35 protein-coding genes are annotated in these 42491 nt (G+C 69.8%); 15 read left to right on the top strand and 20 right to left on the bottom strand.

The window, feature by feature from the left end; all coding sequences use genetic code 11:
• Nucleotides 1-249 precede the first annotated feature (249 nt).
• The 3 genes from ACZ6B1_RS27300 to thyX form a co-directional block, all read right to left on the bottom strand.
• The gene (locus ACZ6B1_RS27300; RefSeq protein WP_468782571.1) at nucleotides 250-1935 is read right to left on the bottom strand and encodes a ribonuclease J; all 1686 of its coding nucleotides are present in this window, start codon (nucleotides 1933-1935) and stop codon (nucleotides 250-252) included.
• 155 nt (nucleotides 1936-2090) lie between these two features.
• Nucleotides 2091-2990 carry a 4-hydroxy-tetrahydrodipicolinate synthase gene (dapA, locus tag ACZ6B1_RS27295; RefSeq protein WP_468782569.1) on the bottom strand — a complete coding sequence of 300 codons (900 nt, stop codon included), beginning with the start codon at nucleotides 2988-2990 and terminating at the stop codon, nucleotides 2091-2093.
• A gap of 212 nt (nucleotides 2991-3202) precedes the next feature.
• A complete protein-coding gene (thyX, locus tag ACZ6B1_RS27290; RefSeq protein WP_468782567.1) occupies nucleotides 3203-3931 on the bottom strand; it encodes an FAD-dependent thymidylate synthase in 729 nt (242 codons plus the stop codon).
• Nucleotides 3932-4103: 172 nt separating this feature from the next.
• On the opposite strand from thyX, the gene ACZ6B1_RS27285 reads away from it, so the two are divergent.
• Nucleotides 4104-4352, top strand: coding sequence for a hypothetical protein (locus ACZ6B1_RS27285; protein ID WP_468782565.1), 249 nt, complete (start codon nucleotides 4104-4106; stop codon nucleotides 4350-4352).
• Between the two features lie 90 nt (nucleotides 4353-4442).
• On the top strand, nucleotides 4443-4997 hold the full coding sequence (locus ACZ6B1_RS27280; RefSeq protein ID WP_468782563.1) for a hypothetical protein: 555 nt from the start codon (nucleotides 4443-4445) through the stop codon (nucleotides 4995-4997).
• Nucleotides 4998-5083: 86 nt separating this feature from the next.
• Here the strand turns inward: ACZ6B1_RS27280 and ACZ6B1_RS27275 are convergent, their stop codons facing one another.
• The 5 genes from ACZ6B1_RS27275 to rpsO form a co-directional block, all read right to left on the bottom strand.
• A complete protein-coding gene (locus tag ACZ6B1_RS27275; protein WP_468782561.1) occupies nucleotides 5084-5536 on the bottom strand; it encodes a hypothetical protein in 453 nt (150 codons plus the stop codon).
• A 13-nt stretch (nucleotides 5537-5549) separates the two neighbouring features.
• Nucleotides 5550-6302, bottom strand: coding sequence for a 4-hydroxy-tetrahydrodipicolinate reductase (dapB, locus tag ACZ6B1_RS27270; protein WP_468782560.1), 753 nt, complete (start codon nucleotides 6300-6302; stop codon nucleotides 5550-5552).
• Between the two features lie 23 nt (nucleotides 6303-6325).
• A complete protein-coding gene (locus ACZ6B1_RS27265) occupies nucleotides 6326-7705 on the bottom strand; it encodes a M16 family metallopeptidase (protein ID WP_468782558.1) in 1380 nt (459 codons plus the stop codon).
• A complete protein-coding gene (locus ACZ6B1_RS27260; RefSeq protein ID WP_468782556.1) occupies nucleotides 7702-9921 on the bottom strand; it encodes a polyribonucleotide nucleotidyltransferase in 2220 nt (739 codons plus the stop codon). Before ACZ6B1_RS27260 ends, ACZ6B1_RS27265 begins: the two co-directional genes overlap by 4 nt.
• Nucleotides 9922-10246: 325 nt before the next feature.
• Nucleotides 10247-10534, bottom strand: a complete 288-nt coding sequence (gene rpsO, locus ACZ6B1_RS27255) for a 30S ribosomal protein S15 (protein WP_033529274.1) — start codon at nucleotides 10532-10534, stop codon at nucleotides 10247-10249.
• Nucleotides 10535-10814: 280 nt separating this feature from the next.
• Here rpsO and ACZ6B1_RS27250 point away from each other — a divergent pair, with 280 nt between their 5' ends.
• Complete coding sequence (locus ACZ6B1_RS27250) at nucleotides 10815-11108, top strand: DUF397 domain-containing protein (RefSeq protein ID WP_250399749.1); 294 nt, start codon at nucleotides 10815-10817, stop codon at nucleotides 11106-11108.
• Nucleotides 11109-11178: 70 nt separating this feature from the next.
• On the opposite strand, the gene eccD is transcribed toward ACZ6B1_RS27250, so the two are convergent.
• Complete coding sequence (gene eccD / locus ACZ6B1_RS27245) at nucleotides 11179-12687, bottom strand: type VII secretion integral membrane protein EccD (protein ID WP_468782591.1); 1509 nt, start codon at nucleotides 12685-12687, stop codon at nucleotides 11179-11181.
• A 335-nt stretch (nucleotides 12688-13022) separates the two neighbouring features.
• On the opposite strand from eccD, the gene eccCa reads away from it, so the two are divergent.
• The gene (gene eccCa / locus ACZ6B1_RS27240; protein WP_468782554.1) at nucleotides 13023-16997 is read left to right on the top strand and encodes a type VII secretion protein EccCa; all 3975 of its coding nucleotides are present in this window, start codon (nucleotides 13023-13025) and stop codon (nucleotides 16995-16997) included.
• 191 nt (nucleotides 16998-17188) lie between these two features.
• On the opposite strand, the gene ACZ6B1_RS27235 is transcribed toward eccCa, so the two are convergent.
• The 8 genes from ACZ6B1_RS27235 to ACZ6B1_RS27200 form a co-directional block, all read right to left on the bottom strand.
• Nucleotides 17189-19276, bottom strand: coding sequence for a protein kinase domain-containing protein (locus tag ACZ6B1_RS27235; RefSeq protein ID WP_468782552.1), 2088 nt, complete (start codon nucleotides 19274-19276; stop codon nucleotides 17189-17191).
• 40 nt (nucleotides 19277-19316) lie between these two features.
• Entirely contained in the window at nucleotides 19317-21527 is a 2211-nt protein-coding gene (locus ACZ6B1_RS27230) for a protein kinase domain-containing protein (protein WP_468782551.1), read from the bottom strand.
• An 11-nt stretch (nucleotides 21528-21538) separates the two neighbouring features.
• Entirely contained in the window at nucleotides 21539-22471 is a 933-nt protein-coding gene (locus ACZ6B1_RS27225; protein WP_468782549.1) for a serine/threonine protein kinase, read from the bottom strand.
• A 126-nt stretch (nucleotides 22472-22597) separates the two neighbouring features.
• A complete protein-coding gene (locus ACZ6B1_RS27220) occupies nucleotides 22598-22897 on the bottom strand; it encodes a WXG100 family type VII secretion target (protein WP_143640176.1) in 300 nt (99 codons plus the stop codon).
• Nucleotides 22898-22993: 96 nt separating this feature from the next.
• Nucleotides 22994-23341 (bottom strand): WXG100 family type VII secretion target, encoded by a 348-nt coding sequence (locus ACZ6B1_RS27215; RefSeq protein WP_468782547.1) that lies wholly within the window; start codon nucleotides 23339-23341, stop codon nucleotides 22994-22996.
• A gap of 133 nt (nucleotides 23342-23474) precedes the next feature.
• Nucleotides 23475-24707, bottom strand: a complete 1233-nt coding sequence (locus ACZ6B1_RS27210) for a S8 family serine peptidase (protein ID WP_468782545.1) — start codon at nucleotides 24705-24707, stop codon at nucleotides 23475-23477.
• An 89-nt stretch (nucleotides 24708-24796) separates the two neighbouring features.
• Entirely contained in the window at nucleotides 24797-26581 is a 1785-nt protein-coding gene (locus tag ACZ6B1_RS27205; protein ID WP_468782543.1) for a hypothetical protein, read from the bottom strand.
• A gap of 1 nt (nucleotide 26582) precedes the next feature.
• Nucleotides 26583-27014, bottom strand: a complete 432-nt coding sequence (locus ACZ6B1_RS27200) for a hypothetical protein (RefSeq protein ID WP_468782542.1) — start codon at nucleotides 27012-27014, stop codon at nucleotides 26583-26585.
• Between the two features lie 471 nt (nucleotides 27015-27485).
• Between ACZ6B1_RS27200 and ACZ6B1_RS27195 the strand changes: the two genes are divergently transcribed.
• The 8 genes from ACZ6B1_RS27195 (at nucleotide 27486) to ACZ6B1_RS27160 (ending at nucleotide 34586) form a co-directional block, all read left to right on the top strand.
• Nucleotides 27486-27938, top strand: a complete 453-nt coding sequence (locus ACZ6B1_RS27195) for a hypothetical protein (RefSeq protein ID WP_468782540.1) — start codon at nucleotides 27486-27488, stop codon at nucleotides 27936-27938.
• 4 nt (nucleotides 27939-27942) lie between these two features.
• Nucleotides 27943-30231, top strand: a complete 2289-nt coding sequence (locus ACZ6B1_RS27190) for a hypothetical protein (RefSeq protein WP_468782538.1) — start codon at nucleotides 27943-27945, stop codon at nucleotides 30229-30231.
• 73 nt (nucleotides 30232-30304) lie between these two features.
• Entirely contained in the window at nucleotides 30305-30940 is a 636-nt protein-coding gene (locus ACZ6B1_RS27185; RefSeq protein ID WP_468782536.1) for a hypothetical protein, read from the top strand.
• Nucleotides 30941-31125: 185 nt separating this feature from the next.
• The gene (locus ACZ6B1_RS27180; protein WP_468782535.1) at nucleotides 31126-31479 is read left to right on the top strand and encodes a DUF4333 domain-containing protein; all 354 of its coding nucleotides are present in this window, start codon (nucleotides 31126-31128) and stop codon (nucleotides 31477-31479) included.
• 134 nt (nucleotides 31480-31613) lie between these two features.
• Complete coding sequence (locus tag ACZ6B1_RS27175; RefSeq protein WP_468782533.1) at nucleotides 31614-32057, top strand: hypothetical protein; 444 nt, start codon at nucleotides 31614-31616, stop codon at nucleotides 32055-32057.
• 76 nt (nucleotides 32058-32133) lie between these two features.
• Nucleotides 32134-33453: a hypothetical protein gene (locus tag ACZ6B1_RS27170; protein WP_468782531.1), complete on the top strand. Its 1320-nt coding sequence runs from the start codon at nucleotides 32134-32136 to the stop codon at nucleotides 33451-33453.
• A 56-nt stretch (nucleotides 33454-33509) separates the two neighbouring features.
• On the top strand, nucleotides 33510-34007 hold the full coding sequence (locus ACZ6B1_RS27165) for a hypothetical protein (RefSeq protein ID WP_468782529.1): 498 nt from the start codon (nucleotides 33510-33512) through the stop codon (nucleotides 34005-34007).
• 66 nt (nucleotides 34008-34073) lie between these two features.
• On the top strand, nucleotides 34074-34586 hold the full coding sequence (locus ACZ6B1_RS27160) for a hypothetical protein (RefSeq protein WP_468782528.1): 513 nt from the start codon (nucleotides 34074-34076) through the stop codon (nucleotides 34584-34586).
• Nucleotides 34587-34604: 18 nt separating this feature from the next.
• Here the strand turns inward: ACZ6B1_RS27160 and ACZ6B1_RS27155 are convergent, their stop codons facing one another.
• Genes ACZ6B1_RS27155 through eccB form a run of 3 tightly spaced genes read right to left on the bottom strand, consistent with a single transcriptional unit; the run spans nucleotide 34605 to nucleotide 38082 of the window.
• Nucleotides 34605-35213 carry a hypothetical protein gene (locus tag ACZ6B1_RS27155; RefSeq protein WP_468782526.1) on the bottom strand — a complete coding sequence of 203 codons (609 nt, stop codon included), beginning with the start codon at nucleotides 35211-35213 and terminating at the stop codon, nucleotides 34605-34607.
• Nucleotides 35201-36535: a type VII secretion-associated serine protease mycosin gene (gene mycP, locus ACZ6B1_RS27150; protein WP_468782524.1), complete on the bottom strand. Its 1335-nt coding sequence runs from the start codon at nucleotides 36533-36535 to the stop codon at nucleotides 35201-35203. Before mycP ends, ACZ6B1_RS27155 begins: the two co-directional genes overlap by 13 nt.
• 23 nt (nucleotides 36536-36558) lie before the next feature.
• Entirely contained in the window at nucleotides 36559-38082 is a 1524-nt protein-coding gene (eccB, locus tag ACZ6B1_RS27145; RefSeq protein WP_468782522.1) for a type VII secretion protein EccB, read from the bottom strand.
• 206 nt (nucleotides 38083-38288) lie between these two features.
• On the opposite strand from eccB, the gene eccE reads away from it, so the two are divergent.
• The 3 genes from eccE to ACZ6B1_RS27130 all read left to right on the top strand — a co-directional run.
• Nucleotides 38289-39659 (top strand): type VII secretion protein EccE, encoded by a 1371-nt coding sequence (gene eccE, locus ACZ6B1_RS27140; protein ID WP_468782520.1) that lies wholly within the window; start codon nucleotides 38289-38291, stop codon nucleotides 39657-39659.
• Nucleotides 39659-40438 (top strand): hypothetical protein, encoded by a 780-nt coding sequence (locus ACZ6B1_RS27135; RefSeq protein ID WP_468782518.1) that lies wholly within the window; start codon nucleotides 39659-39661, stop codon nucleotides 40436-40438. Before eccE ends, ACZ6B1_RS27135 begins: the two co-directional genes overlap by 1 nt.
• Nucleotides 40439-40802: 364 nt before the next feature.
• A partial coding sequence (locus ACZ6B1_RS27130; RefSeq protein ID WP_468782516.1) for an SCO5717 family growth-regulating ATPase occupies nucleotides 40803-42491 on the top strand: 1689 nt, incomplete at its 3' end.

Raw genomic sequence — 42491 nt, 5'->3', positions numbered from 1 at the left:
CGACTCTATCAGATCTTTTCTCGATCCGATTTCCTCGGTGCTTTCCAGGTTTCCGCTCTCGCGTTTCCCTTTCCGGCGGTTCCGACTTTATCAGAAGTTCTGAGCCGGATTTCCCACCCGATCCGTGGCAACCGTCGTCCAGCGCATGAAGCTCTGGGGTTCCCGCTCGGGCGGAGCCGTAAACGTACTGGAGCGGGGCGCCCCGATGCAAATCGAGGCGCCCCGCTCCTAGTTCACGCAGTCGGCGTGTCACACCTCGACGACGACCGGCAGGATCATCGGCCTGCGGCGGTAGGTGTCCGAGACCCACTTGCCCAGGGTGCGTCGGATCAGTTGCTGCAGCTGGTGCGGCTCCACAACACCGTCCTGGGCGGAGCGCTCCAGCACCTCAGTGATCTTCGGGACGACACCTGTGAAGGCCGAGTCCTCGATGCCGGAGCCACGGGCCTGGATGTGCGGGCCACCCGTGATCTTGCCGGTGGACGAGTCCACCACCACGAAGACCGAGATGATGCCCTCGTCACCGAGGATCTTGCGGTCCTTCAGGGCCGGCTCGCCCACATCGCCGACCGAGAGCCCGTCAACGTAGACGTACCCGGCCTGCACCTTGCCGGAGATCGTGGCCTTGCCCTCGACCAGGTCGACGACCACGCCGTCCTCGGCGATCACGATCCGGTCGTGCGGGACACCGGTCAACGCGCCCAGCTCGGCGTTGGCGCGCAGGTGGCGCCATTCGCCGTGGACCGGCATCAGGTTCCTCGGGCGGCAGATGTTGTAGAAGTACAGCAGCTCGCCCGCGGAGGCGTGGCCCGAGACGTGCACCTTGGCGTTGCCCTTGTGCACGACGTTGGCGCCCCAGCGGGTCAGGCCGTTGATCACGCGGTAGACCGCGTTCTCGTTGCCCGGGATGAGGGACGACGCCAGGATCACCGTGTCGCCCGGGACGATCCGGATCTGGTGGTCGCGGTTGGCCATCCGGGACAGGGCGGCCATCGGTTCGCCCTGGGAGCCCGTGCAGACCAGGACCACCTCGTGGTCCGGGAGGTCGTCGAGGGTCTTCACGTCCACGACCAGGCCCGGCGGGACCTTGAGGTAACCGAGGTCGCGGGCGATGCCCATGTTGCGGACCATCGAGCGGCCGACGAAGGCGACCCGGCGGCCGTACTCGTGGGCCGCGTCCAGGATCTGCTGGATGCGGTGGACGTGGCTGGCGAAACTCGCCACGATGATCCGTTTGCGGGCGCCGGCGAAGACCTGCCGCAGGACGTTGGAGATGTCGCGCTCGGGCGGGACGAAGCCCGGCACCTCGGCGTTCGTCGAGTCGGCGAGCAGGAGGTCGATGCCCTCCTCGCTGAGGCGGGCGAACGCGTGCAGGTCGGTGAGGCGGTTGTCCAGCGGGAGCTGGTCCATCTTGAAGTCGCCGGTGTGCACGGCCATGCCCGCGGGGGTGCGGATGGCGACCGCCAGGGCGTCCGGGATGGAGTGGTTGACCGCGATGAACTCGCAGTCGAAGGGGCCGATGCGCTCACGGTTCCCCTCCGCCACCTCGAGGGTGTACGGGCGGATCCGGTGTTCCTGGAGCTTGGCCTCGATGAGGGCGAGGGTCAGCTTGGAGCCGATCAGCGGGATGTCCGGCTTCTCGCGGAGCAGGTAGGGGACACCGCCGATGTGGTCCTCGTGACCGTGGGTGAGGACGATGCCCTCGATGTCGTCGAGGCGGTCCCGGATGGACGAGAAGTCCGGCAGGATCAGGTCGATTCCGGGCTGCTCCTCCTCGGGGAAGAGCACTCCGCAGTCGACGATCAGCAGGCGGCCGCCGTATTCGAAGACCGTCATGTTCCGGCCGATCTCGCCGAGACCGCCGAGCGGGGTGACACGCAGGCCGCCCTCGGGGAGCGACGGGGGCGGTCCGAGTTCAGGATGCGGATGACTCAAAAGACTCTCCTCACCACGCGCGCCACGTACCGGTCGGGCACGTGGCGCGCATGACGTTCGTGCAGAAGCAGTTGTCGTTGTGGGGTGCGGGCACCGGTGGCCCGCTATTCGATTGTCGATTCAGTTGTGAAGCTCGGGTGGTGCCAAGTCTGTTGTCAGAGCTGTACCCCGCCGGCGGCAAGATCGATCTTGAGCTGGGCGATCTCCTCGGGCGAGCACTCGACCATGGGTGCGCGCAGGGGGCCTGCGGGCAGCCCCTGCAGGGCGAGTGCGGCCTTGGTGGTCATGACGCCCTGGGTACGGAACATGCCGGTGTACACCGGGAGCAGCTTCTGGTGGATCTCCGTGGCCTTGACGACGTCGCCCGAGGTGTACGCGTCGACGAGGGCTCGCAGGTCGGGGGTGACGACGTGGCCGACGACGGAGACGAAGCCGACCGCGCCCACGGAGAGCAGCGGCAGGTTGAGCATGTCGTCACCGGAGTACCAGGCGAGACCGGACTGCGCGATGGCCCAGCCGGCGCGGCCGAGGTCGCCCTTGGCGTCCTTGTTGGCGACGATCCGCGGGTGCTCCGCGAGGCGGACCAGGGTCTCCGTGTTGATCGGGACCCCGCTGCGGCCGGGGATGTCGTAGAGCATGACCGGCAGGCCGGTGGTGTCCGCGATGGTCGTGAAGTGGCGGTACAGGCCCTCCTGAGGGGGCTTGTTGTAGTACGGCGTCACGACCAGCAGGCCGTGCGCGCCGGCGCGCTCCGCCTCGCGGGCCAGGTCGATGCTGTGGCGGGTGTCGTTGGTGCCGACTCCGGCCACGACGTGGGCGCGGTCGCCGACCGCTTCCACCACGGCTCGCACGAGGTCCGATTTCTCCGCGTCACTGGTGGTGGGGGACTCGCCGGTGGTCCCGTTGATGATCAGGCCGTCGTTGCCTGCGTCCACCAGGTGGGTGGCGAGCCGCTGCGCGCCGTCGAGGTCGAGTGCGCCGTCCGCCGTGAAGGGCGTGACCATGGCGGTGAGGACCCGCCCGAAGGGGGTCTGCGGAGTCGAGGTCGGAGCCATGGGTAACACGCTACTCGGTGCTCCAGGCGTGGTCTGCCCTTGGGGTGCCGGGCAAGTCACGACAAATAAGGAGCCCGGCACTGCCTGCTCGGGGGTTCAAGCAGTGCCGGGTCCGTTTGATCAGGCTAGATGAACTTCTCCGAATGCCGCAATACGGACACTTCGCCCGGCTGATCCGTACATCCGTTCCGCGTGAGGGAACACGGCTTCGTTTACGGAGCCACACGCCCGTTCGCGTTGAAGGCGGCATAGGTGAGCGGCATGAGCTTGGCCCACTCCGCCTCCATCAGCTCGCCGACCATCTCGATCTCCCGCTGCGGGAAGGACGGCACCTTGGCCAGCTCGTGCTGGGTGCGCAGACCGAGGAAGTGCATCAGGGAGCGGGCGTTGCAGGTGGCGTACATCGAGGAGAAGAGACCGACGGGGAGGGCGGCGCGGGCCACCTCGCGGGCGACGCCCTCGGCCAGGAGCTTCTGGTACGCCGAGTAGGCCTGCTCGTAGGACTCCTCGAGGGTGCTGCGCACGGCCTCCTGCTGGGACGGTGTGCCCTCGACGAAGACGTACTTCCCCGGGCGGCCCTCCTGGACCAGCTTGCGGTCCTCCCCGGGGACGTAGAAGACCGGCTGGAGCTCCCGGTAGCGGCCCGACTCCTCGTTGTAGGACCAGCCGACCCGGTGCCGCATGAACTCGCGGAAGACGAAGATCGGGGCGCTGATGAAGAAGGTCATCGAGTTGTGCTCGAACGGGCTGCCGTGCCGGTCGCGCATCAGGTAGTTGATCAGGCCCTTGGAGCGCTCCGGGTCCTTCTTCAGCTCGTCCAGCGACTGCTCGCCGACGGTGGAGACGCGGGCGGCGAAGAGGACGTCGGCGTCCGACGCGCTGGACTTCACCAGCTCGACGGTGACATCGCTGCGGAAAGTGAGCGACTCGGGGGTGGTCACGGAGGTCCTTCCATCACTTCTTGAGGTTCGCGCCCACTGTACGGGGCACCCCTGACAGTCCCGAACAGTGACCTTGCCACGCATTTTTTCGGACATGGGCACCTTTGGTGTCGCTGGAGCGTCTGTACCGGTGAGGCCTGATCGTTCGCCCCCGAAAGGAGCTGGACCCACGATGTTCCGCCGGCGTGAGCCCGTACCCTTCGCCTTCCTGGCCGAGACGGACAGGTTCCGCAGTAATGTCACTCCCCCGCCCCGTGAGCGGGCGTCGCTCGGCGAGCTGGCCGGACGCTGGCTGCTGGGCCTGACCCTCCTCGCCGGGCTAGTCGGGGCCCTGGTCCTCGGGATGCCGGCGCTGTCCACGCCGTCCGATGCGCCGGCCCAGCAGTCCCAGGCCTCGCAGGGGCACGCCCAGGGGCACTGACCCTTCCGGCCGCCCACGGGTGGTGGGCGGGAACCCGGCCGGATAGCCTCACCGGGCACAGCCCCAGCGAGGATCGAGTGAGGACCAGCCGTGCCCCTGCCCTTCCTGACGGCCGACCGCTCCTTCGACGCGGCTTCCGAGAGCCCGCTGCCGTACGACGACCGGGACCGCTGGCGGCGACCCTACCGGCCCGGGCCCTGGCGGGTGGGCGGTGCCGCCCTGGGACTGCTGCTCTCCTCGTTCGTGCTGTTCGGGGCGGTCCTCATCGCCCTGACCGACTCGGTGTCCGCCGCGGGTCTAGTCCTCACCCTGGCGCTGGCCGTCATCGCCTCCGCGCTGCGTGTGCTGCGCATGGGCGTGTGGGTGAGCGCGCGCGGACTGCGCCAGGTGGGCTTCCTGATGACACGAACGGTGCCCTGGCAGCGGGTGATCGCGGTACGGACGGCTCAGCAGCCGGTGCGCTGGCTGGGGCTGCCGCGCACCGTGCAGGGGCAGGCGCTGACGCTCGTGCGCAAGGACCGGGCCGTCGAGGACACGCCGCCGCTGCTGACCACGCACTCCCTGGACTTCCTGCACCGGCCCGCGGCCTTCGACCGGGCGGCGGACACGGTGGAGGCGTGGGCCGCGGAGTACGGGCGCGGCTGACCGCCCTCGGACCATGGCGAAGGGGCCGGACCACGTGTGCCGCGGTCCGGCCCCTTCCTCGTACCGGCTGGGCTGCCCCGCCCGGCTCACACCTGGACGGGCCTGCCGTCGTGCAGGGCGATGGCCCGCTGCATCGCCTTCCGGGCGCGCGGGGTGTCGCGGGCGTCGTGGTAGGCGACGGCGAGCCGGAACCAGCTGCGCCAGTCGTCCGGGGCCTCCTCCGTCTCGGCCTTGCGCCGGGCGAACACCTCGTCCGCCGAGTCGCGGTCGATGCGGCCGCTCGGGGTGCGCCGCAGCTCGTCGACGGGCAGGCCGCCCTCGGCCTCCAGTTCGGCGGCGAGCAGGTTGGCCCGGCGGACGAACTGGGTGTTCTTCCACAGGAACCACAGGCCGATGACCGGCAGGATCAGCACCGCCACCCCGAAGGTGACGGTCAGGAGCGTGCCGGTCTGGATGAGCATCACGCCGCGGCTGCCGACCAGGACGAAGTAGAAGACCAGGACGGCGGCCGTGACGAGGTAGGTGATCTTCGCGCGCATGATGTGTTCGGGCTCAGCTCAGGTCGAGGAAGTGTTCCAGGCCGAAGGTGAGGCCCGGAGTCGACACCACGCGGCGGGCACCGAGCAGGATGCCCGGCATGAAGCTGCTGTGGTGCAGGGAGTCGTGGCGGACGGTGAGGGTCTCGCCCTCGGCGCCGAGCAGCACCTCCTGGTGGGCCAGCAGGCCGCGCAGCCGGACGGAGTGCACGGGGACGCCGTCGACGTCGGCCCCGCGGGCGCCGTCCAGGGCGGTCACGGTGGCGTCCGGCGCCGGGGCCGAACCGGCCCGGCGGCGGGCCTCGGCGATGAGCTGGGCCGTGCGCGTGGCGGTCCCGGAGGGGGCGTCCACCTTGTTCGGGTGGTGCAGCTCGATGACCTCGACCGACTCGAAGTACGGGGCGGCGATCTGCGCGAACTTCATGGTGAGCACGGCACCGATGGAGAAGTTCGGCGCGATGAGCACGCCGGTCTGCGGGGACTGGGCGAGCCAGCCCGTCAGCTGCGCGAGGCGGTCCTCGGTCCAGCCCGTCGTACCGACGACCGCGTGGATGCCGTGGCGCACGCAGAAGTCGAGGTTGCCCATGACGGAGGCGGGCGTGGTGAGTTCGACGGCGACCTGGGCGCCGGTCTCCGCCAGGGTCTCCAGCCTGTCGCCCCGGCCGAGGGCGGCGACCAGCTCCATGTCCTCGGCGGCCTCGACCGCCCGTACCGCCTCGGACCCGATCCGGCCCTTGGCGCCGATTACCGCCACGCGCAGCTTGCTCATCTGTTGCTTCCTTACGGAGGTGATTAGGCGACGGCGTCGTGCAGCCGCGCGGCCTGCTTTTCCTTCAGCGGGCCGATGACCGACAGCGACGGGCGTTGGCCCAGGATGTCCCGGGCGACCGACCGGACCTCGTCCGGAGTGACCGCGGCTATCTTCGCCAGCATGTCGTCGACGGACATCTGCTCGCCCCAGCACAGCTCACTCTTGCCGATGCGGTTCATCAGCGCGCCGGTGTCCTCCATGCCCAGGACGGTGGAGCCCCGGAGCTGGCCGATGGCCCTGCCGATCTCGTCGTCGGAGAGGCCGTTCTGGGCGACCTGGTCGAGCTCGTCGCGGCAGATCCTCAGCACGTCGTGCACCTGGCTGGGCCGGCAGCCGGCGTACACACCGAACAGGCCGCAGTCGGCGAATCCCGAGGTGTACGAGTACACGCTGTAGGCGAGGCCGCGCTTCTCCCGGACCTCCTGGAAGAGACGGGAGGACATGCCGCCGCCGAGGGCGGTGTTGAGCACGCCCATGGCCCAGCGCCGGTCGTCGGCGCGGGCGAGGCCCGGCATGCCGAGGACGACGTGGGCCTGCTCGGTCTTGCGGGCGAGCAGTTCCACCTTGCCGCTCGTCCGGATCGAGCGGCGGCCGTCGCGCGGGGCGACGGGCTGTGCGCCGAGGTCCTTGAAGGCGTCCGCCTTCTCGAAGGCGGCGCGGACCTGCCGTACGACCTTGTTGTGGTCGATGTTGCCGGCGCAGGCGACCACGAGGTGGGTCGGGTCGTAGTGCTTCTTGTAGAAGCGGCGGATGCGGTCGGCGGTGAGGGCGTTGACCGTGTCGACGGTGCCGAGGACCGGGCGGCCGAGGGCGTTGTCACCGAACATGGTGTGCGCGAACAGGTCGTGCACACAGTCCCCCGGGTCGTCCTCGGTCATCGCGATCTCTTCGAGGATGGCGCCGCGCTCGACGTTGACGTCCTCCTCGAGGATCAGCGAGCCGGTCAGCATGTCGCACACGACGTCGATGGCGAGCGGGAGGTCGGTGTCGAGCACGCGCGCGTAGTAGCACGTGTACTCCTTGGCCGTGAACGCGTTCATCTCGCCGCCGACGGCGTCGATGGCGGCGGAGATGTCCAGCGCGCTGCGCTTGGCGGTGCCCTTGAAGAGCAGGTGCTCCAGGTAGTGCGTGGCGCCGTTCAGCGACGGGGTCTCGTCGCGGGAGCCCACGTGCGCCCAGATGCCGAAGGTGGCCGAGCGCACCGAGGGCAGGGTCTCGGTGACGATGCGCAGGCCGCCGGGGAGGGTGGTCTTGCGGACCGTGCCGATGCCGCCGGTGCCCTTGATGAGGGTTTGGGTACGGGCGACGGCCCGCGCCTCCGAAGAGGTGCGGGCCGTCGCCTTGGAGCCACGGGACGTCACTGGTCGGCGTCGTCCTTCTTCGTCTCGTCGCCTTCTTCGCCCTCGATCACCGGAATGAGGGACAGCTTGCCGCGGGAGTCGATCTCGGCGATCTCGACCTGGACCTTCTGGCCCACACCGAGGACGTCCTCGACGTTCTCCACGCGCTTGCCGCCGGCGAGCTTGCGGATCTGCGAGATGTGCAGCAGCCCGTCCTTGCCCGGGAGCAGCGACACGAACGCACCGAAGGTCGTCGTCTTCACGACGGTGCCCAGGTAGCGCTCGCCGACCTCCGGCATGGTCGGGTTGGCGATGCCGTTGATCGTGGCGCGGGCGGCCTCGGCGGCCGGGCCGTCGGCGGCACCGATGTAGATGGTGCCGTCGTCCTCGATCGTGATCTCGGCGCCGGTGTCCTCCTGGATCTGGTTGATCATCTTGCCCTTGGGGCCGATGACCTCACCGATCTTGTCCACGGGGATCTTGACGGTGATGATCCGCGGGGCGTTCGGGGACATCTCGTCCGGCGTGTCGATCGCTTCCATCATCACGTCGAGGATGTGGAGGCGGGCGTCGCGGGCCTGCTTGAGGGCCGCGGCCAGGACGGAGGCGGGAATGCCGTCCAGCTTGGTGTCGAGCTGGAGGGCGGTCACGAACTCCTTGGTGCCGGCGACCTTGAAGTCCATGTCGCCGAAGGCGTCCTCCGCACCGAGGATGTCGGTGAGGGCGACGTAGTGCGTCTGGCCGTCGATCTCCTGGGAGATCAGACCCATGGCGATACCGGCGACGGGGGCCTTGAGCGGCACACCGGCGTTCAGCAGCGACATGGTGGAGGCGCAGACCGAGCCCATGGACGTCGAGCCGTTGGAGCCGAGGGCCTCGGACACCTGACGGATCGCGTAGGGGAACTCCTCGCGGGTCGGCAGGACCGGCACGATCGCGCGCTCGGCGAGCGCGCCGTGGCCGATCTCGCGGCGCTTCGGGGAGCCGACGCGGCCCGTCTCACCGACGGAGTACGGCGGGAAGTTGTAGTTGTGCATGTAGCGCTTGCGGGTCACCGGCGAGAGGGTGTCCAGCTGCTGCTCCATGCGGAGCATGTTCAGGGTGGTGACGCCCAGGATCTGGGTCTCGCCACGCTCGAACAGCGCCGAACCGTGGACCCGCGGGATGGCCTCGACCTCGGCGGCCAGCGTACGGATGTCCGTGACGCCACGGCCGTCGATGCGGACCTTGTCCTTGATGACGCGCTCGCGGACCAGCTTCTTGGTCAGCGCGCGGTACGCGGCGGAGATCTCCTTCTCGCGGCCCTCGAACTGCGGGAGGAGCTTCTCGGCGGCGATGTCCTTGACGCGGTCGAGCTCGGCCTCGCGGTCCTGCTTGCCGGCGATGGTGAGCGCCTGGGCGAGCTCGCTCTTGACCGCGGCGGTCAGGGCCTCGAGGACGTCGTCCTCGTAGTCCAGGAAGATCGGGAACTCGGCGGTCGGCTTGGCGGCCTTCGCGGCGAGGTCCGACTGCGCCTTGCACAGGACCTTGATGAAGGGCTTCGCGGCCTCGAGGCCGGCGGCCACGACCTCCTCGGTCGGCGCCTCGGCGCCGCCCTTGACCAGCTGGATGGTCTTGTCGGTGGCCTCGGCCTCGACCATCATGATCGCGACGTCGCCGTCCTCCAGGACGCGACCGGCGACGACCATGTCGAAGACGGCGTCCTCGAGCTCGGTGTGCGTCGGGAACGCGACCCACTGGCCGTTGATCAGCGCGACGCGGACGCCGCCGACCGGGCCGGAGAAGGGCAGACCGGCCAGCTGGGTGGACGCGGAGGCGGCGTTGATCGCCACGACGTCGTACAGGTGGTCGGGGTTGAGCGCCATGATCGTGGCGACGACCTGGATCTCGTTGCGAAGGCCCTTCTTGAAGGACGGACGCAGCGGACGGTCGATGAGACGGCAGGTGAGGACGGCGTCCTCGGAGGGACGGCCCTCGCGGCGGAAGAAGCTGCCGGGGATCTTGCCCGCGGCGTACATGCGCTCCTCGACGTCCACCGTCAGGGGGAAGAAGTCGAGCTGGTCCTTGGGCTTCTTGGAAGCGCTGGTGGCCGACAGCACCATGGTGTCGTCGTCCAGGTACGCGACGGCGGAGCCGGCGGCCTGCTTGGCCAGGCGGCCCGTCTCGAAGCGGATGGTGCGGGTGCCGAAGGCGCCATTGTCGATGACGGCCTCGGCGTAGTGGGTCTCGTTCTCCACTAGCGTTTTCTCCTCGTCTTCGTCCCTCGCCGCCCGTGTGGCAGGGGGACGTTTGTGGAGAGGCGCTCCGTCTGGTGCGGGCCGGTCTTCGATCGAAGCACCCGGGGCTCACTTCCCCCCCGGGGGCCACTACCGAGGACCGGCGGCGGCGAGGTGCGCTTCTCCTCGTTCTGTTTTGTACGGGTTCTGCCGTACGTGTTCCGTGTCGTGCGTACTGCGTTGTGCTACCACACTACAAAGCGGGTGTGACACCACGCACGTTCCGCACGTACGGCAAAGGGAGCGGCCCCCGAGTCCTTTCGGGAACCGCTCCCTTCACGGCGTCTTACTTCGCGCCCGCCGCACCGCGGCGGATGCCCAGACGGTCGACCAGCGTACGGAAGCGCTGGATGTCCTTCTTCGCCAGGTACTGCAGCAGGCGACGGCGCTGACCGACCAGGATCAGCAGACCACGGCGGGAGTGGTGGTCGTGCTTGTGGGTCTTCAGGTGCTCCGTCAGGTCGGAGATGCGACGCGAGAGCATGGCGACCTGGACCTCGGGGGAGCCGGTGTCGCCCTCCTTGGTACCGAACTCGCTGATGATCTGCTTCTTCGTAGCGGCGTCGAGCGACACGCGTACTCCTCATAGTCTGTAAGTGCCATCGAGTGCCCCCGGTCCACTTCTCGGGGGAGCTTCCACGACTCGGAAGGCGGGGATCCGCTGGGCGCGGCCTCCAGGGCGGCAGGGGATACCTGCGGTTGCTCCGGGGGTGCGTACACAAACGGCCGTCGACCAGGGTACCAGGCGGACGCGGGCCCCTTGCCCCCGGTTCCGGAACGCCCCGGAGCGGGAGGTGGCCGCCACTAGGGTGAGCCTACTGAGCGTACGTACGTCGGGAAGGGGTCGCTTCGGGATGGCGGAGTCGGAAGCGGAGATGAAGGCACGCAAGGAGCGGGAGCGGGACGAGCTGTACGCGCTCGACATCTCGGACGCCGAGTGGCACTGCGCGCCAGGCACCGAGGAGCACGAGGAGCGGGTCGAGATCGCGTACCTGCCGGCCGGGGCGGTGGCGATGCGTTCCTCTCTCGACCCGGGCACGGTCCTGCGGTACACGGAGGCCGAGTGGCGGGCCTTCGTCCTGGGCGCCCGCGACGGCGAGTTCGACCTGAAGCCGATGCCGCACAACGGCGGGCTCGCGGCGGACTGACGCGGAGTACGGGAGAAGGGCGGCACGCGTGCGTGCCGCCCTTCTCGGTGCCGTGGGGGTGCCGTGCCCCCTAGCTGGTCATCGCCCGGGCCTGCGCGTAGACGTCGAAGACGGCCAGCGCCAGCGGGATCAGAGTGAGCAGCACGAAGCTCTCGGCGATCTCCAGGAAGCGTCCCCAGAAGGGGGTGACGCCGCGCCGCGGGGTGATCAGGGCGATCGCGGTGACCAGGGCGATGGCCGCGCCGACGGCCGCTGCGAGCCAGACGCTGCGGATGTCGAGGGCGGTGGTGTCGCCCTGGAAGGCGTCGATCACGTAGTCGCGCGGCGGGTTCAGGGCGAGCCCGAGGCCGAGGAAGACGATCGCGGCGAGGCCCGCGGCCAGGGTGGCGCCGACCTGCTGGGTGTAGCGGAACAGGTGCGCCCGCATCAGCATCGCCACGCCGGTCGCGAGGGCGAGGAGCTGGGCCCAGTTGTTGCTGGAGAAGCCGAGGACGATCGAAGCGCCGACGGCGACGAGGGCGCAGCCCCCGACGAGGCCGACGAGGAGTTCGTGGCCGCGGCGGGCCTGCGCGGCCACCCGTTCGGCGTCCACGGGCTCCTGCGGGGCGGGCTCGCCCCTGTCGTAGCCGCCGCGGGACGGGTTGGGCGGCTCGAAGCCGATGGGCAGCCGCGCGAAGCGCATGGACAGACCCGGCAGGAAGGCCAGCGCCACGACGGACAGCGGGGCGCAGATCGCGGCCGTCTCGATGGGCCTCAGCTCGGCGAGGATCGCGATGAAGGTGGTGATCAGGCCGATGACGGAGGCGAAGACGAACGCCACGAAGGGTCCGTCACCGCCCGGCGACACCAGGGTGAGCACCACGGAGGCGACGAGGACTGCCGCGCAGGCGAGCAGGAACTGCAGCCGCCCGATGCCCTCACCGCCGGCGAGCGGCAGCAGGCCCGAGCCCGCCACGCCGACGTTCGGCAGCGCCCCGAGTCCGAGCGCGACCGCGGAGCCCCGGTCGTCGTACACGCGCGCGCGTACGCAGGCGATGCTGACGAGCAGGACGCCGGTGACGCCCGCGACGATGCCCTGCAGGCTGTTCATGTCGTGCCGGATCTGCGAGCTCCAGGCCACGAACGCGAGGAGCGCGGGCAGGATGCCGGCCGCGACCAGACCGGCGGCACGGGTGAGGTCGCCGCTCCACAGCGTGCGGTCGCGGGTGACGGCGGAGGCCACCGCCTCGGAGACGTCGTCGAGGACGGCGGGCGGCAGCGACTCGGCGAACGGGCGCAGGGTGAGCAGTTCGCCGTCGAGGATGCGCTGGGCGGTGAAGGAGCGGGCACCGTCGAGGACGGTGCCGTCCCGCCGTACGAGGTGATAGCCGACCGGCGCGCCCTCGGCGGGGCTCTGCTGGGAGAGGCGCAGGATCTCCGGGTACAGGTCGGCGACCGGTACGTCGTCGGGCAGAGCCACGTCGATACGGCTGTCGGGTGCCACGATGGTGACCCGGCAGAAGCCGAATCCCATGCCCGCCCCGGAAGGGGCTCCGGTGCCCGGTCCACCGGTCGCGCCGGCCGGCGCGGAGGCCGTCATGCTCACCTGCTGTTCCCCCTCGTCGGTGGGGCGGGCCCGCGGTGCCGCCGCGCACCCTTCCGCCCGTAAAGATCCTGTGTAGGTTGAGCCGCGCCTTCCGTTCCGTCGGCCGACCGCGGGGTCGCATCCGGGGTTCGCGAGGTGGCGCTCGCTTCGAACCGTTGCGGATTGCCCGGGTTTTCCCGGAACGATTCGCAACTGCTCACGCGTCTCACCGGCACCCTACCGCCCGCCGTTGTCCGTGGTTGTCAGTAGGATCGCGCTTCGCGGTCGACGTTCGCCTGACACGGGGCGGCGGACGAAAAATCTCGGTCCGGCAAGGGAATTGGTGCGTAGTGAGCCACATCGTCGTCAAGCGCCCGCCACGGGCACTGCCGAAGGAAGTGCCCACGGACGAGGTCGTACTGCAGGCGCCGCCGGAGCTCCCGCGCGGTCAGCAGGAGGGCGCGCTGATGCAGCTCCTGCCCATGCTCGGCATGGGCGGGTCCGTGGTGTTCTTCTTCAACCCCCAGGCCCAGCCGTTCATGAAGATCATGGGCCTGGTCATGGTGGCGTCGACGATCGGCATGGGCATCTCGATGCTCGTCCGCTACCGGCGCGGCAGCCAGGGGCAGATGGCCGACATGCGCCGCGACTACCTCCGTTACCTGTCGCAGACCCGCCGCGAGGCTCTGGGCACCGCCAAGGCCCAGCGCGACGCCCAGTTCTACCTGCATCCTTCACCGGAGCAACTGTGGGCGCTGGTCGCCGAGGGCAGCCGGGTGTGGGAACGGCGCACCGGTGACGAGGACTTCGGGCAGGTGCGAGTGGGCCTGGGTCCGCAGGCGCTGGCAACTCCGCTGATTCCGCCGCAGACCGCCCCGGTCGACGAGCTGGAGCCGCTGACCGCGGGTGCCATGCAGCGCTTCCTGGCCACGCACAGCGCCCTGGACGACCTGCCGATGGCGGTGTCGCTGCGGGCCTTCTACCACGTGACGATCAGCGGCGAGCCGGGCACCGTGCGCGGCACCGCCCGTGCCGTCGCCGGCTCCCTCGCCTCCCTGCACTCCCCCGAGGACCTGGTCATCGCGGTCGTCACCGGCCGGGAGTCGGCGCCCGAGTGGGAGTGGGCCAAGTGGCTGCCGCACGCGCAGGCCCCGGGCCTCGCCGACGGTGCCGGCAGCATGCGCCTGATCACCACCAGCCCGGTGGAGCTGGAGGACCGGCTCGCCTCCCGCCTCCAGGGCCGCCCCCGTTTCCACCCCGGCGCGCCGCCGGTGGCCGAGCAGCCGCACGTGGTGGTCGTGCTCGACGGCGTCTCGCTGCCGCCCACGTCGCTGCTGGCGAACCCCGAGGGCCTGCAGGGCGTGACGGTCCTGGAGGTCGTGCCCGGCGACCTCACCATCGGCCGCGGTGACCTCTCCGTCGTCGTGCACCCCCAGGAACTGCGCCTGGAGTCGGGGCACGGCATGGTCTACGAGGGAACGCCGGACGTCCTGTCGTACGAGGCCGCGGAGGCCCTGGCCCGCCAGTTGGCGCCGCTGCGGATGGGCTCGGGCGGGGACGACGACGAACCGCTGCTCGCCAACCTGGAGTTCACGGATCTGCTCAACCTGGGCGACGCGGCCTCGGTCGACACGAAGCGGACCTGGCGGCCGCGCTCGCAGTCGGAGCGGCTGCGCGTGCCGATCGGTCTCGGCGAGGACGGCCGGCCCGTGATGCTCGACCTGAAGGAAGCGGCGCAGGAGGGCATGGGGCCGCACGGCCTGTGCGTCGGCGCGACCGGTTCCGGCAAGTCGGAGCTGCTGCGCACGCTGGTGCTCGGCCTCGCCGTGACCCACTCCTCGGAGACGCTGAACTTCGTCCTCGCCGACTTCAAGGGCGGTGCCACCTTCGCGGGCATGGCCCAGATGCCGCACGTGGCGGCCGTGATCACCAACCTCGCGGACGACCTGACCCTCGTCGACCGCATGGGCGACTCGATCCGCGGCGAGCTCAACCGCCGTCAGGAGATGCTCCGCGACGCGGGCAACTACGCGAACATCCACGACTACGAGAAGGCACGCGCGGCGGGCGCGCCGCTGCAGCCGATCCCGTCCCTCGTCCTGGTGATCGACGAGTTCAGCGAACTGCTCACCGCGAAGCCCGACTTCATCGAGATGTTCGTGCAGATCGGCCGTATCGGCCGTTCGCTCGGCGTGCACCTGCTGCTGGCCTCGCAGCGCCTTGAGGAGGGCCGCCTGCGCGGCCTGGAGACCTACCTCTCCTACCGGATCGGTCTGCGGACGTTCTCGGCGGCCGAGTCGCGCGCGGCCCTCGGCGTCCCGGACGCCTACGAGCTGCCGAACGTGCCGGGTTCCGGTTTCCTGAAGTTCGGCACCGACGAGATGGTGCGCTTCAAGGCGGCGTACGTCTCCGGCGTTTACCGCACGAGCTCGCAGGCGGCGGCCGCGCTGGGCGGCCCGCTGCCCGTCGACCGCAGGCCGGTGCTGTTCACGGCGGCCGAGGTGCCGGTGCAGTACGCGCCGGTCCCGCGGCAGCGCCAGGAGACACCCGAGAAACAGCAGGACGACGCGCTCGCCGACACCGTGCTCGACGTGATCGTGCGGCGCCTGGAGGCGCAGGGTCCGGGCGCCCACCAGGTGTGGCTGCCCCCGCTGGACAGCCCGCCGTCGCTGGACGCGCTGCTTCCCGGGCTCGCCCCGGTGCCCGGCCGCGGCATGACCCAGCCGGGCTACGAGGGCGCGGGCCGGCTCGTCGTCCCGGTCGGCCTCGTCGACAAGCCGTACGAGCAGCGGCGCGACCCGCTGTGGACGGACTTCGGCGGCGCGGCCGGCCACATGCAGATCATCGGCGGCCCGCAGTCCGGCAAGTCGACGCTGCTGCGCTCGATCATCGCCTCGTTCGCGCTCACCCACACCCCCCAGGAAGTGCAGATCTACGGACTGGACTTCGGTGGTGGCGGCATGGCAGCGGTGGCCGGCCTGCCGCACGTGGGCGGCGTCGCCTCCCGCCTGGACCCCGAGAAGGTCCGGCGTACCGCGGCCGAGGTGTACGGCGTCATGACCCGCCGCGAGGAGTACTTCCGCTCCTCGGGGATCTCCTCCATCGCGGAGTTCCGTTCCCGCCGCGCGCGCGGTGACATCTCGGTGACCGACCAGCCCTGGGGCGACGTCTTCCTGGTCATCGACGGCTGGGGCAACTTCCGGACGGACTACGAGGCGCTGGAGCCGCTGGTCCTGGACATCGCCGCGCGCGGTCTGGGCTACGGCATCCACCTGATCCTCACCGCCTCGCGCTCGATGGAGGTCCGCGCGAACCTCAAGGACCACCTGATGAACCGCCTCGAGCTGCGGCTCGGCGACCCGATGGACTCCGAGTTCGACCGCAAGGTCGCGGCCAACGTCCCCACCGGTGTGCCGGGGCGCGGCCAGACCCCGCAGAAGCAGCACTTCATGGCGGCGGTCCCGCGGATCGACGGTCTCTCCTCCGACACGGACCTCGCGGAGGCGACGAACGCCCTCGCGGCCGAGGTCACCCGCCACTGGCAGGAGCCGGGCGCGCCGGAGGTGCGTCTGCTGCCCCGCGAGTTCCCCGCGGCTCAGCTTCCGCCGGGCGACCGTTTCCCGCAGCGCGGCGTCTCCTTCGCGCTCGACGAGGACAACCTCGAGCCGGTGTTCGTGGACTTCGAGCAGGACCCGTTCTTCCTGGTGTTCGGTGAGAGCGAGTCCGGCAAGTCGAACCTGCTGAAGTTGCTGATCAAGCGCCTCACCGAGCGCTACGACGGCAACAGCTGCAAGCTGTTCGTCGTCGACAACCGCCGCTCGCTGCTCGGTGTGACGCCGCCGTCCCACCTGGCGGAGTACATCCCCATGTCGAACCAGATGCAGCACCACATGGACGCGCTGGCCGACCTGATGCAGCGCCGCACCCCGACGGCCGACGTGACCCCGGAGCAGCTGCGCAACCGCAGCTGGTGGCGGGGCCCCACGGTGTACGTCGTCATCGACGACTACGACCTCGTGTCCACGTCGAGCGGCAACCCGCTGGCCGGCCTGACGGAACTGCTCCCGTTCGCCCGCGACGTCGGCGTCCGCTTCATCATCGCCCGTTCCACGGCGGGCGCGGGCCGCGCCGGCTACGAGTCCTTCATGCAGCGCATCAAGGAACTCGGCGCCCAGGGCGTCATCCTCGCGGGCGACCCGGCGGAGGGCGACCTGCTGGGCGGCGTACGGCCACGCCCGATGCCGGCGGGCCGGGGCGTGTTCGTGTCACGGAAGCGGGGGAAGCCCATGGTGCAGGTGGGGCAGGTCGCCGAAGAGGTGAACTGAGCGTGGCGTCTACGCTCGCGGCGCGGCGGCGGGCCCGGTACCAGGTGACCGTGCCGGCCGCACGCCCGCAGGTCCCCTTCGCGTATCGGCCCGGACACCGTCCTGAGCGCTCTCGGCGGTGACGCACGGGACCTTCACCATGATCCGGGCGCAGGACGTCGAAGTCGGCACGGCGGCCATGGAGAAGGTCGTCAGAAGACCGGCAGCGCGTGCAGTGAGCTGTCGTTTCTGATGAAGGCCCTGTTGCCGTCGACGGCGAGGCCGTGGCGTTCGGCTTCGGGCAGTTCGTAGGTCCAGCCGTCGTATCCGTTCGCCGTGTACACGGCGTTCACCGCGGTCTTGTAGGAGTGGTCGATCGTCCATACGCCGGTGCCCTGGACGAGGACGGGACTGTCGCTGCTGCCGCCGCTCCGGGAAGTCCACTTCTTGCTGCCGTCGCCGGCGTCGCGGCGTTCGGGAAACATCCCGCCGACCGCGTACACGGAGTCCGCGTGCACGGTCGCCGGTCCCCACTCCGCAGCGGCGCTGTACATGTCCTGGGTGGTCTTCGACCAGATCTCCGCGCCGTCGGTGATGTTCCGCGCGGTCAGGGTCCTGCCGTTGAGGTAGACGACTCCGTTCCGCGCCACGGGCTCGACCGGGATCTTCTCCCCCTGGTCCGGTCGCTGCCACGCCACTCGGCCGTCACCCGTCGCCATCACCAGCACGTCACCGTCGGTGGTCGCCAGTACCAGGCGTCCGCTGTCGACCGCCGCGTGAATGGTGATCTTTCCGCGGTAGGGCGCCGGAATCCGCGTCGTCCATCTGATCCGGGCGTCGGAGCGGCCCACGCTGCGCAGCCGGTGGTCCTTCGTCATGACGTAGACGGCCTTGTCGTCCGCGGCGACGAGAGCCGCCGCGTCGGCGTCCGCGGACCACTTCGCCTCGCCCGTGGAGGGGACGAACGTCCGCAGGATTCCGTCGGCACCCAGGACCGCCAGCAGTCGGTCGGAGAGCGAGAGATAGTGGCCGGGCAGTGCGTCGTTCACATGCCAGCGCTGTTTCCCGTCGACGACGTTGTACGCTCCGACGCCACCGTAGACGCCGATCACGACGACATCCCTGATGGGCAGCGGGGCGCGGGATTCGGAGTCCGCACCCACGTCGGCGTGCCACAGCGGTTTCGGGGAGCCGTCGATGATGTAGTCGCCGTCGTCCGCGAGCAGCAGGCGGGCCTTCGGTGTCCGCGCGGCGGGCGGGATCGTGAACGGGTCCGCCTTCCGGTCCGCGTGCTTCTGCCGGAGCAGCCACCAGCCGGTCGTTCCGCCACCGGCGGCGAGCACCGTGCCGCCGGCCGCGAAGCCGGCGAGCAGGCGCCGTCTCGTCACCGCCGTCGTCGTCGTGCCCGTTGCGGGTGCCGCGGTGAGCTGCCGGACCTGGCGCTCCCGTTCCTTGATCTCGTCCGCCACCGGGCCGCGCCGCCACACCCGGCCACTGTTGCCGGACGTGGCGAACGCCGCGCCGATCTGCGCGGGACCGGGCCGTACACCGGCGTCCTTGGCCAGGCAGGGGGCGATGAGCGGGTGCAGTTGCGGGGGCAGGCCGTCCCAGCGCGGCTCGCCGTGGACGACCTCGTACTGGACGGCAGCCACATGCGCCCCATCGAAGGCCCGCCGGCCGGTGGCCGCGTAGACGAGCACGGCACCCAGGGAGAACACGTCGGCCGCGGGGGTCACCCGCCGCCCCAGTACCTGCTCGGGCGCGCCGTATCCCGGCGTCACCGGGACCTGGCCGGTCGTGGTGAGGGTCAGACCGTGTTCGGGCCGGGCGATGCCGAAGTCGATCACCCGCGGGCCGCTCGACGTCAGCACGATGTTCTGGGGCTTGAGATCTCGATGGATGAAACCGGCCGCGTGGATGTCCCCGAGGGTCCGGGCGACGGATGCCGCGAGGGCACGGACAGCGGTCTCGTCGAGTGGGCCGTGGCCGTCGACCGCCTGATCCAGGGTCGGTCCGGCCAGGAACTCGGTGGCGATCCAGGGCCGTCCGCCCTCGGTCTGTGCCCCCAGCACCGCCGCCACGCCCGGGCTCCGCACGGCCTGCGCCGCGAGTGCCTCACGGACGAAGCGCCGGGCGAGGTTCTGATCGTGGGCGAGTTCGGGCCGCAGCACCTTGATCGCGGCGACCCCTCCCGTGCCGTCCTCGCCGACGTACACCTTGCCCATGCCGCCCTCGCCCAGCACACCGAGGAGGCGGTACGGCCCGAGGCGGAGTGGGTCACCGACACCCAGGGGCTTCATCGCTCACTGCCTTCATCTCTCGTCATCGATGGGCGACCGTTCACTTGAGGGGGAAGGCCGCGAGGAACTTCCCGCCCAGTGCGATGGTCACCTCGGCCTTCTCGTGGGCGATGAATCGGTCGCCGGTCGTCTTGTAGGACGCTGTGGGTGTGTGCGAGGAGAGATCGACGGCCCAGAGCACCGAGGCGCGCCTGCTGTAGGCGTAGTCGGTGCCGATCACCGGTGCGGCCGACACATCGGCCCCGCCTCCCCCGCCGCCCTTCTCCGTCCACAGGGCGCGTCCGCTGCCGGAGTCGAAGGCGACGAGTCCGTGGCCCTTCTCGACGGCGTAGACCACGCCGCCCTTGACCGCCGGTGGACCGTACGTGCGGCCTGGCCGTGAGGTCCCGGAGTCCCAGACCTGAGACCCGTCGCTCAACCGCAGGGCCCGCAACCGGCCGGTACCCAGGTAGAGGTTCCCGGCATCCGTGGCCAGCGGCCGCTGCACGCGACTCGGCGCGACACCGTCGAGCGCCCGCTCCCAGCGGGTGCTCCCCGTACGGGTGTCGCGTACGACGACGCGCACCTTGCCGTCATTGGTCTCCTGCAGGGCCACCAGTTGATGGCCGACGACCTCGGCGGTGAGGAAATGCAAGCGGTCGGTGCGATCCGGGCGTGAGGGCAGCGGCTTGGTCCACAGCCTCTTCCCGGTACCGATGTCGACGGCGAAGACCGACCAGGACTGCGACGCGAGGAAGTACTCGTCGTACTTCCCCTGGCCCGCCGCCGCGTACACGACTCCGTCGGCCGTGCACAGTACCTGGTTCTGGCTGATGACACCGTTGAAGTCGGTGAACCGGGCGAAGCGCCCGTCGGCGACGCCGGTGGCGAGGTCGACAGAGGCGAGGGAGAGCGGAAACCCACCGGGTTTCCCCGCGTTGTACTCGGAACCCTCCGGAGTCAGCATCCGTACCAGCCGCTCGCCGTCGGTCGCCACCTGCCAGTGGATCTCCATCTGGTCCGACGCCCACCGAACGGATCCGGAGCCGGCGTCGATTCCTCCCAGCCCCTTGCCGGCCACCACCGCGACCATGTCGCCCACCGCGAGCGGCTGGGCGGGCGGCACCGTGCCGTACGGCGGATCGGCGACCTGGATCTGCCACACGGAGTCGAGCTTCTTCCTCGGCAGCAGGCTGTTGCTGGGTCCGACCACGGGCCGCTTCGGCCCGGGCCCGGAACTCCGGTTCCAGGCCCAGGCCCCCGTCGCGGCGGCCCCCGCGACGCACGCGACTCCGCCTCCGGCCAGTAGCAGCCGCCGACGTGGCATCGGCTTCGCCGGTGCGGACGGCGACTCGGCGGGTTCCGCGGGCGGTGCGGCCAACCGCCGGGGGGTGATCTGCCAGACCTCGGTGGCCCTGCGGGCGATGTCGTGGAGCACCGCTTCCGGTAGGTGATCGGCGAACTCACCCGAACCGTCGTGCAGTTGTACGGCCAGTTCCGAAGTGGTCGGCCGCCGGAACGGGTTCTTGTCCAGGCACGAGCCGAGAACCGGCAGCAGGGCTGCGGGCACGTCACTCAGGTCCGGTTCGCCGTAGCGGACCCGGTAGAGGAGTTCCGCGGTCTGACCATGGCCGAACGGGGCGCGTCCGGTGACGGCGAAGACGAGCACTCCGGCGAGCGCGAAGACATCACCGGCCGACGTGTGTTCCTCCCCGCTCGCCTGCTCCGGCGACATGAAAGCCGGTGTGCCCACCGCGGCACCGGCCCTGGTGAGACGGTCGTCGCCGGCGGCACGAGCGATACCGAAGTCGATGACCTTCGGACCGTACGCCGTGACGAGGATGTTGGACGGCTTGAGGTCGCGGTGCACCACGTCTGAGCTGTGGAGTTGCCCGAGTGCCCCGCAGAGGGCGGCGCCGAGGGCGCGGACGGTCGCCTCGGGGAGCGGGCCGGCCACCTGGACCGCCTCGTCGAGGGGCGGGCCGAGCACGTATTCGGTGGCGATCCAGGGTGTCTCGGCCTGCGTGTCCGCGTCCACGACCTGCGCGCCGTGCTGCCCGCCGATGACCCGGGCGGCGTCGGCCTCCAGGCGGAACCTGGTGCGGGCACTGGGGTCCGAGGCGATGGACGCATGCATCGTCTTGACGGCGACGGTCCGTCCACCGCCGGCGCGTGCGAGGTAGACGGTGCCCATCCCACCGCTGCCGAGGCGGGCGACCGGGCGGTACGGCCCGAAGGCGTGCGGGTCGTCGTGAGTGAGCGGAGTAGCCATGCGGGTGATCGTCAGTCCTGGCGGGATGCGGACAGGGTGGCGCGCGGGGTGTCGGCGGCGAGTACGGCGGCCGACTGGTGGGCGATGGCAGCGATCACCCGGCTCGGCAGCCAGCCCGGCCCGAGCAGCGCGGCGGTTCCGGTCGACTGACCGGCATCACCTGAGGGGGGCGCGAACGCGTGCAGCAGCTCGGCGAGTTGGGGGCGGGCGCCGGGGTCCCGCGACAGACAGCGGCCGATGGTCGCGCGCAGTGCGGTCGGCAGCTCGTCGCTCTCGGGAGCCGTGTAGCCGGTGGCCGCGTACGCCAGTGCCGCGCCCAGTGCGTAGACATCGCCAAGCGGACGCGGAAGGCCGCCGGCCGCCTGCTCCGGCGGCAGACTGCCGGGCTCCAGACCCGGCAGACCGGAACGCGCGGTGCCCTCCGGCGCCGCGGCCCGTACGGCACCGAAGCAGGTCAGGCGTGGCCCGTCGGCGGCGAGGAGTACGGCGGCGGGTGCGACGCCGGCATAGGTGAGGCCCTGCCCGTGGACGACGATCAGGGCTTCGGCCAGGGCCGCCCCGAGGGCCCGGACGGTCCGCTCGGGGAGCGGCCCCCCGTGCACGGCCAGAGCGGTGGGCAGGGGAAGCGCGGGCAGATACGGGCGCGCGTGCCAGGCACTCTCCCCGGGGACGGAGCATGTTGCGGCGGGCGCGATGAACTGGCCGAGCAGGTAGCGCGAGGTCTCGGCCTCGGCCAGGAAGGCCTGGTGATCGGCACCGGGAAGTGGGGCGCCGAGCAGGACGGTGTGCTCGCCGTCGTCGCTGCGCGCGATGTAGCGCCGCTCCGGCACCGGGACGCGGGTGTGCGGATCGTCCAGCGGGGTGAGGAGGACGTACGGGCCGATCCGGCGCGAGGCGGGGACACCTGGGTGCGCCTCGCCGGTGCGAGCGCCTGTCGCGTGCACGTGAATCCCCAGTCCTTGTCCGCACGGGAAGGTCACTGCCGACCACGGAGGCCGCCTGCGGGCCGACGACAGGGTGGGCGCCTCCCGCGCGCGCCCACCCTGGAGTTGCTTCTTGCGAGCCTCGTCCTACTGGAAGTAGCTGGAGGCCTTCTTGTCGCCTTCCATGTACGTACCGCCGGACTGGGCGACGACGTGACCGATGCCGGTAAGCGCCTGGTGGATGTCGTTCGCCTCCTTGTCCCAGCGGTGCAGCTTCTCGTGGAAGGTGGTCTGGGCCTGGCCCTCCCAGTACTGCATGCTGCTCACCACCATCTTGCGGAGCTCCTGCAGGTCCTGCTCGAGCTGGCTCGCCTCGTTGCCGATCTTCGTCGCCGCGACGTCGAGACCGTCGTAAGTTACTGACAGTCCCTCAGCGTTGTTGGCCATGGCTGTTTACCTCGTCTCGCCGATGTGTGCCTGTTGTGTGCGCCGGCTGCCCGGCAGTAGCTCTGAGTGCCGCTCGCCTCGTGAAGAGGCCGAGTCTCAGTAGGAGCTGAGGGAGGAGGACTGAACCGTGGGAGCGCCGTCCTGCACGTCGATCTTGTTGACGGACGCGCGCACCTCGTCTTCCTTGCTGTCCTTGATGTTGCGCGTCGCGGTCATCGCCTCGATGACGTCACCGAGGATGTCGCCGATGTTCTTCAGCGACTCGTTGATCTCGAACTGCTTCTTGTCGAACGCGGCACGACCGATGCCCTGCCACTGACCCTCGAGGCCGTCGATGACGCCCTGAAGGCCGTGCACGCGCTTGCGGATGCCCTCGTACTTCTCGGCCATCCTCTTCTGCAGGTGAATTACTGCGGCATCTTCGAGCTTCTGCTTGTCGGCCATGTCAGCCCGCCCTTTCTTGTCTGTCTCTTCGGTCCAACTGTTTCGGCTCACCGCTCATATCGGTGCGTTGGGACGGTGAGCCCGCACTGCGTGCCCTATACCGAGAACACAGGGCTACATACGACTGCCGACGTCACCTGGCACGCCGAGCCCGCATGACGGCAGCCCCTCCACCACCGATCACGATGACCGCGGCGACGGCGCCGAGCGCGATCCAAAGGGTGTTGCTGTCGTTCGACGACTCCGCGCTCGATCCTGCCGCCGAGGTGCCGCCGGTAGAACCCTTCGCGGGGGCTTGTGACGGGGTTGATGCAGAGGAGGAAGGTGCTGAGGAGGCAGCGGAAGTGCCTGCCTTGGCGAGGAGGTCTCCGCCGTTTTCCTTGGCGAGGGGGTCTACGTGTGCGGGGCCCGGGTTGTAGTGAGGGTCCTTGAGGATCAGGCGAGGACGGACCAGGCCATAGCCGGCGTACTTGCTGGGGTCGTCCTTCGGCCATGTGCGCCCGGCAGTGTCAACCATGGCTCGGACGACCTGATTCACCGTCCAGTCCGGATGAGCGGACCAGATGAGCGCTGCGGCGGCTGAAGTGAGGGCGGCCGCGGGGCTCGTACCGTTACGGTTGTCACAATACGAGCGGAACGTGGCGTCACACCAGCCGGGGAATCCCTCACCAGGCGCCGAGAGGTCGACATAGCCGCCCGCCGAGGAAAATTTGGATACGGTGTAGGACTTATTGATCGCCGCAACGCCGATCACGTAGGGAAAAGCTGCGGGATAGTCGATAAAGTCCTTACCCTTCCCGTCCCTGTTGTTCCCGACCGAGGCGATCAGCAGCTTGCCCTTCGACGCCGCATACTTGACCGCCGCTTCGTCCTCATCGGTGGTCATACCTCCGAAGGACATGCTGATGATCTTCGCATCGGTGTCGGCAGCCGCCCGGAGCGCTTCCGCTGGCTCAGGGGTTTTCTCGTGTTCTTCCGCGCCCTTGAGCCCTTCGAGATCAACTCGGTACGGAATGATCTTCGCCCGCGGCGCCAGCCCCTTCAGGCCGCCGCCCGCGCCTGTGCCCGCGATCAGCTCCGCCATGCTCGTGCCGTGGCCGCTGTAATCCTTCGTGGACCGGTAAGCAACCGCCTTGGGGGTCTCGTCGGCCAGGACTTGCCCCTTGAGTGATGGCGTATTCGGGTTGACCCCCGAATCGATCACGGCAACCTTGACGCCCTCCCCCGTGCTGACCTTCCACATCTGCTCGGCTTCCATATCCGTCAAGTACCACTGCTTGGACTGTTCGTCGTACGCAATGGCTTGCGGAGCGAAGCCCACGGTTACGGCAGCCAGGGCGCCGACGACCGCGCTCATGACACGCACTCGTCTACTGCGGCACGTTCTCTGGAACACAGACCGCTCGACTCGTCGGCTGATCCCTGACTTCATCGTTCTCGTGTCCTCGTTTACGCTCAGTCGACTACCGGCGGAGTATCGCGCCGGTGCTTGTTGGGCAGGTGCGTCTCTTCGTCCTCGACCAGGTAGTCGGGGCGCGACGCACCCTGCGCGTCGTCCTCGTCCCCGGGCTTGCCATTGCGGCCTGAGCCGCGGACGAGACCGGCACCACCATGCGTCATGCCCCTACGCTCAGCGCCTGCTGCGGAGTTGCGCGCGGAAGGCTTGGACGTGACGGACTCGGCCGATCCCGCGCCCGCGCGGGAACGTGTCGCACTCGATCCGGCGCTCGCCGCAGGGTCGGGCGCTCCGACAACGCCACGCTGACCCAGTCGACCAGTCGTGGGGCGGGAGTTACCGGCGCCCTCCTGACCGATGACCGTGCCACGGGGAATCCGTGCCCCGCTTTTCGAAGCACCGCCGGTGTTCGTAGGCCGTCCACCGACGACTCCGCTGGAGCGGCCGGCGCCAGTCGCGGGCCCACCGCTGGCTCGTGGCGCCGCCGTGCCACCGGGCCGCGGCGTACCACCGGTGACAGCTCGGCTCACCGACGTGGACTTCGGCCCCGAAGTGGCGCCCTTGACCGGCGACTGTCCCGCCGATGTGGCGCGGCCCATCTGGTTCATGGGCCCTTGCCCTCCGGATCGTCCGGAGCCGGTGTTCGTCAGGCCGGGAGTTCCTGTGCGGCCCTGAGCCGCCGGAGGAGTACGAAATCCTCCCGCACCATTCAGACTCCGGCTGGCACCCGCATTGGGCATCGGGGTTCCGAAGGGGCCATCGAACACATTGGGCTGACTGCCATTCACGGGAGGCGTACCGAGGACAGGCGGTGTGTGGCCTGGCGTGGGAACGGTGGGTGTGGACGGAGGCAGCGTGCCGGTGCTGTCGATGTTCGTGCCCACGGGCTGATCTGGCAAGGGAATGTGCCCGGGAACGGGCTGCACGGGCGTTGGAGTATCCGCCCCCGTGACATGCCTGACGCCATCGCTCGGCACAGTCACATGATGCCCGCCAACGACCGAAGAGGTCGTCCCTCCTCCGGAAGAACCCGAAGCGGACTTTGCGGTATCTGGACCGGAGGTATACCTCTCAGGCTTCGGCACCCCGACATCCGGCACACCCTTGAACTCCGGAGCGTGCTTATGCAGGAGCTGCAGTTGTTCGCTCGAAACCGCGTAGTACGACGCCAACCGGTTCATCTGATTGATCGCCTCTTGGCGATCCTTCTCGACCTTGACGGCAGCGGCGTACTCTTCCTTGTTCGCCGCCTTCTCAACCGCTGAGAAGTGTTTGGGCTGCTTCCGGTTCGCAGGGTCGCGCGCCGGCATGGCCGCACGTACGGACGCCAGCCCCATGGCAGCAGCGGTGATCTGGTCACCCGCTCCACCGGCGAAGGTGCTCAGGTCGTATGTGCTCGAAACAAGCCCGGAACCCCAGTTTCGGAAGTCGTCCCCCGCCTTTCCAACCCACGGGACCGTCTCGAACTGGCCTTTCAGTTCGTCAGCTGCCGCCGCGATGGCGTCACGCGCATCCCACAAGGCTTTGCCGGAGGATTCCAGGTCTTCCGGATCGGTCTGCTCGACCAGATCGAGCATGTCGTTGAGAGGCGATTCGTCGAACTCCGTGCGGCTGTCCATGGCCGTCGAGAACGGGGTGACCCGGGCCGCCCCGCGAATGACGTCGTTGATGGCACGCTTGAAGAAGCCCCCCTCCTGAGGGTGCTCCGCAGCGTCTCGGGCGAGGTCCGTGAAGGTGTTCTGGTGCGAGACCCGGTCCAGGTCCGCCGCATGCTTGTCCGTCATGTCACCTCCTCACGTGATTGCGGTCGTTGGTGTGCGCGCCGCTCTTCGGCTGCTCGAGCTCGCGGATCTCCACCTGAATTTCCCAGAACCGCCGCCGCTGCTCCTCTTCGAGGTTGTCGAAGGTTCCCTTTGCGCCCAGAACAGCGATACCGATCGCCTCGATCTGCAGGTGCAGGGTCTTGGAGAGCGTGATGAGGCGCTCGTGGACGGCGTTGAACGTCCCGTACAAGGCGTCGGCCTCGTGGAACTTCCCGGGCGCGCTGCTGAGCGACCCCTTACGGATCCCCTGCTGTCCAACCCGAGTCGGGTTCCCCGCCGACCCCTCAAGGTCCTTCAGTACGGCGTCCACCCGGCTCACGAACTTCTTCAGCGCGTCACCGCTGGCCTTCAGGTTCGCCGCCGACACGCCCCCCACCATGTCTGCCGGAAGCACGACGCTCCTCCCCGTTTCCCCGTATGGTCCGCCGGCCCTGACGGGCCGGGACCAACCATCCGCTCGCCGTACGATCGCAAAGCGAGCCGCGTCTCACAACGCCTTTACCACTCTAGTCAACCTGCCCAACCGGTCCAACCAAGCATGTGTCTTAACTCGGTTACGAGACAGCACCTGACGCCACGTTTTGTCCTATTTTCCTGTTTGCAGTGAACCGGCACTGGTCCCGCCGCGTCGCACCTTCGCTGCGGATGGACCGGTTCTGGTGCGCGGCCGACACTGACGATGACACCCGTAGCGATCTTCATCAAACCTCTACACAAGATCAGGCATCGCGCTGCGGCCACCGCCCGTGCCTTGAGCGGGAGTTGCTAGCGTGCGATGAGCGCCTGCTCAAGTGACTCCCGACCCAATGGAGGTCGGTGCGACCAGGGGGCGGACCGTGGTGGTCAAGGGGGAAGGGGCCCGCCGGTGGCTTGGGACGAATGGGAGCAGCTGAAGGGCGACGCGCTGCGCTCTCAAGGCTCAACGCACATGCAGCTCAACCAAGTCCCGCCCGAATCCGGCAGCACCGCCAATCGTCACGGAGACCTTCGCGTCAATCAGACCGACCTAGCAGCGGTCGGCAATGCCGCCTACGATTTGCATCAAGCGTTCCAACACGACAGCGACCTCGCCCGCATGAACTCGTTCAAAGCGGCCGACGCCTTGACGAGCAAGGGATTCGAGATCGGATCCGCGCTCGATACCGTCGCGCAGCATTGGGTGGACCAGGTTCAAACACTTCTTGATGCCACGGCCCACATCTCCAACCACCTCGACTACACCAAAGGCGCGCATGCGGGCGACGAAGTCTACATCGCCGGCACACTGAGCAGTATCGCCACGCTCGACAGGGGTTTCGACGAGCGGAAGGGCAGCTAGGACAGTGGATCTCGACGCGCTTCGTTTTGGCAACTTCCACCAGTTGGGTGAGGCGGTCAGCGACTGGCGGACCATGGCGAAGAAGCTGAAGGTCCTCGCTGAGGACGCCGACAAGCGCCTTAAGGCCCGGGCACACAAGGCAGACTGGGCAGGCGTCAACGCCACCGTGACCCGCGCGTTCATCGACAAGACCGCCGGGGAATACGCCGATGCGCACACGCAGGCCGACACCATCGCCAACATCCTGAGCGACACCCGTGACGAACTCATCGGCTACCGCACGGAGATCCAGGCCGCGATCGAGCGCGGTGCGACCCAGCATCACCTGACCGTGACGGACACCGGTGGCGGACGGTTCGTGGTCACCCAGAACATCCGCCCCGACTGGGCGTCCGACCCGAGCGGCGAGACCAGCGCGACGGGCCAGCAGGTGGTCAACGATCTGCGTGACGAGATCCAGCGAATCCTGAACAAGGCAATCGAAAGTGACTCCACCGCCGCCAGGGTGCTGCGTCTTCTGGTCAAGCAGGCCAAGTACGGTTTCTCCGACGCCAGTTATGAGGATCGGGATACCGCGGCGAAGGCGATCACTGATGCCGACAGGCTCGCCAGGACCCTCGCGAAGAACCCGCACGACGTCACGAACACGGAGCTGGCCTCTCTCAACGCGACCTTGGCCAAGTACAAGAACGACCCGCTCTTCGCCGAGGATCTCGCCGAACAGGTGGGACCCAAGAAGGTACTTATCTTCTACGCCGGGATCGCCGACCCATACCAGGGCAACTACGACGTCGAGCGCGGCAAGCAGGCCCAGCAACTCCAGAAAAACCTCGGCATCGTCATCGGTCGGGCCACGCTCTCGGACAGCGACAAGATGCAGGACTGGGAACGTCAGATGATCAAGCTGGGCCCGGATCAGCTTGGCATCGATGACGCGAGCAACCCGACCGGATACGCGGTCATGAGCAACTTGATGCGCTTCGGCGACTATGACGACCAGTTCCTCAATGACTACGGCGACAAGCTTCTCACCTATGACAAGCAGGTCAACGGTGAGGGCATCAGCCTGTGGATCAACAACGCCAACCAGGGTGACCTCAACTACTGGGGCAACAAGAACGACCGCGGCCGTGACCCCGTGACCGGTTTCCTGGAGGCACTGGGCCACAACCCCGAGGCCTCAGGGCAGTTCTTCGCCCAGCCCGACGGCGCAGGCGACTCGGTCAACAAGGCATCCGAGGTCAACGAGCATCTGAAGTACCTGACCAAGGAACGCGTCTGGGCGTCCGACGTCACGATGGAGGGTAAGCACGGTTACGTCGCAGGGCGGGACTCACTCGGTCATGCGCTGGAGGCCGCAACGACCGGGTACGCATACGACGTCGGCGCGGACGCCGTCAAGTCCGGCGGCGACCATCGCAACGCTGCAACCGCCGCCGTGATGGAGCAGGTCGCGTACCTCTACGGCAGTGAAGACGGCCCCAAGATGCTGCACGACCAGCCCGAGCTGGCAGACAGTCTGGGCAAAATGGCCGGGGCGTACATCGATGATATCGATTACGAGTTGTCAGGCATCGGCGATCACAGCAAGGACGCCGGTGACTTCCCGGCCCAACACCCGGGACGCGCGCACTTCGGAAACCAGGGAGCCATCGATTTCCTAAGTGTTCTCGGGCAGAACGAAGACTCCCACAAAGTCGTGACAACCGCTCAACACCTCTACACATTGAGCATGCTGGACGCTCATCCGGCCACCAGTCACGCCAATATGGACCACGCTCGGGACATCATGTCAGTCGGCGCGGAAACCCGCGGAATCTTGGACAATTCTCGCGTGCAGCAGGCGGAAACCACATACGGGGCGGATTCCGAGGAAGCCAATAAGGCGCTAGGGCGGTCGGGTGACTGGAAGAAACTTGTTGCGGGAGCAGTCATCGCAGGCGGGGTTGCTGCCGTCCCGCTGCCCGGCTCGACGGCTGCCGCACTCGTCATCGCTCCATTGGCTGCGGACACACTCACCAACGCGGCCAACACCTTGGTGGGCCACGAGATCGACAAAGCCACGGATGCTGCGGAATCTGACCCGATCGGTAAGTCACAGATGACCAGTCGGCAGTTCTACGCCAGTGGAGTTGATGACCTCGGATCAACTTATGTCTCATACTTTGAACACCATTTGCAGGCGAGAAAGTTGGCTGACGAGCAGCAATGGATCGAGCAAACCAAGAGCAGCTACCTGGGCACGGGCTCACATGAGAACGACTACCGAGGTCGACCTTCGTACAAGGACTGAGTGAGGGCACGAAATGCGTCGACTCCCAGGAGCAGGAGTACCCGCGAGAGTCCTCGTCCTCGCAGCGATCTCGATGCTCGTAACCGGCTGCAGCGACACCTCCGGCAGCGGCAAACCCGACGAGCCGAGCACGGGCGTGTCGGCGAGCGAGGTCTGTGACGGAACGCTGGACGGCTCGGCTGCGGAAGCATTGCGGCATCTGTCCGGTGCGGATCGGTTCGACGAGCTCACCGGGACCAACGAGGCTGGGGAGCCCAATGTGTTCTCTACTCGCCGGGCTGTCGAGCACCTGCACGACGAGTACCTGAAGCGAAGCGCATGCTGGGTTTACAGCAGTGGAGACAAGAGCGGGCAACCACTCCTCGAGATTCGTTTCTCGGCCTCCAGCAACCACCCCTCGAACGCGGAGAATCAGGCCCGCAACGACGGAGTCGTGTACCCCCTGGGTGTGTACGCGCTGGCCGGCCCCCACGGGGCACACCTTTTCTTCCGCTGCCCGACCAAGCCGGTCGGCGATGCCGCAGTCATCGGCCGTACCGACTTCGTGAAGGCGGAGATGGCCGCGCCGGCCCACGGGAGGAGCGGTGATGGCGTGGACAGGGACCGGATGGTGGTCCTCAACTCGATGGCGAGAGCCGTCGCGAAAGCAGCAGGGTGCTCGTCCTCGGCCGCGCTGCCCAGGCGGGTCCCAGAAGCCAGGGACAGTTGACGTCCGGCACGGACCCGGTTCACGGGCGCCGTACACCCGTGGAGATCTCGCGCGGGAGACCCGGAGGATTCACGGAGAGCCTGCGTGCGTTTGCATGCGGACACCTCCTCGGGGAGGTGTGTGCGACCGTGCCAAGTATGCTTCGTCCGTCTTTCTGTCATGCTCAGCAAAATCGGAGATCCGATATGCCCAACTTCCGCAGGTCCGCGGCCATTACGGCCGTTTCGGCAGTAGCCGTAGGCACCCTGCTCTCCGGTTGCTCGGCCTCCGTCAGTGTGGGGGAGTCCACGCCGAAGCTGTCCGCCGACAAGCTGGCTTCCACGCTCTCCGCGAAGCTCGCGGCCGCGACCGGGCGGCCCAAGCCGGACGTCACCTGTCCTGAGGATCTCAAGGGCAAGGTCGGTACCACGACCCGGTGCACGCTCACCGCGGACGACGGCAGCACCTTGGGGGTCACGGTGAAGGTGACCTCGGTGGACGACGGGAAGATCAATTTCGATTTCAAGGCCGACGACAAGGCTTCGCCCGCCGCGGGCTGAGGTCGCTCAACCGGGTCGTTCGGCTGGGGCGTTCGGGTCGTTCGGCTGGTTCGTTCGGCGAGGGCTGCCCTACGACACGGTCAGCCAGAAGGAGTGCCGCGGAGACTCGGCGGCGAACGGGGAGAGGCGGAGTCATGGCAGGGCCGGAAGCAGGACAGCCAGCGGGTGACGCGGACGCGCACCCCGTCGGGATGCGGCTGAACCAGTTGCCCTCCGACCCGGGAGGGTCCTCGGGTCCCCCGCCACTGCTCGGAGGACAGAAGGACCTCGCTTCCTCTCCGGCCGAGAAGAAGGCCGCCGCAAAGGCCATCGAGGACCACATCGAACCCGACACCCGCAAGGCCGGTGACTGGGCGGACACGGACACGAACTCGGCCGTCGCGGAGTTCCGCGACGGCTGGCGCACGTCCGGGGCCCTGAAGAAGGCGCATGAGACATGGGGTGATCAGGTCAAGAACCTGATGAACATGCTCGCGGCGGACAAGGCGTCACTGCGGAGCGCCAACACCGTGCTGCAGAACACGGACATCCAGACCGGGACGAACGCGAACTCGGTGTCGGTGCTCACCAGCTACTGACACGGGCCGTGGGCGCCGTCGGCCCCCGAAGGACGTCCCGACCGCCACGCTGCCACGCCATGACAACGGGGAACCCATGCCGAACTATCACGAGATCATGACGACCGACCTGTCCAAGCTCTCCACGGCGGCGGACCGTTGGGACGGGATGGCGAAGGAGTTCCACAAGCAGGAGATCGCCTACAAGCGGGATGTGCACGGCGTCTCCACGGGACAGACCTGGACCGGGCTGAGCGCGGACGCCGCCGGCCGGCGGTTCGACGTCACGCTCAAGCAGTTCCAGAGCGCCCAGAAGGAGGCCAAGGCGGTGGCCTCGCTGCTGCGTGAGGCGCACACCCAGTTCACGGACCTGCGCAAGAAGCTGGAATCGGCCCGGGCGGACGCGGTCAAGGCCGGTATGGCGGTGTCAGAGGGTGGCGTGGTGTCCTACGACACCACGAAGCTCGGCGCCGGCGAGCTCAACGCGCTGCACCACGACCCCGACTACCAGCAGTCCGTGCACTCGGCCGTCGCCTCCTGGCAGGAGCACGTGGACAAGGCCGTGAAGAACGTCGTCGAGGCCGATGCCCATGTCGAGACCGCGCTCCAGGCGGTGGTGCTCGACTCCGACGTGAACGACGGCACGCTCACCGGCTTCAACGGCCAGGCGCACACCGGCATCGACAAGTACGTGGCCGAGTCGAAGCAGACCCCCACCAAGCCCGACGGGTGGGTCTCCGACGGGGAGGCCGAGGCCTCGGGTCCCGATGTCGGCGCGGAGGCGACCGGACCGGACACCGGGTCCGGCAAGATGGGCGAGGCCGAGGCGCACGCCGACCTCGGCCGCGCGAGCGCGGAGGGCTCGCTCACCAATGGTCCGGTGAAGCTCGACGGCGAGGCCGAGGCCTATGCGGGCGCCAAGGGTTCCGTGAGCGGCGGCATCACCCATGAGGGCATTCAGGGTGAGGCCGGCGCCCTGGTGGGCGGCGAGGCCTCGTCCAAGGGCCGCTTCGACGTGGGCCCGGTGGGTGTCTACGGACGTGCCGAGGCCATGGCGGGCGCCGAGGCCGGAGGCCACGCCGGGGTGGGCCTGGAGGGCATCAACCTGGGCGGCGAGGCGTTCGCGGGGGCTAAGGGCGGCGGCACCCTGGGCGCGGACATCGGCGGTATCGGGGCGGGTGTCACCGCCGAGGGATGGGCCGGTCCCGGTGCCGAGGCCAACCTGGACATCGGGAAGACCCAGGACGGCAAGTGGGAGTTCAAGACCAGCGTGGGTCTCTCCCCCATCGTCGGTGGTGAGGTCGGCTTCGAGTTCACCGTCGACCCGGACAAGGTCACCGACACCGCGGGCGATCTGGCCGATGCCGTCGGCGACGGGCTGAGCTCGGCCGGTGACGCCATCGGCAGCCTGTTCTGATCCACACTTGCCATGCCCATCGTGAGGGTGCACCGCTTTAGGAAGGAGGGCTCGCCATGACCACGAGCCTGCCGGTCCCGATCGAGTTCGAGTTGCCGCAGGGCTGGCGCTCCGCGCCTCCGGACGAGGTCGGTGCCCCCGGTGCCGCGTTCGTGGCGGTGCATCTGCCGTCCGACGGCGGGTTCACCGCGAACATCACGATCGACGGCGAGTACCGTCCGGACCCGGCGACGCTGCCGGAGATCGCCGACGAGTCGGTGGAGCGCCTCGGCCGTGCGATCACCTCGGTCACGGTCACCGGACGGCGCGAGACGGGCTCCGCGGAGGCTCCCGGCCTCACGCAGACGCTGTCCTTCTCGACCATCGCCGGCGGAGTGAGCCGCGACCTCGTCCAGTCGCAGGTCTACATGTCCATGCTGGACGTGTCCGATCCGCACAAGCGGGCGGTGATCCGGCTGATCCTCACCTCGACCGCGGCCCAGCATCCGGCTGTCCTGGACGACTTCAGCGACCTCGTGCGCAGTGTGCGCCCGGGCAGCGGCGCGACGTCGTGAAGTGGTCCGCGGGAGCCGGAGGGGCGTCTGTTGTGCCGGCGGCGGTGTCCCTCGTAGGTTGAGTCCATGGGACTCTTCGACAGGCTGACCGGAACCCGGCGTCCCGCGGACGGTGTTCCGCCGATCCCGGCGGAGGAGCTGCTTACGGCCCTGCTCGGGCTCAACGGGCAGGATGTTCCGTACGTCGTCCGCTACGGTGCCGCGGAGGGCGCCGATCTGGTGGCCGAGTGGCGGATCGCGGAGCCCGCCTGGCAGAGCTTCTTCCTGGAGTCCCAGATCACGCATGCCGTGCGCGTCCGGATGCGGCTGGACCGCGACGGCCACGAGGTACGTTCCCTCGAGGAGCAGTGGGAGGTCAGCCGGGTCGGCAGTCCGCCGAGGCTGCAGGTCGCGTCGTCGTACTCGCGCGGGCAGGACCGGACCGTCACACGGCAGTGGACGCTCGGCCGCGGGGACGACGGTCGTCTGGAGGCGACGGAGACCTTCCGGTTCGATGCCGCGGAGCTGCGCGAGCCTCTGCGGAACACCGTGCTCAAGTCCGGCTGGACCTGGCGTGGGGTCGTCCTCGGCAAGCTCTGAGGCCGGGCGGAGGGAGGGTCAGCACTCCCCGTCCCGCACCCCGGCCTTCAGCCGGTAGCCCCGGAAGGTCAGGGTGCCGGGTCTGCCGTTCAGGCCCGGGGGCGTGTAGTCGTCCTTCTTCGAGCGGGCGCGTTCCAGGTGGACGCAGAAGGCGTCGTCCGCGCCGGACGCCGTGACGGTGAGGTGGGCGTCGGTGTCCGTGCTGGTGCCCGCCGGGTCTGCGGAGACGCCGGTCTCGGGGGCGTCTCCGCCGCCGTAGCGGGTCACCTTCTCCTCTGTCAGCGACTCGTAGTCGGTGAAGTAGGGCGAGTTGCCCGTCTCGTCCGTCGTGTAGGCGTAGCCGTCGAGGTCGTCCGCCGCCTGGTGCACCGCGCTGGTCAGCTCGCCGTCGCTCCAGGACATCCGGTCGGAGACGCCGAAGCCCTGCACGGCCGTGCAGCCGCCGCAGAGGGCCAGGGCCACGAAGATGACGCGGGCCACGACGAAGGCGGAGTCGGCCAGTTCAGGGGCCGACGGGTTGATGCCGGCGCGCCACGCCCGTACCCGGTCCGCCTTCACACAGGCCATGGCCAGCAGCACGGCGCACAGGACGAGGAGGAACACGTTCGTCTTGGTCAGCGCGTCCATGGGCCGCTTCCCGGCGGGGTCGCGCGCCGGCGCCGTGCGTCGCGGACCGCGACGGCCGTGCCGGTCAGGCCCGCGACGAGGACCAGGCCGCCGACCACCACGTACGTCGCCATACGGGTGTCGCGTTCCTCCGCCGTCTCGCCGAAGTGCAGGGGGGTGACCGATGGGGCCTCGCCCCTGGAGACGCCGTTCTCGGGCCGTGGTGACTGGACAGGGTGCTCGGGGTCCACGTCGGTGAGCGCCTTCACCGGGTCGACCACGCCCCAGCCGACCAGCCGGTCATGCCCCGGGATCGATCGTTCCGCGGTCTGCTCGATCTGGGCGGTGACCTCCTGGGCCGTCCAGTCGGGGTACTTGGCCTTCAACAGGGCGGCCACGCCCGCGACATACGGTGCCGAGAAGCTCGTGCCGTTGTCCGAGCAGTGGCCGCCGCCGGGCACGGTGGAGATCATGTCGACGCCGGGAGCGGCGACGCCCACGAAGTCTCCCGACTGTGAGAACGCCGCCCGCTCGTTGTTGCGGTCGGACGCCGCCACCGCCAGTACGCCCTTGTACGAGGCCGGGTACGTCACCTTGACGTTGCCGCCCAGGCCGTCGTTGCCGGCCGAGGCGACGACCACGACCTTCTGGTCGAGGGCGTCGTCGACGGCCTGCTCCAGTCTGGAGTCCGGCCGGACCGCGTTGGCCGTGTCCTGGGAGATGTTGATGACGTCGGCGCCGGCCTGGACGGCGTGGCGGATCGCCGCGGCCAGGGTGAGCGCGGTGCCGTCGCCCTCGGCGTCGTTCTGCTTGACCGGGATGATCGTCGCGTCCGGGGCGAGGCCCACGAAGCCGGTCCCCTTGGCGGGCCGGGCGGCGATGATGCCCGCGACGCGGGTGCCGTGGCCGACCGTGTCCGTGGTGCCCGAACTGTTGCCGCGCTCTATCTTCTCGCCCTTGGCGTTCTTGGGCGGCAGCAGGTTCTTGCCCTTGGACGCGTCGACGGCATTGGTGAGCTGCGGGTTCTTGACGTCGACACCGGTGTCGATCACGGCCACCCGGACGCCCTTGCCCGTGGACTGGGCCCACAGCGCGTCCAGGTTGACGCGCTGCAGCGCCCACGGCCGGCCCGTGTAGTTCTTCGCGGGGAAGGTGCACTGGCCGTCGTCCGCGTGGGCCGGGGTGGCGGGCAGGGCGAGGGTGGTGGTCGTGGCGGTGAGGAGCGCCGCGGCGGCCAGGGCCGCGGTCCGGGTGACGCTCCTGGGGAGTCCGGGGGCCGGGGGCCGGGCATCCGACGGCACCGTTCCCGCGGGCCGCGTCCCCGGCGGTTTCGACTTCTGCATGGGTGCGTTCTCCTCCCCCGCCGCTACGAGCCCTGCGGCTGCCGTGCCGCCGACTCCGACAGGCGCGGGCCCGTGGGCAGGAACCTCGACCATTCGACGGGGATGGGCGTGGGCGTCACGTTCTCGTAGCCGAGGCGGGTCTGGGCGATCTTCGCCTCGCTCAGCTCCTCCTTGCGCCGCTTCGCCGAGGTGCCGACGCCCTGGTCGTCGGTGGTGCTGTCGCTGTTGGACTGCAGGGCGTAGCGCAGGCCGGTGTCGGTGACCAGGAAGACGCCGCCGGCCGTGGTCTCGGTGCCCTGGAACTGGCGGTAGAGCTGGCCGGAGCCGGGGGTGACGTAGGCGCTGGAGGAGCCGGTGGGCAGCTGGGCGGGGAAGTCCTTGCCGACCCAGGTGGACAGGGTGGTGGCGCCCTTGGCGCCGACCGAACGCATCACGTTGCAGAGCGTGTTGCGGCCGCTGGTGGTGCTGGAGCCGTCGTTCACCGTCCTCGGCTTGTACGCCGGCCAGTTCCGGCCGCCGTCGAACGTCGTGCTGTCGACGACCGCGCCGGGGCTGACCTGCTGCGCCTCACCGGCCTGGCCCACGCCGACCAGGTCCCCGCTGTTGAGCAGGAGCGTGGCCGTGAACTCGGAGACGCGGGCCACCTTTCCCTTCAGGACGACGTAGTACTGCATCGTCTGCCCGTCGTACGCCTTGATGACCTCGCCGACCTTGTCGTACTGGCGCAGCAGTTCGGAGGCGCCCGCCTTCTCGCCGGGGGTGCCCTGGATCGACGGGATGGAGACCGGGTCGCCCTTGTGCAGGGTGTCGAGCCAGTCCTGGGAGACGCGCTGCGGGGCGCGGCCCTGGGTGTCGAGCGCCTTGAGGAGTTCCTTGTCGGCCGGGTCGGCGATCTCGTACGCCGTGCCCCGCGCGTCGACCACGTACTGGGTCTTCGCGTCGGGGCCGACGACGTACATCAGGTCGCCGTGGGCGAGCTTGTCGCGCCCGTCCGTCCTGGACCATTCCTTCTGCGCGAGGACGAACGCCGCCTTCTGGATGGCCCGGCCGCCGTCGCCGGGGCGTTCGCAGACCGCCCAGCGCTTGGTGGCCGAGGCCTCGTCAGGGGTGGGCAGGCGGTCGGGGGCGTAGGGGATGCCGATGGTGGCGCCGTGCGGGGGTTTGCCGCTGTCGAGGATCTTCTCGTCGACGGTGATGACGCTGTCCTTGCCGGGGTCCAGCAGGAGCTTGGCGGAGGCCATGTTGAGGACCGGGTGGAGCTGCTTCTGCTTGCCGGTCTTCAGCACGACGTACCGGGTGGTGGACTTGCTCGCGACGATGACGTGTTCTTCCGGGGTGTCCCAGCCCTTGGGCGCGGTCGGGCTGAACATGCCGATCGCGCCGAACACGGCGAGGACGACGGCGCCGACGACGAGGCCGGGAACCAGTGCCTTCAGCGGCTTCGGGGCGCCCTCCTCGGAACCGGAGGGCGAAGGCTGCAGGAATGACGCGAGCGTGCGGCGCTTCGCGAAGGTGTAGGCGTTGAGTTCGTCCCGCCGTGATGCCATCTGTGTCCGCTCTCTCCCCGTTGCGGAGCCGTGGGGGACCTGTGAAGATCCGTCCCCCGCCCTCGGTTGCCTCTGGTGCCTCGACTGTCAGACCCGGCCCCTACTATGCCTGTTGCGTGGACGTGCGTGTGGCACGGGTAGGGTGCTCAGGGCTTGAAGGGACCGGAGCGCAAGGGATTTCGGGAGAGTTCGGGGGTTTTGGAGTGATGGCTTCCGCAACGCGGGCCCGGTCGCGATCGCAATCGGGGGCACGATCGGGTGACGCGGGCCGGTCGGGTGCCCGCGGCTCTTCTTCCCCCGGGCGGCGTGGTGAGCACGCATCCACGTCCCCTCAGGGCGCTTTCGCTCCGCATCCGGAGTCCCGTTCCGGGCGCGGCGGTTCGTTCGCGGTGCAGCGGCTGGTGCTGCTGGAGATCGCGGGCGCGCTCGTGGTGTGCGGCTGGCTCGCCGGTACGGCCGCGCTGACCGCCGCAGCCGCGATCGCCGCGGTGCTGGTGGTGCTCGCCGTCGTACGGCGCCGGGGGCGCTCCCTGCCGGAGTGGCTCGGCACCCTGCTGGCGCTGCGGGCCCGCAACCGGCGGGCCGCGAGCACACCGGTTCCGGTGGGCACCGACTCCGGTCTGGCGCCGGCCGTGGAGTGCGACCCGTCCCTGCGCACCTACAGCCACAGCCGCGGCGACGACCGCGATCAGCGGCCCATCGGGATGGTGGGCGACGGCGGTTTCCTGACCGCGGTGCTCCAGGTGGAGTCGGACGCGGGCGCGCTGCGCGCGGAGCGCGGCCGCAGACCGCTGCCGGTGGCCCTCGTGCGGGACGTGCTCGAAGTCGACGGCATCCTCCTGGAGTCGGCGCAGATCGTGGTGCACACGCAGCCCGCGCCCGCGCTGCACCTGCCGCAGCAGTCGGTGGTGGTCAGCAACTACGCGCCGCTGCAGGCGGAGACCGGCTCCCCCGCGGTGCGCATCACCTGGATCGCGCTGAAGCTCGACCCCGAGCTCTGCCCGGAGGCGGTCGCCGCGCGCGGTGGCGGGCTGCTCGGGGCGCAGAAGTGCCTGGCGCGCTCGGCCGAGCACCTGTCGAGCCGGCTGACCGGCGCCGGGTTCCGGGCGAGCGTGCTCAACGAGGAGGAGCTGACGGCGGCCATCGCCACCTCGGCGTGCGCCAACCCGATGGTGACGGCGCAGGCCGCCCAGGCCGGGCGGGGCGAGGCGCCGCAGCGCCGTACCGAGGAGTCCAGCCGGAGCTGGCGCTGCGACAACCGCCGGCACACCACGTACTGGGTGCGCCGCTGGCCGCAGCTCGGCGGATCCGGCGGCTCGCTGGCGCAGTTGGTGGCGCGGCTGACCGCGGTGCCCGCGCTGGCCACGACCTTCAGCCTGACCCTGGCCAGGGGCGCCCAGCAGAACGTGTCCATCACGGGTCACCTGCGGATCACCGGCCGCAGCAACCAGGAACTGACCGACGCCAGGCGCGATCTGGAGCGTGCGGCACGCGAGGCGCGGACCGGGCTCGCGCGTCTGGACCGGGAACAGCTCCCCGGCGTTCTGGCCACCCTGCCGCTCGGAGGTGCCCGCTGATGGCCATCACGACTTCGCCCGCCCAGCCGGGTGGATCACGTCCGGGCGCGGCCCCGTCGCGCGCGGGTCTCGGCGAGCGGCTGCGGGCGGGCTTCGGCCTGCTGGGCCCCCGCCATCCACGGCACACACTGCCTGTCGACCAGGCCGACGCGCTGGCCCTGCCCATCGGCGACGACGGTGTGGTGGTCGGCGTCGATACCGAGGGGCAGCCCGCGGTGCTCGGGGTCAACCGTCCCACGCCGTTCGACATGGTGCTCATCGGCGGTCTGTGGACCGCGCAGGTCATGGCCCTGCGCGCGGCAGCCACGGGCGCGCGGGTGGCGGTGGAGACGGGGCGGGCCCAGGCCTGGATGCCGATGGTGCACGCCATGGGCGGCGGGCAGAACGGTCTCGCGGTGTACGACGTCGGCCGGGTGCCCCCGCAGGGCGCCTCGGCGGGGACGCCGGTGCTGGTGGTGCGGGACTGCGGTATGCGGCCGCCGCGCGGCCGGGTGGCGTCGGCGCCGTGGCAGTCGGTGCTGACGTTGCTGCCGTATCTGAGCCCGGTGGCGCCGCGGTTGATGCGGCAGGCGCGTCTGGTGGGTGTGCAGCGGGTGTCGCCGGACGAGGCGGCGGAGATCGGGCGGGTGCTGGCGCTGCCGCGCCCGGAGCTCGAGGCGCTGCCCACGCTTCCGGACGGCGTGACCCTGTGGTGCACCGAGCGGGACCGGCAGTACGTGATGACACGGGCGACGGACGCCGAGACCGGATTGCTGGGCGTCGCACGGCGGATGGACTGACTCCCGTCCAACTTGGCCCGTTTTCATCCTGGATTGGCGACTTCTCGCGTCAATTCCGGCGACATCGGGGGCTGGACGTGGTGCGTTTTCGTCACGTTTTGGTGTACGCCGATGTGTGCCGCGGCCCTCGTCGGGCCGGTGTGACGCCGCCGAGCAGGCAGGTAAGGGGCGGACGGGCCTGCCGGGCCCGCGCTTTTGGTGATTAGGCTGGGGCAGGGCACGTCGCGACTTCCCGCGAGCGGGTGGAACGGCTTCGCGACTGAGGGGGCCAGTGGCCCACGCGGGGAAGCCCCGGCGACATCGCACGACGGAACGGGGTGCCCCGAGCACGGCATGAGGGTGCCCGACCACACCAGGAGGAACTGTGAGCAGCGATCGGGACGGGATCCGCGGGGGCTGGGCCACACCCGGCGATGACCAGCCCGACGCGGAATCGGCCATCGAGACGACCGGCGAGTTCACCATCGACTACGCCCCGCCCGCCTGGTACACGCAGAACGCGTCCGGGGCGCCGGGGGGTTCCGGTGGCGCGGGCGACACGGGCGCGGCCCATGGTTCCGGCACGGCCGACGCCCCCGGCGCCGCCCCACTTCCGCAGTTCCCGTCGCCCGATTCGGGGCCGACTCCGCCGCCGTACGCGACTCCGGCGGCCGGTACGGCGACCCCGGGCGCCCCGTACACCCCGCCGGTCCCGCCGGCTCCCCCGGCGCACGCGCCGGGCGCGCCCTTCGCACCGCCCGCTTCCCCCCCGGCAGCGCCCTTCGCCTCGCAGGCTCCGGCCGGCGGCCACGGTGCGCCGTACGCCCCTCCCGCGCCGCCGACCGGGAGCCCGGTTCCGGTGCCGCGACTGCCCGAGGGGTTCGAGCCGCAGCAGCCTTCGCAGCCGGCCGAACCGCCCCGGCAGGAGAGCACGCCCGCGGCGGCCGCGCCGCCGGCCGCGCCCGAGCCGGACAACGGGGACCTGGAGAGCGGGGCGACCATGCGGTTCTCCGCCGTCGCGCTGAAGCGCGAGATGGCCGAGATCGCGGAGCGCGCGGCCGCCGCGCAGGAAGCCGCCGGCGCCGCGGACGAGGCTTCCGCGCAAGGTGCCGGGCCCCTCGCCGAGAACGGTGAGGCCGCGGCCGGGTCCGACGGCGAGGTCGCTTCCCCGGACGGCTCCGCCGAGGAGAGCACCGGCGGGAACGGCAGCGGTGACGGTGACTCCGGAGATGCCGGCGCCGCCGCGACGGCTGGGGACGCCGAGGGGGCGGACGCCGATGCGGCCGCTCCGGCCGAGCCGGCCGAGGTCACGGAGACCGCCGGGTCCTCCGAGACCACCGGTTCCGCCGAGGCCGACGCGACCGCCGAGAGTGCGGCCGGGGCCGGTCTCACTGGTCCGGAAGCGGAAGGCGACACGGAGGCGGAGGGTGCCGCAGGCATCGCCCCCGAGAGCCGGAGTGAAGGCGACGAGGCCGCCGAGTCCGCCGTCGCCACGTCGGCGCAGGACGGCACCGCCGCCGACGCCCGGCCGGACGCACCGGAGTCCGGGGACGTCCCGGCGCAGGACGGTACGCCCGAGGGCGGCACTCCGCAGGCCGGTGTCCCGCAGCACACCGCTCCCGCCGATCCGGCCGCTCCCGGCGTCCCCCAGGGCGCACCGCCCGCCTGGGGACCCCAGCCCGCGCAGAACGGGCTGCCTCCGCTGCCGCCGTCGTACCAGCCCGCCGCCCCCGCACCGGCCGCCCAGTGGCCCGCGCAGGCCACGCAGCCGCAGCAGCCGGGTCCGATGCCGGCCGGTCAGGCGCAGCCTGCCGCCGCGCAGGGTCCCGGCGGTGTGCCCGGGCAGCAGCCGCCGTTCCAGCCGCAGGCGCCCCAGCCGGCGCCCGCCGCCTGGCACCAGCCGGGTCAGCCGCCGGCCGCCGGAGCACCTGGGCACCCGGGCCCCGCGCCCGAGCACCCCGGTGGCTACGGCTTCCCGCAGCAGGGGCAGCAGCAGGCCCCGGCGGGGCCCACTCCCCCCGGCGGCTACGGCTTCCCCCAGCCCGGACAGCCCCAGCCGAACGCGACCACGCCT

This window comes from Streptomyces sp. NPDC041129 (genome assembly GCF_055592265.1).
Note: the sequence above shows the minus strand (reverse complement) of the source record. Positions and strands in the feature narration are given on the sequence as shown.

Excerpts from the sequence above, each read along its gene's own strand:
- ACZ6B1_RS27275 (WP_468782561.1), bottom strand. The coding sequence starts at position 5,536 with ATGCGCGCGAAGATCACCTACCTCGTCACGGCCGCCGTCCTGGTCTTC.
- dapA (WP_468782569.1), bottom strand. The coding sequence starts at position 2,990 with ATGGCTCCGACCTCGACTCCGCAGACCCCCTTCGGGCGGGTCCTCACC.
- eccD (WP_468782591.1), bottom strand. The coding sequence starts at position 12,687 with ATGACGGCCTCCGCGCCGGCCGGCGCGACCGGTGGACCGGGCACCGGA.
- ACZ6B1_RS27160 (WP_468782528.1), top strand. The coding sequence starts at position 34,074 with ATGGGACTCTTCGACAGGCTGACCGGAACCCGGCGTCCCGCGGACGGT.
- mycP (WP_468782524.1), bottom strand. The coding sequence starts at position 36,535 with ATGCAGAAGTCGAAACCGCCGGGGACGCGGCCCGCGGGAACGGTGCCG.
- eccB (WP_468782522.1), bottom strand. The coding sequence starts at position 38,082 with ATGGCATCACGGCGGGACGAACTCAACGCCTACACCTTCGCGAAGCGC.
- ACZ6B1_RS27185 (WP_468782536.1), top strand. The coding sequence starts at position 30,305 with ATGCTCGTAACCGGCTGCAGCGACACCTCCGGCAGCGGCAAACCCGAC.
- ACZ6B1_RS27235 (WP_468782552.1), bottom strand. The coding sequence starts at position 19,276 with ATGAAGCCCCTGGGTGTCGGTGACCCACTCCGCCTCGGGCCGTACCGC.
- ACZ6B1_RS27165 (WP_468782529.1), top strand. The coding sequence starts at position 33,510 with ATGACCACGAGCCTGCCGGTCCCGATCGAGTTCGAGTTGCCGCAGGGC.
- ACZ6B1_RS27155 (WP_468782526.1), bottom strand. The coding sequence starts at position 35,213 with ATGGACGCGCTGACCAAGACGAACGTGTTCCTCCTCGTCCTGTGCGCC.
- ACZ6B1_RS27170 (WP_468782531.1), top strand. The coding sequence starts at position 32,134 with ATGCCGAACTATCACGAGATCATGACGACCGACCTGTCCAAGCTCTCC.
- ACZ6B1_RS27230 (WP_468782551.1), bottom strand. The coding sequence starts at position 21,527 with ATGGCTACTCCGCTCACTCACGACGACCCGCACGCCTTCGGGCCGTAC.
- ACZ6B1_RS27285 (WP_468782565.1), top strand. The coding sequence starts at position 4,104 with ATGTTCCGCCGGCGTGAGCCCGTACCCTTCGCCTTCCTGGCCGAGACG.
- ACZ6B1_RS27205 (WP_468782543.1), bottom strand. The coding sequence starts at position 26,581 with ATGACGGACAAGCATGCGGCGGACCTGGACCGGGTCTCGCACCAGAAC.
- ACZ6B1_RS27215 (WP_468782547.1), bottom strand. The coding sequence starts at position 23,341 with ATGGCCGACAAGCAGAAGCTCGAAGATGCCGCAGTAATTCACCTGCAG.
- eccE (WP_468782520.1), top strand. The coding sequence starts at position 38,289 with ATGGCTTCCGCAACGCGGGCCCGGTCGCGATCGCAATCGGGGGCACGA.
- ACZ6B1_RS27180 (WP_468782535.1), top strand. The coding sequence starts at position 31,126 with ATGCCCAACTTCCGCAGGTCCGCGGCCATTACGGCCGTTTCGGCAGTA.
- ACZ6B1_RS27135 (WP_468782518.1), top strand. The coding sequence starts at position 39,659 with ATGGCCATCACGACTTCGCCCGCCCAGCCGGGTGGATCACGTCCGGGC.
- ACZ6B1_RS27220 (WP_143640176.1), bottom strand. The coding sequence starts at position 22,897 with ATGGCCAACAACGCTGAGGGACTGTCAGTAACTTACGACGGTCTCGAC.
- dapB (WP_468782560.1), bottom strand. The coding sequence starts at position 6,302 with ATGAGCAAGCTGCGCGTGGCGGTAATCGGCGCCAAGGGCCGGATCGGG.
- ACZ6B1_RS27175 (WP_468782533.1), top strand. The coding sequence starts at position 31,614 with ATGGCAGGGCCGGAAGCAGGACAGCCAGCGGGTGACGCGGACGCGCAC.
- ACZ6B1_RS27250 (WP_250399749.1), top strand. The coding sequence starts at position 10,815 with ATGGCGGAGTCGGAAGCGGAGATGAAGGCACGCAAGGAGCGGGAGCGG.